Below are 54,627 nucleotides of genomic sequence, written 5' to 3' on the forward strand. Positions count from 1 at the left end.
ACGCAATGCTGCGAAGCGACACCGACATCACCGTTTCGGCTCTCGCCCGCACGGCGCGGGTGGACCGCACCTTCCTCTACCGACACCGCGACCTGCTCCAACGGATCCACGCGGCCGCCGCCGCCCCTCTCCAGGAGGGGAGGATCGCAGCCGTCAGCCGGGCCTCCCTGCAGGCCGACCTGGCCAACGCGCTGGAGCGGAACAAACGCCTTGCCACGCGGGTCCGGCAGTTGGAGAAGCGCCTCTCCCAGGCCCTCGGCGAGGCTGCCTGGGCCGAGTCGGGCTTGGGGGCGCCAGCCGACACCGACCAACTTCAGCAACGCATCACCATGCTGGAACAGAACCTCACCGACATCCAAGGTCAGCTCGATGAACGCGACGACGAACTGGAGGCTGCCCGAGCGGCCAACCGCGAACTGACCCGCGCCTTAAACCAGCGCGAGTGACCTCCAACGCCCGCGGGAGGAAAATGTCGAGGGTGACGGCGGCAGAGAGGTGCCGGCCGTTGGCCTCCGGCCCGCACCGGAGGTGAGCCCCGGGGCGGCCCGGAGGCCGAGGACGGTGAGGTGTTCCGGCAGAGGATCCGTGTGGCTGTGGACCGTGGACCACGCCCGCGCCCTGCGCGTCTCGCGCCGCCGGGCTCCTGCCCGACGCGCCTGGCGGGCGATCCGGCGGAGGCGGTGCCCGTCGCCCCGGCGGACGCGCCCCGGCGATCTAGCGGGTGGCCCCGGTGTGCTCCCGCCCAGTGGCCGCCTCGCTCGCCGTCGTCCCGGCCTCCGGCTCGGCGCTCTGCTTCGCGAAGTCGCGCCGGCCCGGCAGGACCGCGAGGACGATCAGTGTTCCGGCGGCCATGATGATCCCGCCGATGAGGCTGGTCTGGGCGACTCCGTGGGCGAAGGCCTGGTGGACGGCGTCCACGGCGGCCTGGGCCTGCTGGGGCCCGGCGGAGGGATCCTGCCCGACCCGCTCCGCGACGGCCAGGCCGGCGCCGACCGAGTCCTTGGCGATCTCCATCGCCTCCGCCGGGAGCCGGTTGCCCACCAGGTCGGTCAGCTCGTCCCGGTAGGCCGTACCCAGCAGCGAGCCCAGCACCGCGATACCCAGCGCCCCGCCCAGCTCGAGCGCGGTGTCGTTGACACCGCCGCCGACGCCCAGCTCGGACTCGGGGAAAGAGCCCATGATCGTGTCGGTCGCCGGGGAGATGGCCAGTCCGAGCGCGAGGCCCAGCATCATCAGCGGCGCCAGGAAGTCCCCGTACGTCGACCCCTTGTCGATCTGGGTGAGCAGGAACATGCCCGCCGTGCCGACGGCCATGCCGGTCACGGCCATCACCCTCACCCCCAGCTTCGGGGCGAGCACCCCGGTCACCGCCGACCCGAGGAACACCGCACCGCCCAGCGGCAGCAGCCGTACACCCGTGTCCAGGGCGCCGTAGCCGAGGACGAACTGCAGGAACTGCGTCGCGTAGTAGATCACGGCGAACATGCCGAAGAAGAAGAACATCACCGCGAGCATCGAGCCGGTGAAAGGCCGCAGCGCGAACATCCGGACGTTCAGCATCGGGTGCGGGTGCCGCAGCTCCCAGGCGACGAAGGCGACCAGACCGACACCGGCGACCACGGCGGCCGCGACGGGGCCGACGCCCCAGCCGGAGTGCGGGCCCTCGATCGCGGCGTAGATCAGCGAGCCGACGGTCACGATCGACAGCAGACCACCGACGTAGTCGATCCGGCCCATGCCCTCCGCCTTGGACGGCGGTACCAGGGCGAGCGCGCCGAACACGGCGAGAACGGCGATCGGCACGTTGATCAGGAAGGTCGAGCCCCAGGCGTGGTCCTCAAGCAGCCAGCCGGAGACCAGCGGGCCGACGGCCACCGCCACCCCGGAGGTCGCGGCCCAGGCGGTGATGGCCTTGGCCCGCTCGCTCCGGGGGAAGCTCGCGACCACCAGGGACAGCGTGGCCGGCATCACGACCGCGGCACCGACACCCATGATCGCGCGGGCCACGATGACCAGCGAGGTCTCGTCGACCACGCTCCCCATGACCGAACCGGCGGCGAAGATCAGCAGACCCAGCACCAGCGCACCGCGCCGGCTGTACTTGTCGCCTATCGCGCCCAGCACCAGCATCAGCGCCGCGTACGGAACGGTGTAGCTGTCGACGACCCACTGCAGATCACTGCTGCTCAGGCCCAGATCGGTGGTCATGTCAGGGGCGGCGACGATCAGCGATGTGTTCGCCATCACCGTGATCAGCAGGCTCAGACACAGCACGAGCAGCGCCCACCAGCGCCGCGCGTAAGGCCCCGTCATTTTCTCCACGGGGGTGTTCGCAAGGAAGGACATCAGTAGCTCCTGAAGGGGACGGGGCGGACGAGCGGAATCACTTGACTGCCCGTGAGGGGAGCGGGCGACGGGCTGAGATCTCCGGGCTTGGAGATCATCGTGTGGCCGTTTCTGGGCTTGTCTCGGCGATTCCCTGGAGGGCGGCGTCGGTGTCCGCGGTGGCCAGCATCCTGTTGATGTCGGCGCCGGCCAGTGCGCCGGCCGCTGCGGAGGCCCCGACCTGGGCGACCGGATCGGTGACGTTGCCCGCCACCCACACACCCGGCACCTCGGTGACGCCAGCCACACCGGAGGTGAACCCGCGGCCCACCGGCAGGTCCCGCACCGGCAGGCCCAGACCCTCCAGACCCTGGGTACGGGCCTGCATCCGCGGGCCGACCGCCAGGACGCGGCGGGCCACGACCTGCCCGTCGGCCAGCCGCACCCCGGCGAGGGCACCGCCCGCGTCGTCGACGATCTCGGTGACGGGGGTGTCGATGACGCGGATGCCGCGGGCGGCGAAGCGGGCACGGCTGTCCTGGTCGAGGTCGGTGCCGTGGGTGAAGTAGGTCAGGTCCTCGGTCAGCTGACGGAACAGATACGCGTGACCGATGGAGGCCGGCCCGGTGGCGAGGATGCCGATGGGCTCGTCGCGCACCTCCCAGCCATGGCAGTACGGGCAGTGCACCACACTGTCCCCCCAGTGCCCGGCCAGCCCGGGCACCTCGGGCAGCACATCCGTGACGCCGGTGGCCACCAGGACGCGGCGGGCGGTGACGCTGCGGCCGTCGGCCAGGGTGACGGTGAACCGCAGGTCCCCGTCCGCCGACGGGGCGGCCGACTCGGCGGAGACGACCTCACCGTGGACGACGCGTCCGCCGTACTGGCGCACCTGCTCCCGGCCCCGCCGAAGAATCTCGGACGGCGGGGTCCCGTCCAGGGCGAGCAGGCCGTGCACGGCCTCGGCGGGCGCGTTGCGCGGCAAGCCGCCGTCGATCACCACGACCGAACGGCGGGAACGAGCCAGGATCAGTGCACCGTTCAACCCCGCAGCGCCCCCGCCGATCACCACCGCATCGACGGTCCCCTCGGCCAGTACATCGCTCGCGTCCGCAGGAGTGGTCACAGCCACGGCCTCCTGCCCTTCCTTGTCAGACATGGTTCGGTCAACCCTTCGAGTTCCGGGTGGTTGCAGGGGGCAGCTGTTCAGGAAGCCGACGATGTGGTCGGCGACCGTCTTGGGCTGTTGTGGAGAGTCCGGTCCCGGTTTGCTTGGGACGGCCTGGAAGGCGTCGCAATGCCGGGCAGCGCGGAGGAGTTCAAAGGCATGGATTGCCCTCAATCGCGCCAGGCGTGCACGCAGCCTGTCCGGCGAGCCCAGGACCGTTGTGTACTGAACAGTCAGAAACCTAGGCGGTTCTGTACTGGGTTGTCAAATACGGTGGGCCAGCTTTACCTTCGGTGTATGGCGAGACCACGAAGCTTCGACCCCGACCACGTCCTGCATGCCGCCGAGCGGCAGTTCCGCACCTCGGGCTACAACGGCACGAGCGTCGACGACATCAGCGCCGCCACCGGCCTGGGCCGCGGCAGCCTCTACGCCGCGTTCGACGGCAAGCACGGCGTGCTGCTGCAGTCGATGACCGGCTACTTCGCCCGGCTGGCGCAGGGTCCGCGGAAGATGCTCGCCGGACCGGACGAGGGCGCCCTGGAACGACTGCACCAGTACTTGCTTCGCGCCGTCCACGGGGTGCCACTCGCCGCGGACGTACCCCCCGCCTCTGACCGGGCGGGGGCGGCCTGCTTCGCAGCCAAGATGGCCCTGGAGATCGGCGCCTCCGACGCCGAGGTGAAACGCCTGGCCAACGACTGCTTCTCCGTGGTCCGGGCGGCGGTGGCCGATTGTGTGCGAGCGGCGCAGCGCAACCGCGACATCGACCCCGACGCAGATCCCGACGACCTCGCGTACCTTCTGCTGACCATCATCCGCGGGACCGATGTCGTAGGCGCGTACGGCCACAGTCCCGCCCGCCTGACCTCGATTGCGGAGAGCGCGTTCGCCTTGCTGCCTCGCCCGCGCCATCACTGACAAGGGCGCGGCCGGCCTCGGTGCGTGGTGGCAGCGCCCCTTTCCCGACGCCAACACCCTCCTGCTGCCCGGCCGGCAACCGGCCCTGGTCGACGTCGACACCGGTTCGTCGGCCACGCCGACGAAACCGCCGCCTCGGCCCGCACACACGCCGGAAACGTCGACCTGATCGTCAACACCCACTGGCACTCCGACCACGTCGGCGGCAACGCCCTCCTCCATGCCCAGGGCTCCGCCATCGCCGCCGACACCCCTGAGGCCTACGCGATCACCAGCCGCGACTCCGACTGCAGCGCCGGGAGGAGGTGCCCGACCTGCACGCTCGGTGATCTGTATTCTGTTCGCCGCTCCGCCGGAGCAGCCCAAGGTCATTCCTGGCCACCGTCGTCGTCTTCGTTCAACTCCGGCGCGTCCGGGGCGCGCAGCGTGCACAGGCGCCGACGGCGAAACGCTAGCTCAACACGCTGGACTTGACAGAGAAAGCGACCGCGACGACGGGGCAGACCGTCCAGGAGTTGATGCCCGTCCGCCGTCGGTGCTCGGGGCTTCACCTGAAACGGCGATACCACCACACATGTTGCACCTGCTAGCGTCCATCAAGCCGACGCTGAGCTGCGCAAAACCGAATGAGTCTGCCTCGCGCTACGGGTGCTGCCCCAGAGAACCCATGTCCTCCAGGTGGTACTGGTGGAAGCGGATCGAGTGGTCCTCGGTCGCACTGGCAACCGAGATCGGCACGGTGACCTTCTCTGAACTACCGGGGCGACCCGTGATCAGGTGAGGGCGCCAATCCCGGAAGGGGCCGGTACGAGGCCGGAGAACGGCCGTGCATGGCAGGGGTGTTAGCTTCCTTCCCGTGTTAGAACACCAAGATGAGACCAGAGCGGCCTACGACGGGGTCGTGGACCTGTATGCGTCGATGTTCTCTAATCGCCTGGAGACGCGGCCGTTCGTACGGAACATGATCGGTACCTTCGCCGAGCTCGTGCGTGATACGGGGAACCTGCGGGTAGCGGACGTCGGGTGCGGACCTGGTCATCTGACGTCCATGCTGCACGACTTGGGGTTGGACGCCTTCGGGCTCGACCTCTCCCCAGGCATGATCACCCACGCTCGGCGGGCCCATCCGGCGCTGCGGTTCGACGAAGCGCGAATGGAGGCTCTACCGGTCGAGGACGGCGCGCTCGGCGGAGTGCTGGCCCACTACTCGATGATCCATACCCCACCGGAGGAATTGCCCGCGCTGCTCGCGGAGCAAGTGCGAGTCCTGGCACCAGGGGGCCTGCTCCTGGTGTCCTTCTTCGGGACCGAGGGACCGGAGCCGGTCCGCTTCGACCACAAGGTCGCGCCCGCCTATAGCTGGTCGGCGGAACGGTTTGCCGAGTTGCTGGCTGGGGCCGGGCTCGTCACGTTCGCGCGGTTGCTCCACGACCCAGCGTCCGAGAGGGGCTTCCTCGACACGCATTTGCTGGCCCGCCGCCCGTAGAACGTGGCCCATGGTCTGGGGCGCGGTGGTGTTGATCAGCCGTCTGGATGAGTTCGGTCGAAGCGTCACGTTCTGTGATGGCACCGAATGAGCTTTCCCTGCGGGGTCTGACCTGGCGTGCGTCCGCGATCAGCTCACCGGCCGCAATGAAGCGCTCGCGCGGCGAGTGATCTAAAAGCGTCCTGGTCACGGCTAGTCGGCCGTAGAGGTGCGTCCGGCGAGGTTGGCAAAGGAGGGCATCCCCAGGTCGACGGTTCGCCGTGTGCGGGCTTGCTCTGCATCGAGCAAGGCGAGTTTCTCCTGGGCTCCGGTGAGGCTGATCTCGAGTCCTTCGATCTCGCCCAGCCATCCTTCGCGTTCGGCTTCGGTGATCCGAGCGAGAAGGTTGTCGCGGATCTCCGTCAGGCGGGCGCGTTGGGCAGGGTCGGGGCGGAGCATGGAGCAGCGAATGCAGGCGTGTTCGTGAATACAGGAGGTGCCGAAGGCGCGGGCGCAGATGCCGACGGAGAGCTTGCGTCGTTCGAAGTGGCCGAGGAAGGCGTCCCACTCCTCGGAGGTGGGGGTGCGGTATTCCTCGCTGGGACGCAGGGCTCGGCGGCGGGCGATGAACGCGCGGTGGGCCTCGATGGCTTCGGCCGGGTAGATGGCGTTGTAGCCCATGGTGGTGTTGATGTCGGAGTGTCCGGCGATGACCTGGGCGATGTGTGTGTGGGGGGGGGGGGGGGAGTCCGCTGCGGATGGCGTCGGTGATGAAGATGCGCCGGAAGTCGTGCGGGTCGAAGTCCAGGGGGCAGCCGTCGGCGTCGGTCAGGCCGGTGGCGTCGAGGACGTCGTTGAGGCATTTGCGGAGGAACTCGCCGTTCATGGCGGAAATCTCGCCGCTGCGGTCGTATTGGAACAGCAGTGGCATGGGCGGATTCCACACGCGTTCGTTGTAGTCGTAGGCGGCGACCTGCGGGACGGCGCCGGTTCGCGAGTCCCGTACGCGGGTGATGATGGTGCTCAGGACGTCGGCGAGTTCGGGGCTGACCAGCAGGACGCGCTCCTGGTCGGTCTTCGAGGGGGCGATCTGCAGCAGGGGCACGACCTCGCCCGTCGTGGGCAGCCGGTACTGGATCAGGCTGTGATGGCTGGCTTCCAGCATCTCCTCGATCCGGGCTCCGGTGTGCTGCAGGAATTCGACCATGGCCCATCCCCAGAAGGCCCGGCGCTCGCGCTGGGCCAGGTCCCGGCGTCGCCCGCAATCGTCGTAGACCCAGGTGGAACCTGGCCTTTTGGCGCGGGCGAAGGTCTCGCCGAGGACCTCGAACCGGCCGCCGACCGGAGCGATCTGGACGGCCTGCAGTCGGATCTGGGCGTTGTCCAGCAGTTCTTTGGCGGCGCAGACGACCGTCGGCAGGGCCGGCAGGCGTTGCCGGGTGCGCTGGTCCATGCGGGCCTTGACCCGCTGGCCGTGCTTCTTGACGTTGAGGTCGGCTTCCCCGATCGGGCAGGGCGCGACCCACGGGCCCCAGCGAGCCGGCTCCTCCCCGGCCCAGCGGGCGAGATCCAGGTAGAGGGCCCGGACCGCGATCAGCAGAGTGGAGCCGTCCAGACGAGGGGACACAACCTCGTCGTAGGTGCCGTCGCTGCGGCGTCGCCGCACGGTCTTCGTCTGGGCCCGCTGCTTCCACTGCAACGCCACCTGCGCCGGGAGGTGCAGCGAGTCGATCCCAGGATGATGCACCTCCAGGTCGGCCCAGAAGTGCAGGGCCAAGAACCGGGAGAGGTTGTCCAACGTCGCGTAGTCGAGGCCGGGCCGCCGCTCTGTGAGGTAGTCGACCAGCAGGTCGCGCACCGGCTGGCAGGTGAGGTCGTAGCGGTCAACGAGCTGCTCGATCCCGACCTGGCCGGTGGCCCGGCCCAGATTCCTCAGCGTGGTTGGGGCATCATCCGGAAGGGTGCCCAGGCGGCGCAGCCAGGCATAGAACAGGGTGTGACCTGCGGACTGCCTGTGATGCTCCCGCAGGGCCGTCCGGTACTCCAACGCGTCACCGACCGTAATGTCGGCCAGCTTCCCGCCCTTCGCCACCATGATCTTGGTCAGGTCGTTCACGGCCCGGCGTCCAGTCAGCGAAGCCCAGCGGGCTGGGCCGGCCAGCGTCTGCAGTCTCGCGAATCCCTCGGGGTCGCGTACGAGCGGGAAGCGCTCCTGCATGTGCCGCGCCCGCCGAGCCATCTGCCAGGACAAAGACGGTCGCAGCACGTCGGCGAGGACAAGGCCCACCAGCCCCGAACCGACGATCGGCGCGGTCACTCCCGAACTCGTGGTGGCGATCCACTCGGCCGCCATCCGGCTCTACTCCACTCCCGATGCCGCCGCGGGGCTTGCGTTCCACCGCTGCTGCCAGGAAACGCCGGGGAACTGCTGGAGCCAGCCGAGGATCTGCCGTGCGCCGGTGACCCGGCACCACTGGGTGTGCCGAACCGCCTCCCGCAGCGGCGAGGACTCCAGACGGTTGACGATGTCGTCGATGCCCGTCTGTGTAGCCGGCCAGACCTCCGCCACCGGCCGCGGCGGGAACCGCTCCGTGACCGATTTGAGGGCCTCGCCCAACAGCCGTGCATTCCTTGTTGCGGGCCCGGCGACGGCCTGTTCGGTGCGGGCCGTCACCAGGACTCTCCAAACAGGCTGCGCAGGCTCTCTGGGCGGTATCCCGGTGCCGGCACGATGGGACGCTGAGCTGCGGCATTCCGCCGGGCGTGATGGGCGCGGATGGTCTCGATCACCTCGTCGTCCCCCGCCTGCAGGTAGATCTGCGTGGTGGACAGGTGCGCGTGCGCGAGCACCCACTGCACGTCCGTCAGCGACACCTTCGGGTCCCGGGCCATCCGGTAGGCCGCGGTGTGGCGCAGGTCGTGCAGCGTCCAGTTCGACCCGAGCAGATCGTTCGCCCGGTTGAACATCGCCCGGGCCGCATCGTACTTCAACGGCCGTCAGGGCCGTCGCAGCGTCCACCACAACGGCAAGGCTTTGCCTTGCGGGACACCGTCGCAACGGTTCTCCTCCTGGTAGAGGCGCAGCCAGACGAACGCATCGGCAGAACAAGGAAGTTGCTGGTAGGCGCGGGTTCCCTTCCGGATCACGCCGAGCAGCTGCTCGCCGGGCAGGGCGTCACGCTGCCGGCTGGTGAGGAGTTCCTCGGCCCGGGCCGCGTTGGAGACCCAAAACGCCAGCAGAGCACGGTCCCGGTGGTGCCGCAGGGCGGCGAACAGCGCGTTGAACATCTCGTCGGGGATGCGCCGGGGAGCCCGCTTCGGGACAGTCGGCCGGTAGCGGCCGACCCGTTCCCGCTGGAAAGGCTGGCCCGGCGTGTGGTGGGCATTAGCTCGACCGCTGCCGCGGGAGCGGTCCAGTGGGAACGGGTTGATGAATGGTCCCGTACTCGCAGCCAGGTGGAAGTCGTAGAAGGTGCGGAGCACCGTTTCGCAGTGGGCCCGCGTCCGCGCCGTGTACCGCGGGCCGGGTGAGGTCTTGCCGGTGATCGCGTTCGGCGTACCCGGGATCTTCTTCCGCACCGTCTGCGGGGCCGTCTCGGCGGTGTAGCCCGCCTTGCGATGCCGCCAGTGCAGGCGCTGCGGCTTGTTCGCGATCTGCATCCACCGGGTGAAGTCCCGTGCATCTGTGCGCGTCGCCCGATTCCACTCGATGTCGAGTGCCCACAGGAACCGCCACCAGCGCAGCAGGTCCATGCCGTAGGAGCGGATTGTGGAGGCCGGTTTGGCCTCGGCCTGGAGCTCGGTGAAGAAGACTTGGACGGGCTCGATGACGGCACCGCTGGAGCCCAGTAACCGGTACGGCGTCCACCGTTCTCCGGTCTCGTGCAGTCTGCCGAACTCGGGCAGGACGAACGCGGTCAAGTCCCTCTCGGGGAGGTCACCTTGAAGCATCCGGGGAAGCTAGCAGAAGAGGCCGCTGACCTGCGAATACTCAAGGGTTAGTTCGGTTAACATGCCAAACCAAAGCTGATCGCGCCGCTCCAGATGTTCCGGGGCATGGCAGACCTCCGTGGCTACCCCGAGCAACACCAGGCTATGAGGGCAACCGCCGGCACGCACGCGCTCGGGCGCCCAGCCGGCTCTGCGGGGCGCCTGCTGCGCCGAACACCCCGCCTCCGCTGTGTCGATCTTCGCTTGGCTGCTGCGCGAAGCGCGGCCACTATGAGCCCAGCATGTGTCTGCGCCGAGCAGGGCAGCTCGCGGTCACGTCCGCGCGCCGATACGACGGCTCATGCCAGCTCCTGCTCAACTTGACCAGGGTCGGGTGGCTCTGTTCACGAGAACGACAGCACTTCGACGTCGGTTCGGGAGGCGGTTGGCCGCCGCGGCCTGGTCGGAATGTTCACGAGTTTCGACAGCAGCGGGCTGGCTGGGGTTGTTCCTCTTCGACCAAGGACTCGGCGACGGTAAGAGGCCGCAGCCAGGCAGGGGCCCGCCGTGCTGGACTACGTGTGGGCCTGCCACCACCGGTCTGCCTCAGCGCGAGCCACTTCGGCGTCGTACTTGGGACAACCAGATCCGCCACTGTGCGGCCCGCCTGCGCGCTCTGGCCGGCACCGACCCCGATGCCCCCGACCTCACTCAGCTCGTCGGCGAGCTGCTCCTGAAGAGCCCGGCCTTCGCCGGACTGTGGGAGCGCTACGACGTCACGGGTCGCAAGATCACCACCAAGGCCTTCCAGAACGCCCAGGTCGGCAAGATCACCGTCGCCTTCCAGGGCATGGCCCTGGAAGGCACCCCCGGCCACCGCCTCGTCGTCTACACCGCCGAACCCCGCACCCCCGATCACGACGCCATGCTCCTGCTCGACATGACCGCCACCCACACCGAGCCCCCGCAGTTCCGGCAGAAGCGGTAAGCCCCACGGGGCCCGCCCCTCGGGCAGGCTTCATCGGGGCAGCTTGGTGGTTCGTTCCAGTGGCACCGCGAACAGGTATGTCCCGACGGCTGCGTCGACTGCTCCGCCCGGTAGGCGGTGCCGTCGTCGACTGTGTCGTGAACGGCAAGAACTGGAGCTCGCTCACGTCACCGCGTTCAACAGGTCGGCCAGCAGGTCGGGCCGTTCCAGAGCGATGAAGTGGCCTGCTCCCTCTACCTGCGTGAAATCGGCGGCAGGCAGCAGCGTCTTGTTGGCCTCCCGGTCCGACCACCGGGACCAGTCCTTCTCCCCGTAGACGAGGTGGACGGGGGCCTTGACCTCGGGGTAGCGCGAGCGGGCCGCGATGAGGCTGGGCAGGTTCTGGTACACGGCCCGGGCGACGGTCGGGTAGCCGGGGCGGCTGCCCACCTGGACGAGCTCGTCCACGTAGTCCGCCTGCAGGGCGGTCTTGTCGCCCAGCCCGCCCTGCAGGATCCCGCGGAGGACGGCCTTGTTCTCCATCCGGGCGACCATCGGGCCCACGCCCGGGAGGAGAACACCGCCGATGACCACACGGGCGAGGGCACTGGAGCGGGCAATCCCGTCGCGGAAGTCGTACGTGTTCACCGCGACGACGCGCCGTACTCGCTCCGGCAGATCGGCCGCGGTGGTCAGGGCGAGCACCGCCCCCATGGACTCCCCGACCAACGTCACGTCCTGCAGGTCGAGTTCGGTGAGGAGCCGTTCGACGCCCGCGCGCATCGCCGGCTCGTCGTACGACGCACCAGGCACGATCTCGGAGTAGCCCATCCCCGGCAGGTCGAGGGCGTACGCGGTGCGGTGATGCGAGATCAGCGGGATGAGGGCGCGGAAGTGCTCGGCCTGGGTGCGCACAGTGTGCAGCAGGACCACGGGAGCACCGGCGCCCGCTTTGAGGTAGCGCAGCGTCCCCTCACGGCTGCTGTCGCGCGGGGCGATGGTGTGGCTGGTGGTCCCCGGGATGTGAATCGTCGGACGTGACTCTGGGCTGGGCATCTCGACGGCTCCCCTTTGCGTGAACTGCGGACAGGTGACTCGGGTACGGTCCGCCCGAAGGGAGCGCTGCCGCGCCCCAGTTCCTGGATACCTGAGAAACCGACCGGTTTCCTCTCATTGTAAACCGATCGGTTTCCGTATGTACGGTCAGCGGCTTTCCAGACCCCGTTCGTGTCGTCGGCTGCGGTCAGGGCCATTCGGCGGCAGAAAGCCGCCGGACGTGGCGGGCTGCGCGCCATACGGTGGGGAGGCGCGTTTCGGTCCAGGCCTACTCGCCCGTTGCCCCCTGCGGCGGAGGAGTCACTGCTCGTCGAAAACTCCAGGGGTCCCGTGCAGGACCACGCTCTGCTCGAGCGGAACCCGTCCCATCCGGAAGCCGTTCACCGAAGCAGCCGGATCTGCTGTTCCGAACGAGATACCGAAGAGCAGCCTCAGCTCCTCCGGGACGCCCAGGAACTCGCGGACGACGTCGGCGTAGAACCCGAGCATGGTCTGCGGAATGCCATCGAGCCCCCGGGCCGCCAGTGAGAGCAGGAAGTTCTGCGCATACATGCCGATGTCACCGGCCGCCCGCACCCCGTCACCGAACGTCGGCATGAAGAGAAAGGCGACATGGGGAGCGTCGAAGAATGCCAAGTTCTCGCGGGCCGCGGCCTTCCTCTGTGACCGGTCCGAGCGCGGTATGCCCAGAGCCTGGTAGAGGGTCGCGGCGTGGTCGTGCGCCCGATCAAGGTAGGCGCCCTCACCGAAGTCCGAGTAGGAGAAGGTGAAATCGCAGGAGAGCCGCCCCTCCTCATCGGCCTTTAGCAGCTGCTTGCTGAGGGCGTTGCGGGGCGCACCCGAGACGACGTGCACCGTCCACGGCTGGGTGTTGCAGTTCGATGGGGCAGTTTGAGCATCTTCCAGCACGCCGCGGATGTCCGACGGGGACAGCGGGGGTGGGCAAGAACTTCCGAACGGAGCGCCGGGACCGCACGATGTCGGACAAGGGCGATGCTGCGCTGGGCAAGGAGATTCCTTCCAGTGGTGGTGTTCAGTCCCGCCATGGCGGCTGCGCTTCACGGCGCGGCACGTCCCGAGGGCGGCGCAGCGTGGCAGGCCGTGCGACACGGCAGCCGGCGTGAGGGCCGGGTGCAGGAGGGCCCCTTCGGCACCTTCGGCAGGATCGTGCCGAAGGTGCAGGCCGCATGGTGGACCACGTGATCTTCGTGTTGCGTGACGTGTCGCCGACGACCTCGCGTCGTCCCGTGCACGAGCTCGGGGGGCGTCAGCGGTGGGCGGAACGGTTGATTTCGACGACTTCGCCCAGGGTGGGCGCGGACGTGAGGGCGGCGAAGTGCTCCATCAGACAGTCACGCGTGCGCGGGGCCTCGGTCCGGTCGGCCGCGGCCAGGGCCTGCCCCATGTCCTCGAGCGTCAACTCAGTGCAGTAGGCGGGCGTGCCGGGCTGTTGGCGCCAGGAGTCGGCGAGTACGCCGGCGTCGAAGGGGTCGAAGCCGGTGTCGTCCACCAGGCGCATGGCCACGCGCCGTGCCTCATCGGAGTCGGCCGCGACCGGGATGGCGATGCGGCCCGGGGTTCCTCCCGGAACGCCCTTGGTCCGCTGAGTCTCGGCCAGGGCGGCGTTCCACGCCTTGGCCAGGGGCCGCCCCAGTTGCTTGGCGTTCCACACGCTCTCCACCTCGCCGTCGTCCACCGCCTCGATCCGCCCATTGAGGTGGGGGTAGTAGTTGGAGGTGTCGATGACCACCGTCCCGGCGGGCACGGAAGCGACCAGGCCCGCCAGTTCCGGGACCCGATCGAAGGGGATGGACAGGACGACCACGTCCTTGCCCTGAACGGCCACGTCAAGGGCGACCGCTCGGGCTCCGGACTCCACAACGTCGGCTGCGACGGCCTCGGGACCCCGGGCGTGCGCCACCTGAACGTCGTGACCGCCCGCACTGAGCTTGCGGGCCAGGTTCCCGCCGATCGCTCCCGCGCCGATAACCGCAATTCTCACGATTTGTCCCTCCAGAGGTTGCACCGCTCCTGAGGGCGGCACGATGTGATGAATGTGCACGCTGGGGCTGCCGGCCTCACCGGAAGTCCCGTAGGGCCGGGGCTCCGGCAGCCCGCTAGGGGGGAGCGGCCCGTTACCTACGCCTCGCTGTCGCGCTCGCAGTATCCGCTCTCGATGAGCGTGCGCAGACGGCCGATCGCCTCCTCGTCGGTGGCGCCCGTGCCGCTGATCCAGGCAACGGAAATCGCCGCGAGGAACAGGTCGTAGCCGTTTACTGACGGGCGCACATGCCCCGCAAGCTGCGCGGCCCGCACGTACTCGTCGGTGGTGGTGGTGAGGATGTCGCAGGGAAGCGTGAGCGGGTTGTCCGGCTCTTGCGCTCTGGCCGTGGCCATGAGTGGTTCCGGCAGGCCGCTGAAGGTGCTGAAGTACTCCTCCATGGCCCGCAGCCACTGCCGTAGCGCCTCAGCGGGGTCACGGAGCCGGGCGATGTCCGCCTGGCGGGCAACCAGCTCCTCCGAACGTGTCTGCAGTACGGCCGCCAGTAGCGACTCCCGCGTGGGGAAGTGCCGGTACAACGTGCCGGGCCCGACGCCCGCTTCCTTGGCCACCGCCTCCAGAGACGTGCCGACCCCGTACTTCAGAAAGTGACGCTGCGCAGCTGTCAGGAGGGCGGCACGGTTGCGCTGGACGTCGGCACGGGGCCTACGCCCCTGCTGTCCACCGGCACCCATACGCCCTCCCACGTTCCCACGACCGCCAAAACGGAGACTGCCTCCGAACAAAGCCCACACTAAAACGGAGGCAGCATCCGGTCAACTCGACACCGCCGCTGTCGCGTATCGCCGTGCACGGGCCGCCAGCGAGGTGCACTTCATGGCAGCCAGAGGTGGTCGGTGAGCATGCCCTTAGCGATGAGAACTGGCGACACTGGAGCGGCCAAGCCATCGTCTGATGGCGGCGGTTGAGCGATGGCGGGTCAGTCACCTGCAGAATGGGGCGCTGGCTTTCTCCGTAGCCACTGCCCGACTGGTCTGCCGAGGGTGCCGGACGACGACGCGGTCGAAGCTCTGTCGGTGTGTGGCTGGGGTCCGGTGGTTGGAGGCGCAGGTTCCGCTGCTTCACCGGGCCCCAGCTATGAAGCCTGCTTCCCGGAAGGTGGTGGCTACACCGTTTCCCCCTGGGAGACCTGGGACATGCCTGTGGGCCCCGGGTGTTCCCGGGACCCACACGCTTGCTTCTGCTGGGTGGGCTACCAGCGGTACCAGCGGCCCTTGCGGCCGCCGGTGCCCGCACTGCGCATCACGAAGCCCAGCAGCCAGACGACCAGCACGATGACGGCGATCCACCACAGTGCCTTCAGCGCGAAGCCCGCGCCGAAGAGGATCAGGGCCAGAAGCAGGACGAGAAGCAGGGGAACCATAGTTATCAACCTCCGCCGCTCCATGTGCCCGGTGATTCGAAGAACACGCGGCTGATTTTCCTGGTTTCTTCACTGTTCTTACGGGAACTGGGCCTAGTTTCGTCACATCACCGGTGTTCACCTCACGGCTGGCGGGCGCCCGGCGCGTCCGCGCGCCACTGCTGGCGCAGGTGTGGGTGCGATGCGGCAGGGGACTTGGTGGGCAGGCCGGGTTCAGCAGTATTTCCCTGGGGACTGGCCCGGCCCAGGCTTCTCTGGTTCAGCCAACGTGCTGGGGAAGCCGCTTATCCGAGGCTGCCCCGTTCGCAGACCATGCGGGCGACCTCGCGGAGCTTGATGTTCTTCTCCTGGGAGTAGCGGCGCAGCACGGCGAAGGCCTGCTCCTCGGTGAGATGGCGGGCGCCCATGAGGATGCCAATGGCTTCGCCGATGGTGTGGCGGGTGGCGACGGCCTGCTCCATCTGGGCGTGAGCGCGGGCGCTGGAGGAGGCGATGGCTCCGTGGGAGGCCAGTAGCCAGCCGGCAAGCTCGCTGTTCTCCGTGAACGCGCCGGGCTTGTGGGAGTAGAGGTTCAGCGCGCCGAGGTCTTGATCCTCGGTGAACAGCAGGAAGCCCATCATGCTGCCCACGCCGAGAGCATGGGCCTTGGGGGCGTAGGCGGGCCAGCGCTGGTGCTCGCCGGTGAGGTCGGCGATGCGGAAGACCCGCTCACCTTGCGAGCTGTAAGCGGCATCGAAGCACGGCCCTTCGCCCAGCCGCTCTTGGAGCTGGTCGCTGTCGGTGACCAGCTGATGGGTGGGAGCGAGTGTCTCCACTGTCTTGTCGCGCAGTACGAGAATGCCGGCGGCGTCGCAGCCTTCCACCAGCTCGGTGGCCGAAGCGGTAATCCGCTCCAGTGTGGTGTCAACGGAGTCCTGTGCCAGAAGATCACGCGTCATCGAGGCCATCTGCTGTGCGAACCCACGCCAGTCCACTTCACCCTCCGCTGCTGTGCGCGCCGCCTGGGTTGCCCTCATACCCAGCTTTCCACGCAGCTCTCGCGGTGACATCGCGCGACCGTGGCCGACACAGCACGCCCCCCGGAGCGCTGTCGCGTGGACGGCTGGACGAGTGCAGTGAGCGCTGAGCGCTCCTCTGCCACGAGGATGACGTGCCCCTCTGCTCCAGCCGGTCGCTGACGGGCCCGCACACCGTTGTCTTGGACTGCTCGGTGCTGCGATCCGGTGGCGAGGACGGCCTGCAGCTCTTGGGGCGCGTTCGTGGTGGTGCTGGGCGAGGATTCGTACAGGTTCTGGGCGCTGCGGTGTGCGAGGGCACGGCGGGCCCAGGGCAGGTGCGGCGTCTCACACAGCCTGCGGTGGCTGGCTCGGGGTACCCCTTGGTCCTTCAGCCGTGGCGGAGTGAGAACGGGGAGAAGATGGGCGAAGCCGCTGCAGGAGTGCAGCGCCTACAGGCGGCATTCCAGGGTCGGTTGGACCGGATGAGGCGGTGGTTCGGCCGGGCGCGTTCGGATGGGCACGAGCGGCACACCGTTGTCCTTATCGGCAAGAGCACCCTCGCGGCCGCCGTCTCGTGGGTGATCGCGCGCGATGTCATGGCCGCGCAGTCGCCGGCGTTCGCGCCGTTCTCCGCGGTGCTGATCATGCAGGTCACCGTGTACCAGTCGCTGGTGCAGGCCCTGCGGTGCGTCGGTGCGGTCGCCGTGGGCGTGGGACTGCAGGGAGTACTGGGCCTGCTGGTCGGCCCTCATCTGCTCACGTTCGTGCTGGTGACGCTGGCGGCCCTGGCCATCGGACGGTGGCGGCCCCTCGGTTCCCAGGGCTCACAGGTCGCCACCGCGGCGTTCTTCGCCTTCTCCACCTACGTCGCCGCCACGAGCGACGCACAGCGCTGGTCCCAGCTCGGGCAGATCATCGTGCTCGTGCTCATCGGCTGCGGCATCGGCGTCGTGGTGAACACGCTGGTGCTGCCTCCCCTGCGCTACCGCAGCGCGGAGTACGGCGTCCACACCCTCGCCCATTCGCTGTGCGACCTGATCGGCGACATGTACCCGGCGCTGCGCGAAGGGAAGCTGGACGACGAACGCACCCGGCACTGGCGCCGGCGCGCCTCCCACCTGGCACCGATCGTGCGGCAGGCCCAGTCGTCGGTCCACACCGCCTGGGAGAGCACCCTATACAACCCCCAACGCCTACGAGGCCGTCACCGCCACCGCACGTCCTTCGACGGATACCAGGCCGTCGTCGACGCCCTGGAACGCGTCTCCCACCAGGTGGCCTCGATGACCCGCAGCCTCGACCAATGGCACGCCGCCGACGCCAGCCAGGACCACCTCGACTTCGCCCGCTCCTACGGCGACTTCCTGGCCTCCCTGACTCCCATCGCCGAGCTGCTCGGCCAGATCGACGAGGACCACATGCAAGACCAGGCCCACCAGCTGTGTGAGGCCGTCGAGCAGGCTCAGCGGTGCCGCGACCGACTGGAGGACGACGCCCGGGCCGGCTCCCTCCCGCTCAGCGACCCCGCCCAGCCGTACGGCATCCTCATGGCCGAGGCCGCCCGGCTGACAGAGGAGTTCCAGCACACCTGCAATGTGCTCAAGCACGGCGTCTCCGAAGCTCAGGCCCCCCGCAGCGGGAAGCGAGCACGGTGAAGCCGTCCCGTCGGTCGCACCGGCCCGACTGACCTGGGTCGCTAGCCGGCCGCGGCCCTGAGAGTCCCTCCCGTCGCGTCTAGGACCTGTACGTGCAATCAACGTGGCCGCTCACGGAAGCCGGCATCGCGTGACGGTGTCACCGTGGTGATCAACTGCTGGTTTCGGGCCAGGTTTCCGGCAGGGCGAACTGAACTCGGGGCCGTGATTGAACGGTCGGCCGCCCTTGGGGTCGTAGGCCAGGCGCTGTTGCGCACGCTTCGGGTGAGCCGCTGGGGGCACCCGTCGGACCGAACGGCCTCCGAGGCCAGTGAGGTGCCGTATGAGAAAGGAGGGGCACTATGCCGGCCGGATCGAGCTCCAAACGGGAGCGCCAGTACGAGCACATCAAGAACAGTGCCCAGGACCGCGGCGAGTCGTCGAAGCGGGCCAAGGAGATCGCCGCACGGACGGTCAACAAGGAGCGGGCCAGGTCGGGCGAATCGGAGTCCGCCAGTAAAGCCTCGACACGTGACCCAAAGTCGGCGTCCCAACGGGGCGGGCAGCGCTCGCACAGCGGTGCGCAAGGCCCGACCAGGGGCCAACTGTACGAAGAGGCCAAGAAGCGGAACGTCCACGGCCGCTCCTCAATGACCAAGAAGCAGTTGGAGAACGCACTGGGGCGCTGACGAGGCAGCCTTGCCACTGGCTTGGGCCCGGCGATGGCCCCCCGCTGCTAGTGCTGCATCAGGCAACGTTCGCCCTGTCGACCACCTCGCGTAGGCGTTCGTCGGCGGCATGCTTGTTCCGCCAGATGATGTAGCGGCGGATCATGCTGCCCTGGGCCTTATGGCTGGCGTGGTCCGTTCCGTCCAGTGCGAAGTAGCGCAGGGCGGTGAACTGGGCCTCGATGCGGTTCAGCCAGGAGCTGTTGGTCGGTGTGGAGGCGAACTCGACGTTGTTGGCCTCGGCCCAGTCGCCGACCCGGGTGTCCTTCTTCGTGGTCAGGTGCGGGGAGTAGTTGTCGAGCACAATCGCGATGCGGATCTTGGGCGGGTAGAGGCTGCGCAGGTAGCGGCAGAACTCCAGGAACCTCGTCCGGTTCTTCTTCGGCTTGATGTGGCCGTAGAGCTTGTCCTTGGCCAGGTCGTAGGCGGCGAACAGGTGCCGGACCCCGTGCGGGCGGGTGTAGGTCGCCCGCCTGCGGGGGCGGGGTTCCCGGTCGGGGTCCTTGTGCCGTCCGCTGCGCTCGGCCCTGATCCGTAGGCCCTCGTGGCTGATGTCGTCGACCACCCCCTCGGCGACCAGGAAGTCGGCCAGCTTGGCCAGGCTCCAGGTCGAGTACGGCAGGCTGTGCTCGGCTGGCTTGGACTTGGCGATCTTCTTGATCTCCCGGCGTTCGGGGAGGGTGAAGGTTCTGGGCCGGCCGCCCTTGTACTTCGGGTAGAGCGCCTCGAAGCCGTCGGCGTTGAAGTTGTGGATCACGTCCCGGACCCGGTCCGCGCTGGTGAATGTCACCTCGGCGATCTTCGCCACGGGCATGCCCTGCGCGGACAGCAGTACCATCTGGGCTCGCCGCCAGGTCACCACCGATCCCGTGCCCCTGCGGATGATCCGCAGCAGTCTTCGGCCCTCGTCGTCATCGATCCCCCGTACCTGCACCCGTTCGGCCACGCGCACATCCTGGCAGCGACCGGGACTTGGGACGGAGCTGCGGCTGCTTCACGTCGCTCGGCGTTTCCTCAGCTCAGCGAGCCATGCCCGTACCTGTTCGTCGTCGTGCAGGTAGCCGCGGCTCTCGCCCGCAGGGAGATCGATTCCGTAGAGGCGGTTCAGCGCCCACCAGGAGAGGTCGTCCCAGACGATCCGGTCCTCCATCACCCACCTCGCCGCCCAGCGATCGGCCTCGTCCCTGGACAGCCGACCCGCGACAAGCTCAACGAAGCGATCTTCGATCTCATCAAGAGTTGGCTGGCCGCTGGCATCCATGCCCTGACCGTACCGGCAGGGCAAACGTTGCTTGATGCGGCACTAGTGAGTGTGGAGACGGGCGGTCACTCCGCTCGGGGCTGGCAAGCCCCAAGTCGGTGGCACGCAGGGCGCAAGGCAGTGGCGAGGTCGTTGCCGCGGCCATGTCCTTGGGACGTAGTTGGCCAGGCGCACGGTGGAGCGGACGTTGAGGTCGACGATCTCCAGTTCGTGGGCGAGGTCGGTGTCCGTGAACGTGCAGCCGGGCGCCACGCCGGCGCTGAGCACCGCCACGTCGATCGGTCGGCCCGTCGCGGTGACTGCGGTGTTGACGCATTCAGGCCCGTCGTAGGCACGCAGGCCAGACCGGACCGCTTCCACTGTGGCTCCGCACTCGCGGATCTGCTGAAGGCTGTCTGCTGCGGACGCCCATCGTCCTCGGCGTTGATGACGAGGTCGTACCCACACTCGGTCAGTTCCTTGGCCAGTTCAGGAGGGCGGGGCGGGCAGGGGCTTGTCGGCGAGGGCCTGGGTGGTGGTGGAGACCGGCGACGGGGGAACATGGCTGTCGCTGATATGGGCACGCGGTGCGGGAAAGGAACGGCGTGGCCGTGAAGCACGGTTTCGTCGTGGACGACACCGGCGAAAGGGAAGCCTTGCAGCCCGAGCAGGAACAGTCCGCACCGCAGGTCGTGTCCGAGCCCGTCCCGCCCTACGACTCGGACAAACAGCGGCATCCGGGGCTGGAGGCCGACATGCGCCTGGCGCCGCGCTATCGGGCGAGCCGCTACCGAGCCAGCGGGAAGCTGGAAGGAAAGGTCGCGCTGATCACCGGCGGCGATTCCGGAATCGGCCGTGCCGTGGCGCTGCTGTACGCGCGCGAGGGCGCCGACGTGGCCATCGTCCACCTGCCCGAGGAGCAGGTCGACGCGGAACAGGTCCGAAGCGAGGTGGAAGGGCACGGCCGGCGCTGTCTGCTGCTGCCCGGCGACCTCACCGATCCGGCGTTCTGCCGCGAGGCTGTCGAGCGGACGGTGGCGGAACTCGGTGGGCTGAACATCCTGGTGAGCAACGCCGCGTACCTCAACAGCAAGCTGGAACTGGAGCAGTTGACCGCGGAGGACTTCGACCGGACGTTCAAGACGAACATCTACGCGTACTTCCACCTGCTCATGGCGTCTCTGCCCCACCTGGAGCCCGGTGACGCCGTCATCGCCACCGCGACCGAGGAAGCCCTCAAGGGCAGTACGACGATGATCGACTACGCGGCGTCAAAGGCAGCGCTGATCACCCTGACCAAGTCCGTCGCCGTGCACCTGGCCAAGCGAGGCGTCCGCGCCAACGTCGTGGCACCGGGTCCGACCTGGACGCCGCTCAACGAGGCGGACCCGCACATGCCGCCGGACGGGCTCGCCCACATCGGCAGCGAGGCTCCCCTGGAACGCGCGGCCCAGCCGGAGGAGATCGCCCCGACGTACGTCTACCTCGCCTCCGACGCCGACTCCAGCTACACGGTCGGTGAGGTCATCGCCGTGACGGGCGGCATCGTCGACACGCGGTAGACCCGATCCCGGGCGCGTCTCGACGGGCAGCGACTGCAACGTTCAGCCATGCCCGCCGGACAAGCCCTGGTTGAGTTCGGTACGGCTCAGGCCGCGGACGGGACCGGCTCAACCGGGCCAGGTGCCGGTCAGGCGGCGGGTTGCGGCGGCGCCGCTGCGGTCGACGGCGGGGATTCCTCCGAAGATTCGTATCGGTCGAGTGTGCCCCACTGCCCAGGCTGTTCGGTGATGATGTGGCAGGCGTCCGTGATGACCTGGTCGGCGATCCAGCCGCGGGGTTCGATTTCCGTCACCAGGGGTTCGTTGTCCGGTCCGCGGGCTGTCTCGGAGCCGTGCAGGGCCCAGGGGCGGGTGCGGGCGTCCTTGACGTGCGGCAGGTGGCAGTAGTCGTACAGCCGGCGGGCGACCCAGACTCGCACGGGCCGCTCGCCCCACCAGTCCCCGAGGTCCAGCGGGCTGGCCGACAGACCCGGCAGCTTGATCCCGGTCAGATCGTCCGTACTGCTCGTCTTCGGCAGGTCGCTCTGGGGCCCGCGGGACCAGCGCACGTAGAGGCCGTGGCGGTGGGTGATGAGCTGGGTCAGCTCATCGAGGCTGCTGAACGTCGGCAGGTCGGCGATCGTGGTCATGGTGGTTGTGGACGGATTCCGGGGCGGTCAGGTGGTCAGGAGGGAGTCGTCTTCGGTACGGGCCCCGGGCAGCCGGTGGCGCGCGGCGACAAGGGCGGCGTCGATATCGCGGGTGCCGGTCGACACGCACAGCGTGTAAGCGACGTCTTCCATACGCCGGCGCGCTTCCCCGGTGCCGTTTTCGGCGTGCAGGACGCGCAGCGTCTCGTACTGCTCGATGAGGTTCTTCAGTACGACGGGGTGTGCCAAGAGCATGGGGAAATCTCCCTCGTCACCTTCGTTCACATGGGTCATACACCGGCCCGTGTGCCCCGGGCCCCGGCCGCCAATCCGGTGCGTACGGAGACTGGGCAGGAGGTGCGGGGGAGGGCGTTCGGCTCAGTCGGTGGACAGGGCCTGGAGCAGGTCGCCGACCGTAGGATCGGCGGCCACGGCCTGGAGATCGTCAAGGCGGTGAGCGAGGGACTGTCCATCGATTAGGAGGCGGTCGGCCCACATCGCCCTACCCAGCGCAATCAGCGAGACCCCCGTCCGGAGCCTGACGTAACGACGGGAAGCCTCCGCTGCGGCGTCGCCGACCTGGACGCGGCAGTGCAGCGGCGCTCGCGCCTTAGCGCACGACTCGAATTTCGAAGTCCCGGCAGGTCGTCCTCGCTATCGGTGCGGGTTCAGTGCTCCAGCAGGTGGCTGAGTCCGTTGGCCGTGAGGGTGCTTTCGACGGGAGTGCTGGTGGTGGCGATGGCGAGGGCCCCGCCAGTAGCGCGCAGCGCATGCTGGAGGCCGAGGAGCATGTAGAGGCTCCCGTTGTCGCACACGGTGACCCCGGTCATGTCGAGACGAAGGCGGCGAACGCCTGACTCGACGGAGGTGACGGCGATGTCGCAGAGGGAGGCGACGCTGTGCACGTCGAGTTCCCCGGTGAGGGCGAGCGTGAGGGTGCCGCCGCTGGGAGGACGTATCGGCTGGATAGTCAGCCGTGGGTCCGATGAACTAATCGCAACGCGGTCCATATACGCCGCAGTCGTTGCTTTGAACTTTCCATAAGATATATGGCAAATGCCCGGTATGTCACCATGCGAGTATCTATATCCAACCCGTGATGCTTGATCGCCGGGATGCGGGGCAGGCGGAGCCTGTGTCATCTGCCCCTTCCGGCCTGTTCGTGCAGGTTCGGCATGCCTTGACGCAGGCGGGGTTTCACCTGGTCGTTGAGGATGCGGAGGACGGCAGGACGGTGCTTGCCGTGATGGACGTGCCGGCCGGGGTGCTGGTGCGTTGGACGGCCTCGGACGGGTTCACCTCGCTGGCGATGGACCAGCCCGGAGCCTCAGGCGACAGTATGCGGGCGGTGGTGCAGGCTGCGGTTTCGGGCCTGCTGGTCCAGCTTGGACACATCGTCACGGGGCCATCAGACGGTGGTGACCTGCTGGTTTTGGCTGACGGATAGGGAATCTACTGAAGTCCGTGCCGGACGGGTGCGAGTGGCGTTCAGGGCGACGCAGTGCCGTGGCGGTGGCCCTGGCCTTGAGATTCATCAGGCCTGGTCGGCTTCGCGAGATGTCGGCTGGCCGCTTCGGTTGGGGGCGATTCGCCTGGTCATCAGCGTGATCGCGGCCCAGGTGGTGACGGCGATGGCCCAGGGGGTGGGGCGGCCCGCGCGCTGATTCAGGAAGCGCAGGGCGGAGGCGAGTGAGATGGGCCCAAGCCGGCTTTCGCGCCGCCGACCGGGATGCGGTTCCGCGCCTACGCCCGGAGGCGTCCCTGGACGGCTGACGGGCTTGATGGTCAGGTTGGGGTGCCGTTTCGCCCAGTCCACGAGCTTGCCGGCGTATGCGGAGTCGGTCCACACGATCGTGATCTAGGAATGCATCAGCCGCAGCCGGAACAGCCACTTCCTTCGCTGCGGCGTCGTGCAGGTCGGCGGGGATGACCATGACCATCAGGGGGAGTCCGCAGGTGTCGACGACCAGGTGGCGCCCGGGGCATGCATGGGTGAGCCGTAGGGCGCGGCCTCGGGTTGTGGCGGCCTGTCCGGCTTGTCCCGGGGTGCGCCTGGTGGTTGGGGCTGCCGGGCACAGGCCGGCCCCCTCGAGCAGGTTCCGAGCAGGCCACCTGCGTCATGCGAATTGGGTGCTGTGTCAGGTGCCGCGCCCGCCTTCGTCGTCTACGCCTTCGGTGTCGATCTGCTCCTTGCGGACCTGGCCGCGCACCGCTTCCTCCTCGGTGTGTTCCTCGGTGGACATGCGTACCCGCTCCACCGGCACCGTCTCGGTCTGCGACACGGGGCGTTCCTCATGGAGGATGACCTCGTGTTCGGCTTCGCTGATCTCGGGCCCGGAAAGGGCGGCATCGCGGGTCTCGTCCGTGATCGGCTCCCGCTCGACACGGACTTCCTCATGGCGCACCGGAACGGTCCGCTGCACCTCTTCGGTGACGACGTACTTGCGCAGCCGCGCCCGGCCGGCCTCTCGGCGCTCGACGCCGACGTGCATGCGCTCCTCCGAGCGCGTCATGGCGTCATCCGGGCGGGCGGTGCCGGACATGGCAGCCGCTGAGGCGTCCGTTTCATCGCCGGAGGGGACTGTCGTTCCCGTGGTACCGGTGTGGGCCCAGCCGCCCTCGCCGGGCTGGTTGGCCTGTTGCCAGGCTGCGTCCCAGTCGATGCCGTAGTGCTCGTAGAGGCGGTGTTCCTCGTCTTCGGAGAGGTGCCCGCCTGAGTCGACGTCGACGTTGGGCGCGTCCTTGACCGTGTCCTTGGCGTAGGGGACCTCCAAGTGGTCTTCCACGATGGCGGCGTCGTGGATGGGTACGAAGGACTCACTGGTGCCGAACAGGCCGGTCTTCACACTCACCCACTCGGGCTGGCCGGTGGTGTCGTCGAGGAAGACGTGTTTGGCATCGCCGATCTTGTTGCCGTCCGTGTCGTAGACCGGGTGGTCGAGCACGGTCGGGATCTGCTCGTGGGTGATCACTGTTTGCTCACGCTCTCTCTTCTCGCGTGCGGCTCGTTCTGTTCCGGCTCACCACCCCGCCGGGCACGAAACCGGAACAGAACGGTTATTGCTCACAAAGTGGGCACTTCTGATGCTTTTCGTATCCCCCGGACTGGACCGGCCGGTGGTGCAGGAGCACTCCCCGCAGCCGGGCCGGTGGTTGCGGGGCGTAGGGAAGGACGGCCGAGCGCCCTCCGCCAGGTCGGGGCCGAAGCCTTCGTAGCGGTTGCGGTGTGCCTGTCCGGCAGGCCTTCGCCAAGCTCGTACGTGCGTTTGGTCGAAGGTGGTGGCGGCTACTCGCACCCGCAAGCCTGCGTCGCAGCGAGAGGCAGCGCCGACGGGACCACGCAGAGACAGACGAACAGAGGGTTGGTCGCGATGACGGTGGCGACCCAGCAGGGCGGCGGGGGCGGTTCCAGCGGCCTCTACGACGTCCTGGAACTCATTCTCGACCGCGGGCTGGTGATCGACGCGTTCGTGCGGGTCTCCCTTGTCGGTATCGAGATCCTCAAGATCGACATACGGATCGTAGTTGCCAGCGTGGACACCTACCTTCGCTTCGCCGAGGCGTGCAACCGCCTCGACCTGGAAGCGGGGCCGCGCAAGCCAGCCGGCCTTACGGAGCTCACGGGACAGGTCACGGAGTCCGGCACCCGCGGCAAGACCAAGGGAGCCCTGTCCGGCGCCGCGGAGACGATCTCGGATGCCTTCCAGAAGTCACGCGACGAGGGCCGGGAGCGTCAGGGCGATGGGGCCGCGCGCGGGAGAGGGGAATGAGTGATGGCACCTACGACTACGGGAGCCGACGGCGAGACGGGGCGTACGCGACCGCGATCGAGGGGTTCAGCCGCCCGGCGCAAACCTTCCCCCCTGCGTGTGCCCCACATGGCCGACGGTGAGCAGCGGGACCGCGTCGGTAGCCGCCTCCGCTAGTCGATCACTGTGCAGACCGAGACCGCCGCGAGCGCACATCCGGCGGAGGCACAGCACGTCATTGCTGCCAGATGTGCCTTCCAGCGGTCGCGTATGCCCTACCGTCGTAGCCCTGGTGAGCACGCCGGGGGGGCCATGGCGTACAAGATGACCGACGACTACGCGTCCACGATGGTGACCGTCATTCCAGTCATCCTGGTAGTGGCCACTGTCGAGTTCCAAGCACTCGTGAAGCGCGAACCGAGACCGTCACCACGAGAGGGCCTTACAGGAAAGTTGGCGTGGGAGGTAGCGCTCCTAGTGATGTGGCACAGCCTCATCATCAGCCACGCCGCCATTGAGATGAAGCTGGTCATGTGGCTGGCCACCACGGAGCGGCCAGAGTCGCCGGAGCTTGCCTGGGCGGTTGCGTTCATCGCCTGGCTTGGTCTTATGTGCGTGGTCGGCCTGACCTTCCTGCTTATGTTTGGCGGCATCATCCGTGTTCATATCGCGATGTTCAAGGACCTCCTCCGAGATACGAGGTCGCAGTCCTCGGCAGGCGGCTCATCGATCCCGCGCCGGCCGCGGCCGCGCATACGGCCGAGCAATCCCGCACACCGATCGGTTCGAGGCCCGCGTCGTGCGCCGCGCAACAGTACTGCGAGGCGACGTCACGCTGCGGGTAGCTGAGGCCAGCTGTTCGTCAAGGCCGTCGCCCTCCTGATCGCGGGAGCCACGCCTGAGACCGCCCGCTGGGACACAGGAGCCGTCCTCAGCAGCCTTGACGATGCCGCAGGCGATGACCTGCTGGACCGCATCCTCGCCCAACTGCCCACCCGGCTATGCGCTGCTGTTCGGTCGCGCCGAATTGGCCTGAGCCCTGTCCCTGGCGAGCGGGTCGTCCGCAGCGCGACGGAGCTGAGGACCACGTCGAGCGCACCGAGCCGGTCCTGCTGTCCCTCGCGGTGCGCCTGCATGATCTGCCGGGGGGCAGGCCGGGCAGGGAATTGTCCTGCACGGGAGCCGCCAGCGTGGCTCCCGGCGACAAGGCTCCCGTACCTGCACCCGCTGCAGACGGCGAGGAGCATCGCTGTCTCTGGTACCCGTGGGGTCAGTGATGCTTGTCGATTGCTCGGAAACTGCCGACCAGCGCGAATGGCACCACCTCCCCGTCGAACACAGTCGTGCCGGGGATTGCGCTACTGGAGTTCCGCGGGCCAATGGTCGCAATTGCAGAGCCGTTGTCGCAGGTAATCCCGATGAAGAATTCAACGGTCCTGTTGCTCTCGTTACGGACGTTGAAGCTGGTCGCGGGACTGCTGATCACAGCGGTGCACACACCCGGCTCGGCTGAAAACGTTCTCTCGTTGACGTAGATCCGTCCATCGCCGTCGCCCCTGTGGCTGTGGTCCCTCTGGCCGTCGCCTCCCAGGCCGTCTCCCAGATCGCCTCCCAGGGGAACAGATGCAGCGGCCTCCCTCACTGACGGGGTGGACTCAGCGGCGGAATTGGAAGCCGAGGCGTAGTTCACGCCGGTTGCGGCAAGGACAGTGATGCCCACCGACAATGCGATCGCGACAACGGTACGCGTACGCATTCCATTTCTCCCTCTCACGGGCATTCCGTTTCTCCACATCTCGGGGATGTCAGCTGATCTGCCGACCATGAATGAACATACTCATGCCTATTTCTGTCGCCACCTCGGAAATTTCTGAGGGGTGATAAAAAGAGGCCGATCGGGTGTTCGAAGGGTCGACGCCGTGTTTGTGATGACCCATCAGAAGAGCTGAAAAAAAAGGCACTTGGTGAAGCGGTTGGGTCATTCGGGGGATCTTGCTGACGCTCTATCACACAGTTGCTGGCGTGTCGTGCATTGAAAATAAGCCGCACAGCAGATAGGGCTCCACCGGCTTCTAGGGCTGTCCTGTTCAGCCTTGCCTGGCAGCTGGCCCTGCGGCGGGAATGCGCGGTGGTTCAGGTCCCCGCGCTGTGGAAGTCCCGGTCGGTGACGGCCGTACACTTCCCCTCCCAAGCCCTAGCACCTAGGCCTCCATCACGCTGATGACCCGCCGCCTCACCCGCACACCGTCACACCATGCCGCACGCACGAGTACCGAGACCCCCAGGCCGCCCGGCTCATCGGCGTCACGCCGAGGCTGCCCGGCACCGGGGGTCAGCCCATGGCCCGACTATCTCGAGATCCCGCGCGGTTCCGTGCCACGCTGGGCGGTCAGATCCAGCGTTGGCTCCTGGCTGCCCACGACAATCGCCTTCGCAGGATTCGTCGGCCTCGCTGAGAAGCTGGTGCGTGGGCCGTACCCACGACACAGGCGCCACACCAAGCGTCGACGGTGCACAGCAGTTGCTCCATGATGTGGCTACTCGACGTTGCCGCAGCGATCGATGGGGGATCGGCATGACGGGTGCGCTGGTGTATGTGCTGGTCCTGACCGTCGCATACGTCGGCCTCTGCGTCGCCGCCACCCACGCCTTCCGCCGTCATCGTGAGTGCCTGCGGCTGCAGGCGGCAGGCGTGCAGACGACAGGGCAGTGCACATCGCTGTCATGGCGCCAGGACGACGTCTCGGTGCGCTTCTCCTTCGCTCTCGCGGACGGCACGAAGTACGAGGCGGACTCCTTCCACGTGTCGCGGACATCCTTCTCGCCCGGCAGCACGTTCCCCATCGTGTACGACCCCGCGTCGCCGGCCGTCGCGGAGGTGGCGGACCTACTGAGCGAGGCCATCCGCTTCCACCGCCTCGTTCTCGTAGCCATCACTCCCGTGTTGCTCCTGCTCGCCACCCTGGATGTGTGGCTCGCCCTTGCCGTTCTCCTCTGACCCGGCGCGGGCGAACCGGCGCGCTTCATCCGGACCTGAAACTCAATCGGTTCTTTTCAAGGATGTAGACGTGCGGCCGTCGAAATAGCCGCGGGATGTGCGGCTGCATTGGCGGCGGGGCCCGCTCAGTGCTGCTTCCGCGTGCCGCAGCCGGGGCGGTCTTACCACGCTACTGACCTTGGAACGGTGATGTCGGGTCGGTTTGCCTGACGGGTGGTGTGCGGCGCTGGTAGCCATCTGGGCGTGAGATACGCGCAGGGCGGCGGGTTAACCGCCGCAGGGAGGGCCGCCCGGGAGCGGGTCAGGCTGCAGTCCGTGGAGCGCTTCGAACTCGGAGAGAAGAGTCGGGAGATCGCGGCCGCGCTGCGGGTCAGTGAGCGGTCGGTTGAGCGATGGCGCCGGGCTTGGCGGGAGCAGGGCGAGATGCGGCTGCGGTCCGCGGGCTCCCCTGGCCGGCCCAAGCTCAGCGCGGCCCAGGTCGAAAAGCTAGAACGTGAATTGGAGCGGGGACCGCTGGTCCATGGCTGGGCAGATCAGCGGTGGACGCTGGCGCGGGTGAAGACTCTGATCGGCCGCATCTTCCATGTCTCGTACACCGTGGAGGGCACCTGGCAGTTGCTGAAGCGGCACGGCTGGTCATGGCAGCAGCCTGCTCGGCGGGCGATCGAGCGCGATGACGAAGCCGTCGAGCTGTGGAAGAAGGAGGTCTGGCCGCGGGTAAGAGCACCGCGGCGGCGCTTGGGGCCTGGATCGTCTTTCAGGACGAGGCCGGGCAATCGATGACGCCGCCGCGTGCCAGGACCTGGGGCCGGGTGGGCCGCACCCCTGTGGCGCGGGTTCGAGGCAGGGGATCCGGACGGGTCTCGATGGCAGGCATGGTCTGCTATAGGCGGGGGGAACGGTCGCGGCTGATCTACGCCGTCCGCGAGTACCACGGCCGCAAAAACGAGCCGAAGGGCTTCGGCTGGCGCGATCTGCGAGACCTGCTCGTCCGAGCCGCATCCAGCTTGGCGCCCCGATCGTGCTCGTCTGGGACAACGTGCGCCTGCACCTGACCGCCGGAATGAGGGAGTGGGCCGCGGCGAACGTGCACTGGCTCACCATCTTCCAACTGCCCGCATACGCACCTGACCTCAACCCGCAAGAAGGCGCCTGGTCGCTGGTCAAGCGAGAGGTTGGCAACCTCGCCGCGGCCGACCTCGCCCAGATCACCAAGGCCGTCAAGCGCAGGCTCAAGCAGATCCAGTACCGACCGGACATAGTCGACGGCTGCCTCGCCGGCACTGGCCTTGCCATCCACGAGTAACGAACCCAGGAAACGGCCGGCCTGACGCATGGGCCTACGATCGCGGCACCCCGCCGAACGCTTGTGCCCGACGAATTGAGTGAGCTGATGAGCGACGACGTCCTGTCGATCATTCTGGCTGATCCCCCGTGGCAGCCCGACCGGGCGGTAGCCGAGCGGACTGCCGCGCTCGCCGCGGATCTAGCTCCTGGCCTGCCCGATGGCGTGGAGGTGGAGATCGACGTCACCTGGCGCGACACCCTCACCCCTGTCGACTGCGGCGACAACCTGGAACTGATCGGCTGCCCGCACTGCGGTGCCTCGATCGACACCGAGTGGTACGCCGGCCTGCTGGAAAGCCACTGTGAGGACGGCTTCGCCACCTTGGCCGTAGAAGTGCCCTGCTGCGGCGCCGCCACGTCGCTGGACGTATTGGACTATGACTGGCCGTGCGGCTTCGCCCGCTTCGAGATCGCCATCTGGAACCCCGAACGAGACTGTCTGCTGCCGCAGCCGCTTGGAGTACGGGCCATAAGCGGTTGACCAGGACTTTGCGTCGCCACACGTCGTGTGCGTGGCGAACGGTAGCCCGGAATCGGGGAGCGGTCGTCATTCCCCTTCGCAGATGCCCTCGACAGCGACCTTCTGGTACAGGTGCGGGTAGGCGACGGTGCCGGCGGGATAGTGCTCCAGGTGGGAGGCGAACTCCGGCGTGCTGAGTGCTGCATGGAGGTGCTCGGTGGATTTCCAGACCGCGACGTTGGTGAAAAGCCGGCTGCCGCCGATGCCACGGTACAGCTGCACGGAGAGAAGGCTCCCCGACTTCTTCATGTACTCCGCGTCGTCCGTCCAGGCGGCCACCACCTCATCCTCCTTGCCCTCCGGGGCGACGAAGGTGTTGATGATGGTGACCGGGCCAGCCTTCTTCTTCTGCTGGTCGGGGAAGGCGGTGGACTCGTCGAGGTGGCCGAAACTGAGCATGATTTCTCCATGAAATCGAGGGGGAGTGGGTCTACTCACCCACAGAGATGCAAGTGATCAGGGACCGACGCGGCCAAGTTGGCTGTTGATGGGGCGTTATCAGTGGGCGGTCCGGGTGAGGGGCTACGCCGTCGCTCGCTGCGCGGGCCCGTCCGTGGTGCGTCCTCAGGCGTGGTGCTTGCCGAGGAAGTCGGTGATGAGCTGCAGCCACTCGTCGGTCCGCTCCAGCATCGGCAGGTGGCCGGTGGGGATCTCTGTGAGCTGGGCGCCGGGGATGGTCTCGGCGAGCTGGCGGTGCAGGGCGGTGGAGGTGAGCCGGTCGTCGGTCGTCGAGACGACCAGGGTGGGGACCTTGAGGCCGGCGAGGTCGTCCCGGACGTCGACCTGGCCGACGAGGTCGGTCTGCTCGGAGCTTCCGTCGGCCGCACCGGCGGCGACGTAGCCGAGGGTCTGCTGCAGTTGCTCGGCCGGCATCGACTCCAGTGCCTGGGTGCCGAGGGCCATCATGAGCTGGAATTCGGCGAGCAGCTCGCGGTCGCCGGACGCGGCGATCTTGCTCCAGACCGAGGAGGCGAGAGCGAGCCGGTTGTCGCGGTGCGGGAAGGCGGCGGTCAGGACGAGTGCGCTGACGCGCTTGGGGTGGCGGGTGGCGGCGCGGATGGCGACCGGACCGCCGAGGGAGTAGCCGGACACGGCGAAGCGGTCGAGGCCCTCTGCGTCGGCGGCGGCGACGAGCTGGTCGGCGAGGTCGTCGACGGACAGCGGGGTGGTGGAGCGAGGGGTTTCGCCGCTGCCGGGGTAGTCGATGCCGACGACGGTGTAGCGGGCGGCGAGGGCTTCCAGGACGGGGCCGTAAGTGCCAGCCAGGCTGCTGCCGGCGCCGTGGGCGAGGAGCAGGCCAGGGCCGGAGCCGAGGCGAGTGCGGGCGAACGCGGGTGCGGTCAGGGTACGAGGTGACATGGTCGTCTGCCTTTCCAGTGCGCCAACACGCGAGAATCATTCAATGCGTGTGATTACTCCCCAAGGTCTATCACACAGGGTGTATGATTCGGACCTGTGACGTCAATCACACGCGCCGTATGATGTGCCGGTAGGGTGGCGGCATGAAGCAGCCCCTTCACCGTCGTCAGCCGACCCCGGGCAACCCACGCGTGCAGCGCACCCGTAACCGTGTGCTGGCTGTCGCGCGGGAACTGCTGCCTCAGGTCGGACCGGCCGGGCTGACCTACGCCCTGCTGGCCGAGCGGTCAGACGTCACCCGCCAGACGCTCTACCGGCACTGGCCCACCCGAGCCGCGCTGCTTTTCGACCTCGTCCTCGAAGGCCCAGATCTCGGGACCTATCCCGAACCGGGCAGCGACGTGCGTGAGGTGGCCACCGCCTGGCTGAAGAGCCTGCGCGCCGGCGTCAGCGTGCCTGCCGTGCGTACCGCGGCTCTGGCCGTCACCGCCCAGGCCGACCACGACCCCGACAGCGCCCGGGCGCTCGTCCGCATCGGCGAAGACCGCCACGCCGGCTTCAACAAGCTGCTGGAGCCTGCGGGCATCCAGATCAGCGAAGACGAGTTCACCCTGTTGTACGGCCCCGTCCTCGCCCGGCTCTTCCTCGACCGGGGTCAGGTCACCGACGCCTTCATCGACGCCGTCGTGGCCCAGTGGCTCATCATGCTGCAGCGTGCTGACGCACCGCAGGACTCCCAGTAGCAGTCACTCGCTTCATGGAAGCTTCATGTGCTGAGTGGTACGTGCTTTATGAGCTGGCTGTTGCCTCGCGGTTATGCACGTACTCGACCCGACCGCGAGCGCTGGGGCGCGCAAGCGGCCGACGTGCGTGACGATCAGTCGGCCCGCCCCTGCCGTACTGGTTGTGTCGCCGGTGTCCTCGGGCGTGTGGTGCACTTTTTCGCCCTCGGCTGGTGTCTATGCGCTCTCGGCTTCGCACAACAGCACGCCGCATCCCTCGGCCAGCTCCGTGAGGCTCGGGCACGGTGCCGTGTCTCCGGAGTACACCAGCGACTTGCCTGCCGCCTCGATGCGTACAGCGAAGGCCGGAATGCCGCGCGACACCGCCCGGCTGGTCAGTCGGAGCGAGCCAACGGCCGTCTGGTGCCCGTCGTGCAACTCGGTAACGGCGAAGGCGGATTCGATCGGGCTGCGGGCTGGAGTGTTGGTGAGAAAGCCGGCCAGCCGGTCGGCGATTCCAGGCGGGGACCGTAGAGAGGGAACGGCGCTGCGAGGTGAATGTCCGCGTACAGGGCGCCGTAGTACGCGGTGAGCATCTGGATCTCGCATCTGCACGCCGATCACAGCGCGGACGCCTCTGACTTGGGTTTCAGCAGGAACCAAGTGCAGCCGTCCAGCCCGACATCACCCATTCAAGTTCAGTACTGCGGTCGACGCTTCCGTGTCCGCCGCGCAATTCGATGCCCTGCCCCTCCGGGGCGTGGCCGCCGCAGTAACCGGCAAGCAAGATTACGAACTGTTCGCCGGGCTCCCGGACACCTTCGCTGACGACCGTGACCAGCAGGCCGTCAACGTCTTCCGCCTATACGCCTACAAGGGCGGGCCATACAGCCACCGGCTGTTGCTGCTGAGCACGGAACTGCACCATGCGCTGAACGTCCTCGCCGACCCCTCACCGACACCGTCGCCCACGTGCGGTGAAGTCCTGCTCCGGGCGGCCGAGGTCGGCCTTTCGCAGTGATCACGAAGATCAGACGAACTGCCGCGGGCCGTCCCGCGGCCCCGGGAACCTGCATCCCCCGGGGGCCGCCAGTCGTCAGCCGGTGCACCGGAGAAGGCACGGTCGGGCCTGTACGGGAACAGGCCCCCTGCACCGTCCACGCGCGGCCAGTGTCGCCGGTCCGACGAGCCCAACCCGGCCGCGACACCAGTCGATCCTTCCCGAGACCCCGCGAGCGCCATCACCACACGGGCGATGGCCGCGCCCTCTGGAAGACTGGCCCTCGAGGTACCGGTGAGCGTGGCTGGAGAAGGCACGATGGCGAAGTTCGAGATCCCCAGCCCGGTGCTGGGGCCGGTCGGCGGCACTGTGCCGGCTCACCGGCCGCCGTGGCGCCGAGCACAGCACGGCCACACTCACCACGCTCGACGCCGCCCTGGATTTCGCCGAGCAGATGCAGGACGTGGACGACGTCGGGGAACTGCAGGAGCTGTGGACGGTGGCCCATGTGTGGGGCCACCGACGGTTCCCGAGGTCGAGCGGCCCAGGCTGAGCACGGCAGCCACGGCGGTGGCAGATCACCTGCAGAGCCTCCTGGCACGGGCGCGCGGGACTGAGCAGCCGAAGTAGCGGCGGCCCCGGGTCAAAGGAAGTCCGGGGCGCCGCGCAGGGTGCTCGAGGAAGGCCTTTACGCCTCGACGTAGGCCACGATGGTGATCGAGCCCAGGGGGGTCACGTAGTAGATGACCCGTACGCCGTCGATCTCGTCGGCGTAGTCGCGCAGCAAGGTGCCGGGCACCTCGGTTCCGATGTTCGGGTTGACGCTGATCGCGACGATCGCACGGTCCAGACGGTGCGTCTCGGACGCGGTCAGCTTCGCCAGCTGAGTGAGCGCGGGCTCCACCAGGATGACCTGGGAGCGCCGCGCGCCTTGCTCAGGCCACACGAGGCTCCTCACCGGCGAGACGGGCAAGGTGGCTGTCGCGGGCGACCTCCCACAGCACCCCGGACTCGGGCGAGGGGTAGCCGTTGGCGGCGATGTCCTCCAGCACGGTAGCGAGGACGTCGACCCGCGCCCGCTGGTCGGCCGCGTACTGGCGGGCCGAAGCGGCGGCGGTCTCATCGAGCGGCTGGCGGTCGGGCGCTGCGGCCGGCTCCTGGCTCATCGAGGCTCCCCGGGGGCGTCATATGGCGTATGTCCTCACGGTATCGCCCGGACCCGGCACGGGTCTGGGCTACGGACCAATCCCGGCCCGACGAGCGGCCCGGTGGCCCCGCGCCCCGCGGTGCCTCGGCACAGCCCGGCGCGCGCAGGACGCCCCCACCCGGGCCACGGACGACTTGGCCGCAGTCGACATCGTCGACCGGCCCCACACGCTCCGCGGCGCGCACCTGCATGGCCGCTCAGGTGCCTCCCGCGCCTTCGCCGGTGAACCACCCGTCCTTGTGAGCCGTCGGTCGAGTGGGTCACCGGCCTGCTTCTCCACCCTGGGCCACCGTGTTCGCACCTGTGACCGAACAGTCCACGCCGTAAGCAATTTGGCCGTATTTGACCCTTTTGCGATGGTCGATTGTGTCGCGATCCTGGCGACATGTACTGGAAGCGCCGGTGACCCGGCGCGCTCGGTGAGAGAGGGACCCGTTCATGGCTCCGATCCCGGTCAAGCCCGGCAAGTACAAGATCCACGCCCACATCATCGGCCCCACCAGCCTGCTGACTGCCACCGAATACGCCGTCAAGTACGGCGCCCCCGTCATCACCGACCGCCTCAACCCGCTCCCGATCGAGCAGGAGTGGATCATCGACGTTTCCGATCCAGAACAGGTGGGATCGCCGTACGTGATCCACCTCGCCTACCACCCCGCCGCCGGCCTCGTCGTCCCCGAGGACAAGCTCTACGTCAACAGCGTGCCGCGCGCCGAGTGGGCGAAGTTCACCTTCGAGAGGGTCATCGGCGGAATCAAGATCCTCTCGGACAAGGGACTCGATCTGCGCGCCGGGCACCGCGGCGCGCAGATCCAACTCGTCGAGCCCAAACCCGAGTTCCAGGAGACCTGGACCCTGGAGTACGTGGGCCCGATCCCCACGGAGTAACACCGCACCTCGGAGGGCCGACGTACGACCGTCGGCCCTCAATCCGTGTTCCCTTCGTCCGGTCGCTTGAAGGACACGGTGACAGCCGAGGATTTGGTGAGTCCCTTCCCTGAAAGGGTGACGCAACGGCGCGAATGCGCTTAGCGGGAGGGGACTTGGCCATGGTCGTGTTCGCGTGCCGCAGCCGGTCGTGTTGTGCTCCCCGAAGCCGTGCGACCAGGGTTTCAAGGACACAGCTGTATGCCGGGTACTGACCTACGGCCCTGGGGGCTCTGCCATTCCCGGGGCCGTAGGTGACCGGCCGGTCAACCGGAGAAGGCGCGGTCCGGCCTGTGCGGGGAGCAGACCCTGGACCACCACGCGTTACCAGTGTCACCGGTCCGACGGCACATCTTGGCTGCGACACGTAGCAGCGGGCAACGATCAAGCTCCGTGCGGTCCAGGTTTGGCGGAGCTCTCGCCATGGGGTGCCGCTCGCCCTCGATGGCGGGGCTAAGACCTGCTGGGCAATCGTGGGCCACCCGTCAGGATGCGGCCGTTCGGGGGGTCCGGCAGCGATGAGCGGCGTCGCGAGCTCGCATGGTCAACACATGATCGCAAGATATGCACGACATGCCCCTCCTCTTCCTGACTAGGAGCCTTCACATGAGACATACACGCGTCAGAGGCCGACTGGCCGCGGTGACGGTCGGTACCGCGCTGGCTGCGGGAACCGTCCTGCTCGGCGCCCCGACGGCCCACGCCCAACCCATCCAACCGGAGCCGATCCGCCCCATCTTCAGGCAAGCCATCGCCTTCTTCCCGCCGGACCCGATCCGCCCCATCATCAGAGAAACCATCCCCTTCTACCCGCCGGACCCGGTCCGCCCCATCATCCGGCGAGTCTTCCCCTTCTACCCGCCGGGCCCGATCGAACCCGAGGGCGGCATTGAGGGAACGGACAACTGAGGGCGAAGACTCTCCCGCCCGCAGCCTCCCTCCGCACCGAACAAGCACCGGATGCGATACCGCTCGGGCCACCCCGGCTCGCCACCGTGTGCTCCGGGCACCGTCCGGGGCGCGCTCTGATCCGGTACCCGTATGGGTGCGGCATCCTGCGGAAGCTGCCCGAACGTGCGACTCGCTGCGGAGCGCGGGATGCAGGGTCCGACGCGCTAGAGCCCAGGTCAAGACAGTGATTGAGAGCCCCGGAGCGCCGCGGGGCGACTCCTGCTCGCTTCGGATCGATCCCGTACGCCCCTCTGTTCACTCCACTGCACATTCCTTTGGAAAATGCCAAAGCGTTCACCTGCACCGAGCACACACCGTAGTGTCGTGCTCACGTTCGCGGGAACGGCCGTGCAGGGGAGGGGGATTCGGCGTGCCCGGAATTGACGAGAGTCTGCTGGAGGCCATGCGGTTGCCCGGCGCGCGAGGGGCATCGGTGGTCGACTGGATCAGTGGTCTCGCCCTGGGCGCGGTGGGTGACGCACCGGGCGGTGACGTGGAAGCGACGGCGGCGGAGACCGCCGAACTCGCCCGTCTCGCCACGGAGAGCGGCCTCCTCGCACCGGCCGGCGACGAGGGAGAGGTGTCCGGCAAAGAACCACCCGTACAGGACTTGATCATCACGAACGCCGACTCGTACCACCTGCTCAGGTTCGTCAGCACGACGTTCGACAGCACGGTGTTCGTGCACTTATGGCTCGACCGCAGTGACGGCAACCTGGCCCTGGCCCGCATCCGGCTGGCCGAGATGGCGGACAGACTGGTGCTCGGATGACGACGCCGACCCGCGCCTCACGCACGGACCAACCGGCCTCGGCCCTGCTCGGCACCCTTGCCGCGCAGGGCGCGAGCGGCGCCCTGTCCACCGAGTCGGGGATCGTCTACCTGGCCTCGGGACACGTCGTCCACGTGGAATCCGCCGTCACATCCGACCTCGGCGACCTGCTCACCCACAGCGGTGCGCTCGCCCCGGACGGCTGGTGGGCCGCGATCGACCAGGCTGGCCGCCGCTGCAGGGTCGGCCGGCAGCTGGTCGACAGCGGCCACCTCGCCGCCGGCGCGCTGGAGCTGTGTCACCTGGGCGCCCTGTTCGACGCGGCGTACTTCGTCCTCGCCCACGACGGACCGGCACTCCGCTTCCGCCCCGGAGTCGCGCACTGGCTCGGCGCGGTCCGCTCCGTACCGGTGGACGCCGTCCTGCGCGAGTCGAGACGCCGCCGCGAACTGCTGCACCGCATATGGCCCGAACCCTGTGTCGACCTCGCCCCGCTCGCCCGGGTGCCCGACGCGGACCCCTCGGACCTGCCGGCCCGCCGCAGCCGCACCCTCGCCCAGGTCGACGGCGTGCGCACTGCGGCCCAGATAGCCACGGCCCTCGCCTTCCGCACCTTCCACACCCTCGTCGAACTCCGCCGCCTGGCCGCCGCCGGCATGGTCGTCCCCGTAGCCACGGCCCCCGCTCCAGCCCTCGCTCCAGCCCCAGCCTCAGCCCCCGTGTCCGCCGAGCCGGGCCCCGCCCCTCGTCCCGTGGTACCGGACGAGCCCGACACCGCACTGCTGCGACGGCTTCTGCACGCCTTGGAGGCACTGTGATCCGCGCGCGAAGACAGCGTGCCGAAAGGAGAATGCTCATGGCCGTCGAGACCGACGTCCTGGACGAACTGCGTCGGCTCCGCACCCGCGTACCCCGGCTTACGGGCTCCCTCGCGGCCACCGTCGACGGACTCGTCCTCGCCCACGACGTGCCGGAGGCCGAGCCGGAAGGACTCGCGGCGCTCACCGCCGCCGCACTCGGCGTCGCATATCGCCTGACCGACGCCGCCGGCCGCGGCGACTTCCGCGAACTGCTGGTGCGCGGCTCCCGGGGCTATGTCGCGACCTACGCGGCCGGAACCACCGCCGTCCTCACCCTCCTCGCCGAGGACCGCGTCAACGTCGGCCGCCTCCATCTGGAGGGCCGACGCAGCGGCGCCCGGATCGCGGACCTGGTGGCCGCGCGCGTCGGACCGGGCACCGGCCGCCACGCCGACCGGCCCGCGCCCGCCGAACACCTCGCCGCAGCGCCCCCGGCCACGGCCCGCCCCATCGGCACCCTCCCGGTCCGCACACCGCAGCGGCCCACCCACCAGCCACGCCCGCACACCGGCATCTGACGCCGGTACCACCCGAACCTCATGACGACCCACCGAAGCAAAACGGCGAAAGGAACCGAGCGCATGGCCAACACCGAGACCGCGCTGAAGGAATGTCTGAGCTCCATCGAGGGAGCCACGGCCGCAGCCCTCGTCGACTACACCAGCGGCATGGCCCTCGGCACCCTCGGCGGCACCAAGGACTTCAACCTGGAAGTCGCCGCCGCCGGCAACACCGACGTCGTACGAGCCAAGCTGCGCACCATGGAGCTCCTGGGACTGAAGGAGGACATCGAGGACATCCTGATCACCCTCAACACCCAGTACCACCTCATCCGCCTGATCAAGGGGCGCGGAGGCAGCGGTCTGTTCCTCTATCTCGTGCTCGACGGGAGCCGGTCCAACCTGGCGATGGCCCGCCACCAGCTCCGCCGTATCGAAGCCGAGCTGGAGGTCTGAGCCCGCACCACCCTGAACCGGCACCACGGGAGCCCTCCGGACGCAACACGGGCCGGAGGGCCCCGGCCCGCTGTCGGCCGCGACTACCGTTGGGGTCATGACGGCACCCCTGGATGTGCTGGTGGTGGGCGCGGGCCCGACCGGACTCGCGCTCGCGACACAACTGCGCGCGTACGACATCCCGTTCCGGATCGTGGACCGCTCACTGGACCGGGCCCAGGAGTCACGCGCGCCGGCCATCCAGCCCCGGACCCTGGAAATGCTGGCCGGATTCGGGGTGACGGACGACTTGGTCGACCGGGGCAATACGGCGGTCCGGCTCCACCTGCATCTGCCCCGACGAGAGCTGCGGGTGCCGGTGTTCGACGTCGGCTGCGAGGACACCCCGTACCCCTTCCTGCTCTTCCTTCCGCAGTCGGAGACCGAAGCCGTCCTGACGGCCCGGCTCGCCGCCCGGGACGTGACCGTCGAACGAGGCACGGAACTGGTGAGCACCGAGCGGGAGGGCGGGTACGTCAGCTGCCGACTCCGGTGCCGGGACGGCAGCCAGGAGACTGTGCGGGCGCGCTATGTCGTCGGCTGCGACGGGGCGCACAGCACCGTGCGCACCCAGGCGGGCATCGCCTTCGAGGGGCACGCCTACCCGCAGACCTTCCTCCTCGCCGACCTCGAGGTCGAAGGGCTGGAGCCGGGTGCCGCCCATACGTACCTGACCGCGGCCGGGATGCTGTTCTTCTTCCCGCTCGGCACACCGGCCACCTGGCGGATGATCGCGATGCGCCCGCCGGGTTCCCCCGGGGGCGAGGTGACACTGGACATGCTCCAGCGGCTCGCCGACGACTGGACAACCGTCCGCACCGACCACACCGGGCACCACCACCAACGGCTGATCCTGCGCGATCCGGTCTGGATGACCGCCTTCCGCATCCACAACCGCGGCGCCACCCACTACCGCAACGGCCCGTTCTTCCTCGCCGGGGACGCGGCGCACATCCACAGCCCGGCCGGGGGGCAGGGCATGAACACCGGCATCCAGGACGCCCTCAACCTGGGCTGGAAGCTCGCTCATGTCTGCCGGGGCGCGGCGCCCGAGGAACTGCTGGAGACGTACGAGGCGGAGCGGGCCCCGATCGGCCACGGCGTGCGCCGCCTCACCGACCGGGCGTTCACCGTCGGCACGAGCGGCAACCCGGCCCTCCGGCTCGCCCGCACCCAGTTCGCCCCGCGCCTGGCCCCGCTGCTGCTGCGCACGACCCGTCCCCGCGCACGGCTCTTCCGCACGGTCTCCGAACTCGGCATCCACTACCGCCGCGGACCTGCCTCCACCAGCGGACCGCACCCACCACGACAAGGCCCGCGGGCAGGAGACCGGCTCCCCGATGTCCCGCCCGGACTCCATGAGCGCACCGCAGCACAGGGCTACCACCTCCTGCTCACCGGCCCTGCCCACCTCTGGCCACCGGATCTGCCGGAGCGCGGACGCCACGACCTGCTCAGCGTGCACCACCTCGGCTCGGACAGCCCTTGGCCGGACGTCACCCACGCCCTCGTACGCCCGGACGGATACGTGGGATACGTGGCGCGCGGCAACGACCTGACCGGTCTGCGCGCCTACCTGGAGCGCTGGCTGCCGGGCCTGGTCCTCTAGTTCTCTAAGTCAGCGAAGACCGGCGAGCCACTCGATCAGGAGCGGATTGGTCTCGTCCGGCCGTTCCTGCTGCGGGAAGTGACCGCAGCCTTCCAGGATGTGAGAAGCCGTCAGACCAGGCAGAGTCGTCGGGTACGCCTCGATCGCGTCGGCCAGCCAGGTCGTGGACGCGTCCAGGCCGCCGCCGATGAACAGGGACGGCTGGGTGACCGGAGCGCCGGCGAGGCCGGCCAGGTCCTCCCAGTCCCGGTCCATGTTCCGGTAGCGGTTCAGGGCGCCGGTCATCCCCGTGCGTTCGAACTCCCCGGCGTAGACGTCCAGGTCGGCCTCGTCCAGCCAGTGCGGAAGCCGGCCGACGGGGAAGCGGTCGCGCAGCTTTCCGCCGCGGCCGACGAAGTGCGGGTCGGGGGCGCCGGCCCCGGGCATCGTGTCCGCGGACAGGGCGGCGTAGAAGCCGGCGAGCCAGCCGCGTACGTCAGGCTCGATCTCGGCCTCGGCCCGGCCGGGCTCCTGGAAGTAGGGGACGTAGAACTCCTCGTCGCCGCCCATCCGGGCGAAGACCTCGCTGGGCCTCGGGCCGCCGGGCGGGGTGTAGGGCACGCTCAGCAGCCCCACCGCGCGGAACACCTCGGGCCGGAGCAGCGCGGAGGTCGCGGCGATGCCCGCACCCCAGTCGTGCCCGATGACCACTGCGGACTGCTCGCCCAGTGCCCGCACCACGGCGACGTTGTCCTCCACCAGTTCCCGCATCCGGTACGACTCCACCGTCGCGGGCCGGGACGAGCGCCCGTAGCCGCGGACGTCGACGGCCACCGCGCGATAGCCGGCGGCGGCCAGCGCCGGCAGTTGGCGGCGCCACGTGTACCAGGACTCGGGGAACCCGTGCAGCAGCAGAACCAGGGGTCCTTCTCCCTGCTCCACGAGGTGCGTGCGACCGGCCGGTGAGGGCACCAGACGGTGGACCGGGCCGATGGCGGACGTTTGGGGCATGGATCCTCCCTGGGTTCTCGGACCCTCTGATCATGCTGCGCCCGCCGGGGAAAACCTGAGGCCTGTTGCCGGATCGGCAACAGGCCCCGCGTTCATGCCATCTCAGCCGTGGTACGTGATGTACCCGTTGCCGTCCTTGTCGGAGCCGCTCTTGGTGTACGAGTGCACGTCGGCGCGGCTGCCGGACGGCTTGTACACGTAGATCGTGTCCTTGTCGTTGTTCCACATGAAGTTGCAGTTGTCGCGGTAGACGACGTTCTTCGTGTCGGAGTCCGACCCGTTGCCGCCGCGCAGTTTCACGTAGTCACCGGGCTGCAGCGTGTGGCTGGCGGTGAAGGTGAACTTGTTCCCCGCGGCGTCCTTGACGACGTATCCCTTGAGGTTCACGGTCGTCGACCGCGAGTAGTTCTCGATCGTCAGGTACTCCTCGTCGGTGTTTCCCGAAGAGCAGCTGTTCGAGTCGCGTCCCGGAGCGTCGTACTGGATGCCGCGGATCTTCAGCGCGGAGCTGTACTCGGCGGCCTGGGCCGGAACCGCCGTCAGGGCGGTCAGGGCTCCGGCGACGGCCGCCGTGGTGGCGACAAGGCGTATGTGCATGGACGTTTGTCCCCCCTTGCAAGGCCTTCTTGTGAAGGCCGCGTGATGATTCGGTGAAGCACCCGGATCGTACACGCTTCAAGCACGCATAAGGGCGGGTCCGGTGACATTGCCACCGGACCCGCCCCACGGGCCTACAGGACGGGCGTCAGGCGCCGCTCGCCCGCAGCATGTCCTCGCGCTCGACGAGCTTCACGCGCTCGCGGCCTTCCGGCTCGCCCAGCGCCTTCTCCGCGGCGTCCAGCTTGTACCAGCCGTCCCAGGTGGTGAAGCGGACGTTCCGCTCGGCGAGGAACGCGTCCACGGCCTCGGGAGCCGGGGTGGCGGGCGTTTGCAGCCGCCCGTTCGCGTAGTCGTCCAGCAGGTTGGACACCGTCTCGTTGGCGTCGCCCTTGGTGTGCCCGATGAGGCCCACGGGACCGCGCCGGATCCAGCCGGTGACGTACGTGGACTGGAGGTGCTCGCCGGACTCCTGCATCACGCGCCCGCCCTCGTCGGGGACGGTGCCGGAGTCGATGTCCCAGGGCAGCTTGGGGAGTTTGTCGGACAGGTAGCCCACCGCACGGTAGACCGCGCCGATGTCCCAGGTGTTGAAGGTGCCGGTGCCCTTGACGTTGCCCGTGCCGTCGAGCTCCGTGCGCTCGGTGCGCAGACCGACGACCTTGCCGTCCTCGCCGAGGACCTCGACCGGCGACTCGAAGAAGTGCAGGAAGAGTTTGTGCGGCCGGTCGCCGACGTCGCGGATCGCCCAGTTCTCCAGGGTCTTGGCGACCATGTCGGCCTGCTTGTTGCCGCGCCGGGTGGCGATCGAGCCCTCGTCGTAGTCGATGTCCTCGGGGTCGACGATGACCTCGATGTTGGGGGAGTGGTCCAGCTCCCGCAGCTCCATCGGGCTGAACTTCGCCTGCGCCGGGCCCCGGCGGCCGAACACGTGGATCTCCTTGGCCCGGTTGGCCTTCAGACCCTCGTAGACGTTGGCCGGGATCTCCGTCGGCAGCAGTTCGTCCGCCGTCTTGGCCAGAACGCGCGCGATGTCGAGGGCGACGTTGCCGACGCCGAGCACGGCGACCTTCTCCGCCTCCAGCGGCCAGGTGCGCGGCACGTCGGGGTGGCCGTCGTACCAGGACACGAAGTCCGCGGCACCGTACGAGCCGTCGAGCTCGATGCCCGGCAGGGGCAGTGCCCGGTCCGCCGTCGCGCCGGTGGCGAAGATCACACCGTCGTAGAACGCGCGCAGGTCGTCCAGGCTGATGTCGGAGGGGTAGTCCACGTTGCCGAAGAGCCGGATCTGCGGTTTGTCGAGGACCTGGTGCAGGGCCGTGATGATGCCTTTGATCCGCGGGTGGTCGGGCGCCACGCCGTAGCGAATCAGTCCGAACGGCGCCGGCATGCGCTCGAAGATGTCGATGGATACGCCGGGGTCGGCGGCCACCTCGGACTTGAGCAGGGCGTCGGCGGCGTAGATCCCGGCGGGGCCGGATCCGACGATGGCTACCCGCAGGGGGCGGGGCATGGTCAGGTTCCCTTCGAGCGGCGACAAGCGATCTCGTCGGGAAGCCTAAACTAAGGCAAGCCTAAGTCGGTACGCGGGTCCGGTCTATGAGCTCATAAGGCAATTTTATGAGCACTCCCCATGGCTGCTTATGGCAGCGGTTGCTCCGCCCAGATGACCTTCCCGGCGGGCAGATAGCGCGTCCCCCAGCGTTCCGCGAGCTGGGCGACCAGGAACAGGCCCCGCCCGCCCTCGTCCGTCATCGTCGCGTACCGCAGATGCGGCGAGGTGCTGCTGCTGTCGAAGACCTCGCAGATCAGGTTGCGGTCGCGCAGCATCCGTACATGGATGGGCCCGTCGCCGTACCGGAGCGCGTTGGTGACCAGCTCGCTCAGGATGAGCTCGGTGGTGAACGACAACTCCTCCAGTCCCCACTCGGTCAGCTGCCGGGTGACCGCCGCCCGCACCTCACCCACGGCCGCCGGGTCGGCCGGCACCGGCCACTCGGCGACCTGGTCGGCGGCGAGCGCCCGGGTGCGCGCGACGATCAGGGCGATGTCGTCGCTGGACCGGGCCGTGAGCTGCGAGTCGAGCACCACCTGGCAGGTCTCCTCCGGGGACTCGCCCGCCCGGCTCAGGGCCTCGCGCAGCATGTCGAGACCGACGTCTATGTCCCGCTCCCGGTCCTCGACCAGTCCGTCGGTGTAGAGCACGAGCCGGCTGCCCTCCGCCAGCTCCAGCTCCGCCGTCTCGAACGGCAGACCGCCGAGCCCGAGCGGGGGACCGGCGGGCACCTCCGGGAACTCGACACTGCCGTCGGGGTGGATCAGCGCCGGCGGGGGATGCCCGGCCCGCGCGACGGTGCAGCGCCGGGAGACCGGGTCGTAGACGGCGTACAGACAGGTCGCGCCGGTGACCGGGGCGCTGCCGTCCTCCTCGGTCTCGTCCTGGTCGATGCGGCCCACCAACTCGTCCAGCAGAGCGATGAGTTCGTCAGGAGGGAGGTCGAGGGCGGAGAAGTTGTGCACGGCGGTCCGCAGCCGCCCCATCGTGGCCGCGGCGTACAGCCCGTGGCCGACGACGTCCCCGACCACGAGCGCCACCCGGGCCCCCGACAGCGGCAGTACGTCGAACCAGTCGCCGCCCACCCCGGCCTGCGCCGGCAGATAGCGGTAGGCGATCTCCAGCGCCCCCTGCTCGGGCAGGTTCCGGGGGAGCAGGCTCCGCTGGAGCGTCACGGCCATGCTGTGCTCGCGGGTGTAGCGGCGCGCGTTGTCGATCGAGACGGCGGCCCGCGCGACCAGCTCCTCCGCCAGGACCAGCTCGTCCGCGTCGAAGGGCTCCGGCTTCTCGAAGCGCCAGAAGCTGACCACGCCCAGCACCAGGCTGCCCGCCCGCAGCGGCACGGTGATCAGGGAGTGGATGCCGTAGTCCACGATGTGCGCGGAGCGCTCGAGGTCCTGAGCCTGCCAGCCGGGGGCCTCACCCAGCCTGGGCTCCAGGACGGCCCGCCCGGTGTCGAGGCTGTGGCCCTGCGGAGAGGACTCGACGAACCTGATCCGCTCGCCGACGGGGTAGAGCGGGGCGTCCTTGCGGATCCCGTTCAGCGCCGTACGGCTCAGCGCGGCGGCCGCGTTCGGCTGCCCGCCGCCCAGCACCGCGTCGAACAGGTCCACGGTGACGAAGTCGGCGAACCGGGGCACGGCCAGCTCGGTCAGCTCTTCGGCGGTCCGTGTCACGTCCAGGCTCGTCCCGATGCCCACCCCGGCGTCGTACAGCATGTTGAGCCGTTCCCGCGCGGTCTCGGCCCGGCCGGACAGGGCGCGCAGCTCCGTGGAGTCGCGCAGCGTGGCGACGCTGCCGGGCGGGCCGCCCGCACTCTCCGTCGTGCGCTGGTTGACGGCCAGGAGTCGGTCCCCGACGAGGTGCACCTCGTCCGTGGCGACGCGCCCGGAGGCCAGCAGGTCGGCGGTGCCGGGGTCGAGCCCCAGGCCGAGGATGTGCCGGCCCTCGGCGTCGGCGGGCAGTCCGAGCAGACGGTGCGCCTCGTCGTTGGCGAGCAGCAGGGTGCCCGAGCCGTCGAGGATGAGCACGCCCTCGCGGACGGCGTGCAGCACGGCGTCGTGGTGTTCGTACATCCGGGTCATCTCGTGCGGCCCGAGCCCGTGGGTCTGGCGCAGCAGCCGTCGGCTCACCAGCGCGGCGCCCGCCGTCGCCAGGGCCAGGGCGACCGCGGCGGCGGCCAGCACGAGCGGTAGCTGACGGTCGGCGGTGCCGCCGACGTTCTCGGTCGTGATGCCCGCCGACACCACGCCGACTACCTGCCCGTCCGGGTCCTTCACCGGCACCACGGCCTGCACGAGATGGCCGATGGTGCCCTCGATCTCCTCGGTCACCGACTTCCCGGCCAGCGCGGGCGCGATCGTGCCGACGAACTTCTTCCCGATGCGGTCCGGCTTGGGATGGGTGTAGCGGATGCCGTCGGTGTTCATGACGACGACGAAGTCGACCTTCGACTGCTCGCGGGCGGCCTCGGCACGCGGCTGGAGCACCGCCGTGGGATTCGGGCTCTCCAGCGCCTCGACCGTGCCGGGCGCGTTGGCGAAGGTCTCCGCGACGGCGAGCGAGCGGTTACGGGCCTCCTGAGTCGTGTCGTGCCGTACTTGCAGCACCAGCGCCACGACCGCGGCCACCACCAGCAGCAGCACGATCACCACGACGAGCAGGAACACCTGTCCGGCGACGCTGCGTCCGCCCACGACCGACCGCAGCCCCGCCATCGGATGCCACCGCGACGGACCCGCCTCCCGCCGCTGCCGTGCGGACGGCGCAGCGCCGGGCCGCAGGGGCGATCGAGTCCCGGATCGACCCAAGAGTCGGACCATGTGCCATGTCTACACTGCCCGGCCCCGGGAGGCGAGGGGCATCACCCATGGTGACAGGGGGCCCTCACGGTTTCGTCACGTCTCCCGGCGCCCGTGGTGAGCACCCGGGAGCCGTCTCCGGCAGGGCACGCACACCCACCTTGGCCCGATTGGAAACCTTCCGCAAAATCTCGGCGCCTCAGGGCCCCGGATCTCAGGTTCCCAGGGAGCGCGCGAGTTCGTTCGTGGCTCGGGCGATCTCGGTGTCCTCGTCGTCCATCAGCCGGCCCAGCTCGCCGCGCCGGGCGCGCACCGCCTGGCGTGCCGCACGCTCCCACACCACCGGGTTCTCCCGATGGTTCAGCAGCTTCGGATAGACGGCGGCGGTGCTCTCCCACTGCCGGGCGTCGGCGATGCTCTTGAGCAACTGGATGATCTGGGCGCGGCAGGACACCTGCGGCAGCTTCGCCAGCTCCCAAAGGAACGGAACCGTGGCGGCGGTGGCCTGCTCCACGACGAAGCCGAACTGGCAGATCCGTTTCCGCAGGTCGTCGAGTGCGGAGCGGGCGGTGTCGGGGTCGCCCCAGGCGATGCCGTTGAGCAGGAGGGGAATCGCGGCCGCCGAACCGGTGGAGTCCTGGATGTCGCCCCACGGCACGCGGTCCATGGCCGTGAGCGGAGTGGCCCGGGACTCCCCGGCCGGGATGTCGGGGCGCTGTGGGCGCTCGCTGCTCGGGTGTTCCGTCGAAGCGCTGCGCATGGCGAGGGGCCTTTCCGCGGCAGTCGTGTCAGATGGGTGGTCAGGTAGACAACCTGGGGTCGGGGACGGTGACCAGCAGGTGCGTGGGGTTCTCGGTGATGACGAGGCTCTTGTCTTCGCGGCACCGGCCGAGCGACCAGACGCGCGGCGTCGCCTCGTACGGCGTCAGCCGCCCGAGCACGTGCTGCGCAGGTGATGACACGGCATCTCCCCGATGCGACGTCAGGACGCGGCGCCGGCACAGGGGTTGACGCCGCAGCTATTATCCACGCTGACGGCGCTCGCGTGCAATTGCACGAGAAATTGCGTGAAAATCAAGCCGTCATGAGTACGCAAGCCAGAAGGAGACCGCGGTGCCACCAGTGCAGAACGGAGTGCGGGCGAGCATGCTGGACGCCCGCTGGATCAAGAGCCGGCACAGCAACGCCGAGGGCAACTGCGTCGAAGTCGCCCCTCTAGTCGACGGAGGGATCGCGATGCGCAACTCCCGTGATCCCGACGGGCCCGCGCTCGTCTACACGGCGGCGGAGGTGGCGGCGTTCCTGGCCGGTGCCAAGGACGGCGAGTTCGACCACCTGCTCTGAAGGGGACGGGTGCGCTAGGCTAAATCGCCCTTGTGTCCGGTCTGCTGGGAGTCAGGATGTCCGCCGCGTCGCCTCGCGTCTCCCGTCTGGAACCCTACCTGGACAGGCCGGAGCCGGCGCCGACTCTGCTGAAGATGCTGGTCGGTGTGCAGCTCGCCGGCTTCCGTGAGGACGCCGGGCTCGCCCAGGACCAGGCGGCGCGCGCTGTCGGGTTCAGTCCCGCGAAGCTGTCCCGCATCGAGTCGGGCAAGGGCCGCCGCCCGCCGACGGAGAACGACGTCCGCGCGCTGCTCGGGCTGTACAACACCGACGACTACGAGGTGTCGGTCCTGCTCAAGCTGCTGCAGCGGGCCGGAGAGCCGGGCTGGTGGCAGCGGTACGACAAGCGGCTGATGCCCGAGTGGTTCGACCGGCTGGTCGGACTCCAGGAGGCCGCCGCCACCATCCGTACCTTCGAGATCCAGTACGTGCCGGGCCTGCTGCAGACTCCCGCCTACACCAGGGCCGTGGTCGAGCGCGGACTGCCCAACGCCCCGGCCGGGGAGGTGCGGCGGCGCGTCGAACTCCGCGAACAGCGGGCCCGGTTGCTGTCGCGGCCCGAGGCCCCGCAGCTCTGGGCGATCATCGACGAGTCCGTGCTGCTGCGCGTCCTGGGCAGCACCGACGTGATGCGCGAACAGCTCGCGCACCTCGTCGAGATGGCCGGACGTCCCAACGTGACCCTGCAGATCGTGCCGCTGAGCGTCACGAACGCCTCGGCGCCGGCCATCCCGGTCACGTATCTGCGCTTCGGCGGCCTCGACCTTCCCGACGTGGTCTACCTGGAGCACATCAGGAGCGCGAACTTCCTCGAGGACCGCGACGAGACGGAGGAGTACCGGATCGCGCTGGACCGGCTCGCGGACGAGGCGCTCAAGCCCCGTGACTCCATGGAACTGCTGCGTCAGACCATGGAGCAGCGCTACCCCTGACGCGCGGGTGCCTCGGTCCCGCTACTTCTCCAGCGGAATCCGCCCCACGCCGCCGAACTCGATCCACTCGTGGGTCAGCTGACGCGGCGCCACCTCGGTGTCCGGACGCCAGGTGGACACCTCCACGAGGCCCGGCTCGAGGATCTCCAGGTCCTCGAAGTACGCCTCGACGTCCTTCGGCTCACGCACCCGGCCCCAGTGGCCCTGGGTCGCCTGGTCCATGAAGTTCGTGACGAAGTCACGGACTTCGGCATCCTCGCTGACCAGCTGGCACATCACCAGAAAACTGCCGGGCGCGAGCCGCTCCCGGACGCGGCGGGCCACCGCGAGCGGCCCGTCGGTGTCGCTGTCCGGGATGCAGTGGAACACCGAGTTGAAGAGCACGCACACCGGCTCGGAGAAGTCGATCAGCCGCTTGGTGTCGGGATGGTCGAAGATCAGGTCGGTCTCGCGCATGTCCGCGTGGATCACGGTCGTGCGCTCGTCCTGTTCCAGCAGTGCACGGCCGTGGACCAGCACCATCGGGTCGTTGTCGACGTACACCACGTGGGTCGTGGGGTCGATGCGCTGGGCGACCTGGTGCACGTTGTCCTGCGTCGGCAGGCCTGAGCCGTGGTCCAGGTACTGCCGGATGCCGTACTCCTCGGACAGGGTCCGCACGACGCGCTGGAGGAAACGCCGGTTGTTGAGGGCCAGGCGGCGCGTGCTCGGCACGACCTTGTCGAGTTCCTCGCACGCGGCGCGGTCCGCAGCGTAGTTGTCCTTGCCGCCCAGGTAGTGGTCGTACATGCGCGCTGCCGTCGGCACCGTCGCGTCGATCTCGGTGGACAACTGCTTCTCGGAGTGCATCGTTCCCCCTGCAAGGTGCCGCGCCAACGGACTGGCTGGACAGGAAGTACATCCTAGGGAGGGGGAGTTGGACGGTGCCAGCCTCTCGGCGCAGGTGCCCCCGATCGAACGACAAGATGATTTCTTGCGATTCCGCCGTGTGTCCGCTGTGTAACCCTTTGCGGCCTCTGTGTCACCGGTGCTTCGGTTGCCGTGGAGGGGTTACTCGCCGGTGGAGCGAGATTCTCCTCTGGAAGGCGGGGCCGTGGACACGTCGGCTGACCGGATCGCGGATCCCTGGGGCTCCCGTACCCCGTACGAACCCGGTACGCCCTGGCCCGTACGGACGGACACCCACCTGCGGGCCGGGATCGCCGAGTCCGACGTGGAGCGGTGGGTGCGGTCCGCCTCGCTGCTGCACTCCAACGGCGACGCGATGGACATCGCGGTGCGCGAGGGACGCATCGTCGGGGTACGAGGCCGGGCCGGGGACCGGGTGAACCGGGGGCGTCTGGGCCCCAAGGACCTCTACGGCTGGCAGGCGAACGGCTCCCCGGACAGGCTGACCAGACCACTGGTCCGCGAGAACGGCCGGCTCGTGGAGTGCGACTGGGACACCGCCATGGACCGGATCACGGCCCGGACCAGGCGACTCCTGGACGACAAGGGCGCGGGCTCGATCGGCTTCTACACCACAGGGCAGTTGTTTCTGGAGGAGTACTACACCCTGGCCGTCCTCGCCCGCGCCGGCATCGGCACCAACCATCTGGACGGCAACACCCGCCTGTGCACGGCCACGGCGGCAGAGGCGCTCAAGGAGACCTTCGGCTGCGACGGGCAGCCCGGCTCCTACGAGGACATCGACCACGCCGACACCGTCGCCCTGTTCGGGCACAACATGGCGGAGACACAGACAGTGCTGTGGATGCGGCTCCTGGACCGCCTGGAGGGCGGCGACCCGCCCCGGCTGGTCTGCGTGGACCCGCGGTTCACCCAGGTCGCCCGGCGCGCCGACGTCCACCTCGCCCCGCGAGCGGGCACGAACGTCGCGCTGCTCGACGCGCTGCTGCACGAGATCATCCGCACCGACCGGATCGACCGCGCCTATGTCGACGCGCACACCGTCGGCTTCGACGAACTGGCCGCCGCGGTCGAGGAGTGCACCCCCAGGTGGGCGGCCGGGATCTGCGACGTACCGGCGGCGCGGATCGAGGCGGCGGCGGAGATCCTCGGTACGGGGAAGCGGCTGCTGTCCACCGTCCTCCAGGGCGTGTACCAGTCCCACCAGGCCGCCGCGGCCGCCGTCCAGGTCAACAACCTGCACCTGATCCGCGGCATGCTGGGCCGCCCCGGCCGCGGACTGCTCCAGATGAACGGGCAGCCCAGCGCCGAGAACACCCGCGAGTGCGGCGCGGACGGTGACCTTCCGGGCTTCCGCAACTGGCAGAACGACCGGCACGTGGCCGAGCTGGCCGCCGTATGGAACGTGACCCCGCAGACCATCCCGCACTACGCGCCGCCCACCCACGCGATGCAGATCTTCCGCTACGCCGAGCAGGGCTCGATCGGCATGCTGTGGATCACCGGCACCAACCCCGCCGTGTCCCTGCCCGAGCTGTCCCGCATCCGCTCGGTCCTCGCCCAGGAACGGCTGTTCGTGGTCGTACAGGACCTGTTCCTCACCGAGACCGCGCAGCTCGCCGACGTGGTGCTGCCCGCGGCGACCTGGGGCGAGAAGACCGGCACCCTCACCAACGCCGACCGCACGGTCCACCTGTCGGAGAAGGCCGTCGAACCGCCCGGCGAGGCCCGCCCCGACCTGGACATCTTCCTCGACTTCGCCGCCCGCACGGACTTCCGCGACAAGGACGACGGGCCGCTGATCACCTGGCACGACCCGGAGTCCGCGTTCGCGGCGTGGCAGCGGTGCAGCGCCGGGCGCCCCTGCGACTACACGGGCCTCGACTACGACCGGCTGCGCGGCGGCAGCGGTATCCAGTGGCCCTGCACCGAGGAGGCCCCCGACGGCACCGCGCGCCTTTATACCGACGGCATCGCCTTCGCCCACCCCGACACCTGCGAGAGCTACGGCAGGGACATGGTCACCGGGGCGAGCGTGGAGCCCGGCGAGTACCGGGCCCTCAACCCCGACGGCAAGGCGGTCATCAAGGCGGCGGAGTACCTGCCGCCCCACGAGGACACCTCCGCCGACTTCCCCCTCCAGCTGATCACCGGCCGGACCGTGTACCACTTCCACACCCGCACGAAGACCGCCCGGGCCCCCGAACTGAACGCCGCCGCCCCGGCCGTCTGGGCGGAGATCTCACCCGCCGAGGCCTCGGCGCGGGGGCTCGCCGACGGCGATCTGGTGCGGGTCACGACCCCGCGCGGAGCGGTGCGGGCCAGGCTGCGCACCACCGCGATCCGCGACGGCATGGTGTTCCTGCCGTTCCACTACGGCTACTGGGACACCCCGGCAGGCCACCGCCCGCCCGACGACGGTCCGGGCCGTGCCGCGAACGAGACCACCGTCACCGACTGGGACCCGGTCTCCAAACAGCCCCTGTTCAAGACCGGCGCGGCACGCGTCACCCTCGTCGCCCGCGGGGCGAGCGACACCGGGGCACGGACCGGGACGGCGGGGAGCGGCTCATGACCGGCATCGGCACCACGCTGCGCCTCCTCCACGACGGCGAACGCGACCTGGAGCAGGACCTGCTGGCGGCCGCCGCACGGCACCGCGCCGACCACGAGTTCCACCACGTCGCCCTCGACGTCGCCCGCTGGTCCCGTGAGCACGCCACCCGCCTGGCGGACGCGGGCCATGGCCACGGCCTCGATCTGTCCGGCCCGCGCGGCACCCCGTCACCCCGCGCGCTCACCGCACTGCGGGAGAAGGCGTCGGAGGCACTCGGCCGACGCCCTGAGACCGGCCTGCACCTCCTGAACGACCTGCGCGACCTGCACCTGGCGGCCACGCGGAACTCCCTTCACTGGGAGATGCTCGCCCAGGCGGCGCAGGCCACCCGGGACGAACGGCTCCTGGCGCTGGTCACCGACTGCCGGCCGCAGAGCCTCCGGCAGCTCCGCTGGACCGATACCATGATCAAACAACTGGCCCCGCAAGCCCTGACCAGTGTGTGACCCGGGCCGTCACCGCCGCTGCGCGGCGATCATGGCCCGGTACCAGTGGTAGCTGTCCTTCGGCGTCCGCCGCTGCGTGGCGTAGTCGACGCGGACGATGCCGAAGCGCTTGTCGTAGCCGAAGGCCCACTCGAAGTTGTCGAGGAGGGACCACACGTAGTAGCCGCGGACATCCACGCCGGCGTCCATCGCGGCCCGCAGCGCGGTGAGATGGTCGCGCAGGTAGGCGACCCGGTCGCCGTCGTGGACGGCCCCGTCGGCGCTCACCTCGTCGTCCTCCGCCGAGCCGTTCTCGGTGATCTGGAGGGGCGGCAGGGCGTCGCCGTAGCGCTCCTTGAGCCCGACCAGCAGCTCCGTGAAGGTGCCGGGTGCGACGGGCCAGCCCATGGCGGTGTGCCGCACCCCGGGCAGCCGTACCTCCTCATAGCGGTTGTCGGTCGCCACGCGCAGTGCCGGGTCGCTCTCGCGGTACGGGGCGTCGGCGACGACGATCGGCCGGTAGTAGTTGATGCCCAGGAAGTCCAGCGCCTGGGAGATCAGCTCCAGGTCGCCGTCCCGACGGAAGTCCTGGCCGGTGATCAACCCGCCCCAGGTCTCCTCCTCGGCGGCCGGGTAGCGGCCCGCCAGGATCGGCTCGGTCCACACCAGATTGTGCAGGGTGTCGGCGCGGGTCACCGCAGACCGGTCGGCGGGGGAGTCGCCGGCGGGGAGATGGCGGTCGAGGTTGAGGGTGATGCCCGCCTCCCGCACGCCGGCCGCCCGCAACGCCTGGACGGCCAGGCCGTGCCCGACCAGCAGGTGATGGGCCGCGGCCAGCGCGCCCCGGCCCTCGCGGGCGCCCGGGGCGTGCCGGCCGACGGAGTAGCCGAGGAAGGCACTGCACCACGGCTCGTTGAGGGTGATCCAGCGCGGCACCCGGTCGCCCAGATGCGCGGCGACGACGGCCGCGTACTCGCCGAACCGCTCGGCGGTCTCCCGTACCCGCCAGCCGCCGCGGTCCTCCAGGGCCTGCGGTAGATCCCAGTGGTAGAGCGTGGCCGCGGGCTCGATCCCGGCCGCGAGCAGTTCGTCGACCAGCCGCGAGTAGAAGTCCAGCCCCTTGGGATTCACCGGCCCGGACCCGTCGGGGACGATGCGCGGCCAGGCGATCGAGAACCGGTAGGAATCCACGCCCAGCTCGCGCAGCAGCGCCACGTCCTGCGGGTACCGGTGGTAGTGGTCGCAGGCGACATCGCCGCTGTCCCCGTTCGCGACCAGGCCGGGGGTGTGGCAGTAGGTGTCCCAGATCGACGGCCCGCGGCCGTCCTCCTGCGCCGCGCCCTCGATCTGGTAC

Annotated in this window: 58 protein-coding genes and 4 pseudogenes (1 of these 62 only partly in view); 29 read left to right on the forward strand and 33 right to left on the reverse strand. The window is 69.0% G+C overall.

Going from position 1 to position 54,627, the window contains the following annotated elements; genetic code table 11:
• A partial coding sequence (locus ACWIF2_RS11715; protein WP_454360001.1) for a DUF6262 family protein occupies positions 1–446 on the forward strand: 446 nt, incomplete at its 5' end.
• Positions 447–714: 268 nt separating this feature from the next.
• On the opposite strand, the gene ACWIF2_RS11720 is transcribed toward ACWIF2_RS11715, so the two are convergent.
• Positions 715–2,346, reverse strand: coding sequence for an MFS transporter (locus ACWIF2_RS11720; protein WP_454360002.1), 1,632 nt, complete (start codon positions 2,344–2,346; stop codon positions 715–717).
• Positions 2,347–2,440: 94 nt separating this feature from the next.
• The gene (locus ACWIF2_RS11725; protein ID WP_454360003.1) at positions 2,441–3,484 is read right to left on the reverse strand and encodes an NAD(P)/FAD-dependent oxidoreductase; all 1,044 of its coding nucleotides are present in this window, start codon (positions 3,482–3,484) and stop codon (positions 2,441–2,443) included.
• A 306-nt stretch (positions 3,485–3,790) separates the two neighbouring features.
• Between ACWIF2_RS11725 and ACWIF2_RS11730 the strand changes: the two genes are divergently transcribed.
• The 3 genes from ACWIF2_RS11730 (at position 3,791) to ACWIF2_RS11740 (ending at position 5,900) form a co-directional block, all read left to right on the forward strand.
• On the forward strand, positions 3,791–4,414 hold the full coding sequence (locus tag ACWIF2_RS11730) for a TetR/AcrR family transcriptional regulator (protein WP_454360004.1): 624 nt from the start codon (positions 3,791–3,793) through the stop codon (positions 4,412–4,414).
• A 27-nt stretch (positions 4,415–4,441) separates the two neighbouring features.
• Positions 4,442–4,888 (forward strand): MBL fold metallo-hydrolase, encoded by a 447-nt coding sequence (locus ACWIF2_RS11735; protein ID WP_454360070.1) that lies wholly within the window; start codon positions 4,442–4,444, stop codon positions 4,886–4,888.
• A 382-nt stretch (positions 4,889–5,270) separates the two neighbouring features.
• Positions 5,271–5,900 (forward strand): class I SAM-dependent methyltransferase, encoded by a 630-nt coding sequence (locus ACWIF2_RS11740; RefSeq protein WP_454360005.1) that lies wholly within the window; start codon positions 5,271–5,273, stop codon positions 5,898–5,900.
• Here the strand turns inward: ACWIF2_RS11740 and ACWIF2_RS11745 are convergent.
• From ACWIF2_RS11745 to ACWIF2_RS11760, 4 genes are read right to left on the reverse strand one after another with little or no spacing between them, the layout of a single operon-like run.
• On the reverse strand, positions 5,821–8,232 hold the full coding sequence (locus ACWIF2_RS11745) for a hypothetical protein (protein ID WP_454360006.1): 2,412 nt from the start codon (positions 8,230–8,232) through the stop codon (positions 5,821–5,823). The genes ACWIF2_RS11740 and ACWIF2_RS11745 overlap by 80 nt on opposite strands.
• Positions 8,233–8,238: 6 nt before the next feature.
• Positions 8,239–8,553 (reverse strand): hypothetical protein, encoded by a 315-nt coding sequence (locus tag ACWIF2_RS11750; RefSeq protein WP_454360007.1) that lies wholly within the window; start codon positions 8,551–8,553, stop codon positions 8,239–8,241.
• Positions 8,550–8,870, reverse strand: a complete 321-nt coding sequence (locus tag ACWIF2_RS11755) for a site-specific integrase (protein WP_454360008.1) — start codon at positions 8,868–8,870, stop codon at positions 8,550–8,552. Before ACWIF2_RS11755 ends, ACWIF2_RS11750 begins: the two co-directional genes overlap by 4 nt.
• A gap of 6 nt (positions 8,871–8,876) precedes the next feature.
• Positions 8,877–9,830, reverse strand: coding sequence for an integrase (locus tag ACWIF2_RS11760; protein WP_454360009.1), 954 nt, complete (start codon positions 9,828–9,830; stop codon positions 8,877–8,879).
• A gap of 613 nt (positions 9,831–10,443) precedes the next feature.
• On the opposite strand from ACWIF2_RS11760, the pseudogene ACWIF2_RS11765 reads away from it, so the two are divergent.
• A pseudogene (locus tag ACWIF2_RS11765) lies at positions 10,444–10,797 on the forward strand (MmyB family transcriptional regulator); the annotation flags it as partial.
• A 162-nt stretch (positions 10,798–10,959) separates the two neighbouring features.
• Here the strand turns inward: ACWIF2_RS11765 and ACWIF2_RS11770 are convergent.
• Together ACWIF2_RS11770 and ACWIF2_RS11775 are read right to left on the reverse strand one after the other, a co-directional pair.
• On the reverse strand, positions 10,960–11,832 hold the full coding sequence (locus ACWIF2_RS11770; protein WP_454360010.1) for an alpha/beta fold hydrolase: 873 nt from the start codon (positions 11,830–11,832) through the stop codon (positions 10,960–10,962).
• 300 nt (positions 11,833–12,132) lie between these two features.
• A complete protein-coding gene (locus ACWIF2_RS11775) occupies positions 12,133–12,741 on the reverse strand; it encodes a nitroreductase (protein ID WP_454360011.1) in 609 nt (202 codons plus the stop codon).
• Positions 12,742–12,876: 135 nt separating this feature from the next.
• Here ACWIF2_RS11775 and ACWIF2_RS11780 point away from each other — a divergent pair, with 135 nt between their 5' ends.
• Positions 12,877–13,035, forward strand: coding sequence for a hypothetical protein (locus tag ACWIF2_RS11780; protein ID WP_454360012.1), 159 nt, complete (start codon positions 12,877–12,879; stop codon positions 13,033–13,035).
• 64 nt (positions 13,036–13,099) lie between these two features.
• Here the strand turns inward: ACWIF2_RS11780 and ACWIF2_RS11785 are convergent, their stop codons facing one another.
• The 4 genes from ACWIF2_RS11785 to ACWIF2_RS11800 all read right to left on the reverse strand — a co-directional run bounded on the left by ACWIF2_RS11785 (position 13,100) and on the right by ACWIF2_RS11800 (position 16,204).
• The gene (locus ACWIF2_RS11785; protein ID WP_454360013.1) at positions 13,100–13,834 is read right to left on the reverse strand and encodes an NADPH-dependent F420 reductase; all 735 of its coding nucleotides are present in this window, start codon (positions 13,832–13,834) and stop codon (positions 13,100–13,102) included.
• Positions 13,835–13,971: 137 nt separating this feature from the next.
• Positions 13,972–14,568: a TetR/AcrR family transcriptional regulator gene (locus ACWIF2_RS11790; protein WP_454360014.1), complete on the reverse strand. Its 597-nt coding sequence runs from the start codon at positions 14,566–14,568 to the stop codon at positions 13,972–13,974.
• Positions 14,569–15,086: 518 nt separating this feature from the next.
• On the reverse strand, positions 15,087–15,257 hold the full coding sequence (locus ACWIF2_RS11795; protein WP_020131495.1) for a hypothetical protein: 171 nt from the start codon (positions 15,255–15,257) through the stop codon (positions 15,087–15,089).
• A 284-nt stretch (positions 15,258–15,541) separates the two neighbouring features.
• Positions 15,542–16,204 carry a GAF and ANTAR domain-containing protein gene (locus ACWIF2_RS11800; protein WP_454360071.1) on the reverse strand — a complete coding sequence of 221 codons (663 nt, stop codon included), beginning with the start codon at positions 16,202–16,204 and terminating at the stop codon, positions 15,542–15,544.
• Between the two features lie 629 nt (positions 16,205–16,833).
• Here ACWIF2_RS11800 and ACWIF2_RS11805 point away from each other — a divergent pair.
• Positions 16,834–17,910, forward strand: a complete 1,077-nt coding sequence (locus tag ACWIF2_RS11805; RefSeq protein ID WP_454360015.1) for an FUSC family protein — start codon at positions 16,834–16,836, stop codon at positions 17,908–17,910.
• Positions 17,911–18,251: 341 nt separating this feature from the next.
• The gene (locus ACWIF2_RS11810) at positions 18,252–18,578 is read left to right on the forward strand and encodes a plasmid stabilization protein (RefSeq protein WP_454360016.1); all 327 of its coding nucleotides are present in this window, start codon (positions 18,252–18,254) and stop codon (positions 18,576–18,578) included.
• Between the two features lie 58 nt (positions 18,579–18,636).
• Here the strand turns inward: ACWIF2_RS11810 and ACWIF2_RS11815 are convergent, their stop codons facing one another.
• Positions 18,637–19,563, reverse strand: a complete 927-nt coding sequence (locus ACWIF2_RS11815; protein ID WP_454360017.1) for a helix-turn-helix domain-containing protein — start codon at positions 19,561–19,563, stop codon at positions 18,637–18,639.
• Positions 19,564–19,611: 48 nt separating this feature from the next.
• Positions 19,612–19,878: a hypothetical protein gene (locus tag ACWIF2_RS11820; RefSeq protein ID WP_454360018.1), complete on the reverse strand. Its 267-nt coding sequence runs from the start codon at positions 19,876–19,878 to the stop codon at positions 19,612–19,614.
• A 635-nt stretch (positions 19,879–20,513) separates the two neighbouring features.
• Between ACWIF2_RS11820 and ACWIF2_RS11825 the strand changes: the two genes are divergently transcribed.
• Positions 20,514–21,419: an SDR family oxidoreductase gene (locus ACWIF2_RS11825; RefSeq protein WP_454360072.1), complete on the forward strand. Its 906-nt coding sequence runs from the start codon at positions 20,514–20,516 to the stop codon at positions 21,417–21,419.
• Between the two features lie 128 nt (positions 21,420–21,547).
• On the opposite strand, the gene ACWIF2_RS11830 is transcribed toward ACWIF2_RS11825, so the two are convergent.
• The gene (locus ACWIF2_RS11830; protein WP_454360019.1) at positions 21,548–22,048 is read right to left on the reverse strand and encodes a DUF6098 family protein; all 501 of its coding nucleotides are present in this window, start codon (positions 22,046–22,048) and stop codon (positions 21,548–21,550) included.
• Positions 22,049–22,075: 27 nt separating this feature from the next.
• On the reverse strand, positions 22,076–22,303 hold the full coding sequence (locus tag ACWIF2_RS11835) for a DUF5133 domain-containing protein (protein WP_454360020.1): 228 nt from the start codon (positions 22,301–22,303) through the stop codon (positions 22,076–22,078).
• 30 nt (positions 22,304–22,333) lie between these two features.
• On the opposite strand from ACWIF2_RS11835, the gene ACWIF2_RS11840 reads away from it, so the two are divergent.
• Complete coding sequence (locus ACWIF2_RS11840; RefSeq protein WP_454360021.1) at positions 22,334–22,528, forward strand: hypothetical protein; 195 nt, start codon at positions 22,334–22,336, stop codon at positions 22,526–22,528.
• Positions 22,529–22,716: 188 nt separating this feature from the next.
• On the opposite strand, the gene ACWIF2_RS11845 is transcribed toward ACWIF2_RS11840, so the two are convergent.
• Positions 22,717–23,190, reverse strand: a complete 474-nt coding sequence (locus ACWIF2_RS11845; protein WP_454360022.1) for an STAS domain-containing protein — start codon at positions 23,188–23,190, stop codon at positions 22,717–22,719.
• Between ACWIF2_RS11845 and ACWIF2_RS11850 the strand changes: the two genes are divergently transcribed.
• Positions 23,148–23,495: a hypothetical protein gene (locus ACWIF2_RS11850; RefSeq protein ID WP_454360073.1), complete on the forward strand. Its 348-nt coding sequence runs from the start codon at positions 23,148–23,150 to the stop codon at positions 23,493–23,495. The two genes, ACWIF2_RS11845 and ACWIF2_RS11850, sit on opposite strands and share 43 nt — an antisense overlap.
• Before the next feature lie 308 nt (positions 23,496–23,803).
• Here ACWIF2_RS11850 and ACWIF2_RS11855 read toward each other — a convergent pair.
• Positions 23,804–24,024 (reverse strand): annotated as a pseudogene (locus ACWIF2_RS11855) (transposase); the annotation flags it as partial.
• Positions 24,025–24,186: 162 nt separating this feature from the next.
• Complete coding sequence (locus ACWIF2_RS11860) at positions 24,187–25,020, reverse strand: DUF2382 domain-containing protein (RefSeq protein ID WP_454360023.1); 834 nt, start codon at positions 25,018–25,020, stop codon at positions 24,187–24,189.
• 399 nt (positions 25,021–25,419) lie between these two features.
• Between ACWIF2_RS11860 and ACWIF2_RS11865 the strand changes: the two genes are divergently transcribed.
• Entirely contained in the window at positions 25,420–25,818 is a 399-nt protein-coding gene (locus ACWIF2_RS11865; RefSeq protein WP_454360024.1) for a gas vesicle structural protein GvpA, read from the forward strand.
• Positions 25,819–26,121: 303 nt separating this feature from the next.
• A complete protein-coding gene (locus ACWIF2_RS11870; RefSeq protein WP_454360025.1) occupies positions 26,122–26,646 on the forward strand; it encodes a hypothetical protein in 525 nt (174 codons plus the stop codon).
• 421 nt (positions 26,647–27,067) lie between these two features.
• On the opposite strand, the gene ACWIF2_RS11875 is transcribed toward ACWIF2_RS11870, so the two are convergent.
• Positions 27,068–27,553, reverse strand: a complete 486-nt coding sequence (locus ACWIF2_RS11875; protein ID WP_454360026.1) for a hypothetical protein — start codon at positions 27,551–27,553, stop codon at positions 27,068–27,070.
• An 819-nt stretch (positions 27,554–28,372) separates the two neighbouring features.
• Here ACWIF2_RS11875 and ACWIF2_RS11880 point away from each other — a divergent pair.
• From ACWIF2_RS11880 to ACWIF2_RS11890, 3 genes and pseudogenes are all read left to right on the forward strand, one after another.
• Positions 28,373–28,795, forward strand: coding sequence for a hypothetical protein (locus ACWIF2_RS11880; RefSeq protein ID WP_454360027.1), 423 nt, complete (start codon positions 28,373–28,375; stop codon positions 28,793–28,795).
• 243 nt (positions 28,796–29,038) lie between these two features.
• Positions 29,039–30,101: pseudogene (locus ACWIF2_RS11885) on the forward strand (IS630 family transposase).
• Positions 30,102–30,188: 87 nt separating this feature from the next.
• Positions 30,189–30,623 carry a hypothetical protein gene (locus ACWIF2_RS11890; protein ID WP_454360028.1) on the forward strand — a complete coding sequence of 145 codons (435 nt, stop codon included), beginning with the start codon at positions 30,189–30,191 and terminating at the stop codon, positions 30,621–30,623.
• A 66-nt stretch (positions 30,624–30,689) separates the two neighbouring features.
• On the opposite strand, the gene ACWIF2_RS11895 is transcribed toward ACWIF2_RS11890, so the two are convergent.
• Entirely contained in the window at positions 30,690–31,061 is a 372-nt protein-coding gene (locus ACWIF2_RS11895; RefSeq protein ID WP_454360029.1) for an antibiotic biosynthesis monooxygenase family protein, read from the reverse strand.
• Between the two features lie 165 nt (positions 31,062–31,226).
• Entirely contained in the window at positions 31,227–32,021 is a 795-nt protein-coding gene (locus ACWIF2_RS11900; RefSeq protein WP_454360030.1) for an alpha/beta fold hydrolase, read from the reverse strand.
• 143 nt (positions 32,022–32,164) lie between these two features.
• On the opposite strand from ACWIF2_RS11900, the gene ACWIF2_RS11905 reads away from it, so the two are divergent.
• Complete coding sequence (locus tag ACWIF2_RS11905; RefSeq protein ID WP_454360031.1) at positions 32,165–32,764, forward strand: TetR/AcrR family transcriptional regulator; 600 nt, start codon at positions 32,165–32,167, stop codon at positions 32,762–32,764.
• A 12-nt stretch (positions 32,765–32,776) separates the two neighbouring features.
• Here ACWIF2_RS11905 and ACWIF2_RS11910 read toward each other — a convergent pair.
• Positions 32,777–33,339, reverse strand: a pseudogene (locus tag ACWIF2_RS11910) (MBL fold metallo-hydrolase); the annotation flags it as partial.
• 164 nt (positions 33,340–33,503) lie between these two features.
• Between ACWIF2_RS11910 and ACWIF2_RS11915 the strand changes: the two are divergent.
• On the forward strand, positions 33,504–33,764 hold the full coding sequence (locus ACWIF2_RS11915) for a hypothetical protein (protein ID WP_454360032.1): 261 nt from the start codon (positions 33,504–33,506) through the stop codon (positions 33,762–33,764).
• Positions 33,765–34,431: 667 nt separating this feature from the next.
• Here ACWIF2_RS11915 and ACWIF2_RS11920 read toward each other — a convergent pair.
• Together ACWIF2_RS11920 and ACWIF2_RS11925 are read right to left on the reverse strand one after the other, a co-directional pair.
• Positions 34,432–34,689 carry a hypothetical protein gene (locus tag ACWIF2_RS11920; RefSeq protein WP_454360033.1) on the reverse strand — a complete coding sequence of 86 codons (258 nt, stop codon included), beginning with the start codon at positions 34,687–34,689 and terminating at the stop codon, positions 34,432–34,434.
• Positions 34,679–34,909, reverse strand: coding sequence for a hypothetical protein (locus tag ACWIF2_RS11925; RefSeq protein ID WP_454360034.1), 231 nt, complete (start codon positions 34,907–34,909; stop codon positions 34,679–34,681). Before ACWIF2_RS11925 ends, ACWIF2_RS11920 begins: the two co-directional genes overlap by 11 nt.
• Before the next feature lie 479 nt (positions 34,910–35,388).
• Between ACWIF2_RS11925 and ACWIF2_RS11930 the strand changes: the two genes are divergently transcribed.
• From ACWIF2_RS11930 to ACWIF2_RS11960, 7 genes are all read left to right on the forward strand, one after another.
• Complete coding sequence (locus ACWIF2_RS11930; RefSeq protein ID WP_454360035.1) at positions 35,389–35,838, forward strand: hypothetical protein; 450 nt, start codon at positions 35,389–35,391, stop codon at positions 35,836–35,838.
• 645 nt (positions 35,839–36,483) lie between these two features.
• Positions 36,484–36,786 carry a hypothetical protein gene (locus tag ACWIF2_RS11935; RefSeq protein ID WP_454360036.1) on the forward strand — a complete coding sequence of 101 codons (303 nt, stop codon included), beginning with the start codon at positions 36,484–36,486 and terminating at the stop codon, positions 36,784–36,786.
• Between the two features lie 412 nt (positions 36,787–37,198).
• Entirely contained in the window at positions 37,199–37,600 is a 402-nt protein-coding gene (locus tag ACWIF2_RS11940) for a hypothetical protein (protein ID WP_454360037.1), read from the forward strand.
• Positions 37,597–38,418, forward strand: a complete 822-nt coding sequence (locus tag ACWIF2_RS11945) for a hypothetical protein (RefSeq protein ID WP_454360038.1) — start codon at positions 37,597–37,599, stop codon at positions 38,416–38,418. Before ACWIF2_RS11940 ends, ACWIF2_RS11945 begins: the two co-directional genes overlap by 4 nt.
• Positions 38,419–38,456: 38 nt before the next feature.
• Positions 38,457–38,978: a roadblock/LC7 domain-containing protein gene (locus tag ACWIF2_RS11950; protein WP_454360039.1), complete on the forward strand. Its 522-nt coding sequence runs from the start codon at positions 38,457–38,459 to the stop codon at positions 38,976–38,978.
• Between the two features lie 63 nt (positions 38,979–39,041).
• Positions 39,042–39,416 (forward strand): hypothetical protein, encoded by a 375-nt coding sequence (locus ACWIF2_RS11955; protein ID WP_454360040.1) that lies wholly within the window; start codon positions 39,042–39,044, stop codon positions 39,414–39,416.
• Positions 39,417–39,513: 97 nt separating this feature from the next.
• Positions 39,514–41,064 carry an FAD-dependent monooxygenase gene (locus ACWIF2_RS11960; RefSeq protein ID WP_454360041.1) on the forward strand — a complete coding sequence of 517 codons (1,551 nt, stop codon included), beginning with the start codon at positions 39,514–39,516 and terminating at the stop codon, positions 41,062–41,064.
• Between the two features lie 9 nt (positions 41,065–41,073).
• Here the strand turns inward: ACWIF2_RS11960 and ACWIF2_RS11965 are convergent, their stop codons facing one another.
• From ACWIF2_RS11965 to ACWIF2_RS11990, 6 genes are all read right to left on the reverse strand, one after another.
• Positions 41,074–42,054, reverse strand: a complete 981-nt coding sequence (locus tag ACWIF2_RS11965; protein ID WP_454360042.1) for an alpha/beta fold hydrolase — start codon at positions 42,052–42,054, stop codon at positions 41,074–41,076.
• Between the two features lie 102 nt (positions 42,055–42,156).
• Positions 42,157–42,651, reverse strand: coding sequence for a lamin tail domain-containing protein (locus ACWIF2_RS11970; RefSeq protein WP_454360043.1), 495 nt, complete (start codon positions 42,649–42,651; stop codon positions 42,157–42,159).
• 148 nt (positions 42,652–42,799) lie between these two features.
• Positions 42,800–44,164 (reverse strand): FAD-dependent oxidoreductase, encoded by a 1,365-nt coding sequence (locus ACWIF2_RS11975; protein ID WP_454360044.1) that lies wholly within the window; start codon positions 44,162–44,164, stop codon positions 42,800–42,802.
• A gap of 128 nt (positions 44,165–44,292) precedes the next feature.
• Entirely contained in the window at positions 44,293–46,923 is a 2,631-nt protein-coding gene (locus ACWIF2_RS11980; protein WP_454360045.1) for a SpoIIE family protein phosphatase, read from the reverse strand.
• Between the two features lie 298 nt (positions 46,924–47,221).
• Complete coding sequence (locus tag ACWIF2_RS11985; RefSeq protein ID WP_454360046.1) at positions 47,222–47,767, reverse strand: hypothetical protein; 546 nt, start codon at positions 47,765–47,767, stop codon at positions 47,222–47,224.
• A gap of 40 nt (positions 47,768–47,807) precedes the next feature.
• A complete protein-coding gene (locus ACWIF2_RS11990) occupies positions 47,808–47,969 on the reverse strand; it encodes a hypothetical protein (RefSeq protein ID WP_454360047.1) in 162 nt (53 codons plus the stop codon).
• A gap of 151 nt (positions 47,970–48,120) precedes the next feature.
• On the opposite strand from ACWIF2_RS11990, the gene ACWIF2_RS11995 reads away from it, so the two are divergent.
• Both ACWIF2_RS11995 and ACWIF2_RS12000 read left to right on the forward strand, forming a co-directional pair.
• Positions 48,121–48,351: a DUF397 domain-containing protein gene (locus ACWIF2_RS11995; RefSeq protein ID WP_382484102.1), complete on the forward strand. Its 231-nt coding sequence runs from the start codon at positions 48,121–48,123 to the stop codon at positions 48,349–48,351.
• A gap of 56 nt (positions 48,352–48,407) precedes the next feature.
• Positions 48,408–49,322, forward strand: a complete 915-nt coding sequence (locus ACWIF2_RS12000; protein ID WP_454360048.1) for a helix-turn-helix domain-containing protein — start codon at positions 48,408–48,410, stop codon at positions 49,320–49,322.
• Positions 49,323–49,343: 21 nt separating this feature from the next.
• Here the strand turns inward: ACWIF2_RS12000 and ACWIF2_RS12005 are convergent, their stop codons facing one another.
• Entirely contained in the window at positions 49,344–50,171 is an 828-nt protein-coding gene (locus ACWIF2_RS12005) for an SAM-dependent methyltransferase (RefSeq protein WP_454360049.1), read from the reverse strand.
• 244 nt (positions 50,172–50,415) lie between these two features.
• Between ACWIF2_RS12005 and ACWIF2_RS12010 the strand changes: the two genes are divergently transcribed.
• Positions 50,416–52,806 carry a molybdopterin oxidoreductase family protein gene (locus tag ACWIF2_RS12010; protein ID WP_454360050.1) on the forward strand — a complete coding sequence of 797 codons (2,391 nt, stop codon included), beginning with the start codon at positions 50,416–50,418 and terminating at the stop codon, positions 52,804–52,806.
• On the forward strand, positions 52,803–53,294 hold the full coding sequence (locus ACWIF2_RS12015) for a hypothetical protein (protein ID WP_454360051.1): 492 nt from the start codon (positions 52,803–52,805) through the stop codon (positions 53,292–53,294). The genes ACWIF2_RS12010 and ACWIF2_RS12015 overlap by 4 nt, the downstream gene beginning before the upstream one ends.
• Before the next feature lie 9 nt (positions 53,295–53,303).
• On the opposite strand, the gene ACWIF2_RS12020 is transcribed toward ACWIF2_RS12015, so the two are convergent.
• A protein-coding gene (locus tag ACWIF2_RS12020) for a GH1 family beta-glucosidase (RefSeq protein ID WP_454360052.1) crosses the window boundary here: on the reverse strand, positions 53,304–54,627 show its 3' portion. The gene runs 56 nt beyond the window's last position; 1,324 of the gene's 1,380 nt are visible here — the last part of the coding sequence; its start codon lies beyond the right edge, outside the window; it ends in the stop codon at positions 53,304–53,306.

This window comes from Streptomyces sp. NPDC055506 (assembly GCF_053643595.1).

Excerpts from the sequence above, each read along its gene's own strand:
- ACWIF2_RS11720 (WP_454360002.1), bottom strand. The coding sequence starts at position 2,346 with ATGTCCTTCCTTGCGAACACCCCCGTGGAGAAAATGACGGGGCCTTAC.
- ACWIF2_RS11725 (WP_454360003.1), bottom strand. The coding sequence starts at position 3,484 with ATGTCTGACAAGGAAGGGCAGGAGGCCGTGGCTGTGACCACTCCTGCG.
- ACWIF2_RS11730 (WP_454360004.1), top strand. The coding sequence starts at position 3,791 with ATGGCGAGACCACGAAGCTTCGACCCCGACCACGTCCTGCATGCCGCC.
- ACWIF2_RS11745 (WP_454360006.1), bottom strand. The coding sequence starts at position 8,232 with ATGGCGGCCGAGTGGATCGCCACCACGAGTTCGGGAGTGACCGCGCCG.
- ACWIF2_RS11760 (WP_454360009.1), bottom strand. The coding sequence starts at position 9,830 with ATGCTTCAAGGTGACCTCCCCGAGAGGGACTTGACCGCGTTCGTCCTG.
- ACWIF2_RS11770 (WP_454360010.1), bottom strand. The coding sequence starts at position 11,832 with ATGCCCAGCCCAGAGTCACGTCCGACGATTCACATCCCGGGGACCACC.
- ACWIF2_RS11780 (WP_454360012.1), top strand. The coding sequence starts at position 12,877 with ATGGCGGCTGCGCTTCACGGCGCGGCACGTCCCGAGGGCGGCGCAGCG.
- ACWIF2_RS11790 (WP_454360014.1), bottom strand. The coding sequence starts at position 14,568 with ATGGGTGCCGGTGGACAGCAGGGGCGTAGGCCCCGTGCCGACGTCCAG.
- ACWIF2_RS11795 (WP_020131495.1), bottom strand. The coding sequence starts at position 15,257 with ATGGTTCCCCTGCTTCTCGTCCTGCTTCTGGCCCTGATCCTCTTCGGC.
- ACWIF2_RS11800 (WP_454360071.1), bottom strand. The coding sequence starts at position 16,204 with ATGGCCTCGATGACGCGTGATCTTCTGGCACAGGACTCCGTTGACACC.
- ACWIF2_RS11810 (WP_454360016.1), top strand. The coding sequence starts at position 18,252 with ATGCCGGCCGGATCGAGCTCCAAACGGGAGCGCCAGTACGAGCACATC.
- ACWIF2_RS11820 (WP_454360018.1), bottom strand. The coding sequence starts at position 19,878 with ATGGATGCCAGCGGCCAGCCAACTCTTGATGAGATCGAAGATCGCTTC.
- ACWIF2_RS11830 (WP_454360019.1), bottom strand. The coding sequence starts at position 22,048 with ATGACCACGATCGCCGACCTGCCGACGTTCAGCAGCCTCGATGAGCTG.
- ACWIF2_RS11835 (WP_454360020.1), bottom strand. The coding sequence starts at position 22,303 with ATGCTCTTGGCACACCCCGTCGTACTGAAGAACCTCATCGAGCAGTAC.
- ACWIF2_RS11840 (WP_454360021.1), top strand. The coding sequence starts at position 22,334 with ATGGGTCATACACCGGCCCGTGTGCCCCGGGCCCCGGCCGCCAATCCG.
- ACWIF2_RS11850 (WP_454360073.1), top strand. The coding sequence starts at position 23,148 with ATGCTTGATCGCCGGGATGCGGGGCAGGCGGAGCCTGTGTCATCTGCC.
- ACWIF2_RS11845 (WP_454360022.1), bottom strand. The coding sequence starts at position 23,190 with ATGACACAGGCTCCGCCTGCCCCGCATCCCGGCGATCAAGCATCACGG.
- ACWIF2_RS11865 (WP_454360024.1), top strand. The coding sequence starts at position 25,420 with ATGACGGTGGCGACCCAGCAGGGCGGCGGGGGCGGTTCCAGCGGCCTC.
- ACWIF2_RS11870 (WP_454360025.1), top strand. The coding sequence starts at position 26,122 with ATGACCGACGACTACGCGTCCACGATGGTGACCGTCATTCCAGTCATC.
- ACWIF2_RS11875 (WP_454360026.1), bottom strand. The coding sequence starts at position 27,553 with ATGCGTACGCGTACCGTTGTCGCGATCGCATTGTCGGTGGGCATCACT.
- ACWIF2_RS11880 (WP_454360027.1), top strand. The coding sequence starts at position 28,373 with ATGACGGGTGCGCTGGTGTATGTGCTGGTCCTGACCGTCGCATACGTC.
- ACWIF2_RS11890 (WP_454360028.1), top strand. The coding sequence starts at position 30,189 with ATGAGCGACGACGTCCTGTCGATCATTCTGGCTGATCCCCCGTGGCAG.
- ACWIF2_RS11895 (WP_454360029.1), bottom strand. The coding sequence starts at position 31,061 with ATGCTCAGTTTCGGCCACCTCGACGAGTCCACCGCCTTCCCCGACCAG.
- ACWIF2_RS11900 (WP_454360030.1), bottom strand. The coding sequence starts at position 32,021 with ATGTCACCTCGTACCCTGACCGCACCCGCGTTCGCCCGCACTCGCCTC.
- ACWIF2_RS11905 (WP_454360031.1), top strand. The coding sequence starts at position 32,165 with ATGAAGCAGCCCCTTCACCGTCGTCAGCCGACCCCGGGCAACCCACGC.
- ACWIF2_RS11925 (WP_454360034.1), bottom strand. The coding sequence starts at position 34,909 with ATGAGCCAGGAGCCGGCCGCAGCGCCCGACCGCCAGCCGCTCGATGAG.
- ACWIF2_RS11930 (WP_454360035.1), top strand. The coding sequence starts at position 35,389 with ATGGCTCCGATCCCGGTCAAGCCCGGCAAGTACAAGATCCACGCCCAC.
- ACWIF2_RS11935 (WP_454360036.1), top strand. The coding sequence starts at position 36,484 with ATGAGACATACACGCGTCAGAGGCCGACTGGCCGCGGTGACGGTCGGT.
- ACWIF2_RS11945 (WP_454360038.1), top strand. The coding sequence starts at position 37,597 with ATGACGACGCCGACCCGCGCCTCACGCACGGACCAACCGGCCTCGGCC.
- ACWIF2_RS11950 (WP_454360039.1), top strand. The coding sequence starts at position 38,457 with ATGGCCGTCGAGACCGACGTCCTGGACGAACTGCGTCGGCTCCGCACC.
- ACWIF2_RS11955 (WP_454360040.1), top strand. The coding sequence starts at position 39,042 with ATGGCCAACACCGAGACCGCGCTGAAGGAATGTCTGAGCTCCATCGAG.
- ACWIF2_RS11960 (WP_454360041.1), top strand. The coding sequence starts at position 39,514 with ATGACGGCACCCCTGGATGTGCTGGTGGTGGGCGCGGGCCCGACCGGA.
- ACWIF2_RS11965 (WP_454360042.1), bottom strand. The coding sequence starts at position 42,054 with ATGCCCCAAACGTCCGCCATCGGCCCGGTCCACCGTCTGGTGCCCTCA.
- ACWIF2_RS11970 (WP_454360043.1), bottom strand. The coding sequence starts at position 42,651 with ATGCACATACGCCTTGTCGCCACCACGGCGGCCGTCGCCGGAGCCCTG.
- ACWIF2_RS11975 (WP_454360044.1), bottom strand. The coding sequence starts at position 44,164 with ATGCCCCGCCCCCTGCGGGTAGCCATCGTCGGATCCGGCCCCGCCGGG.
- ACWIF2_RS11980 (WP_454360045.1), bottom strand. The coding sequence starts at position 46,923 with ATGGCGGGGCTGCGGTCGGTCGTGGGCGGACGCAGCGTCGCCGGACAG.
- ACWIF2_RS11985 (WP_454360046.1), bottom strand. The coding sequence starts at position 47,767 with ATGCGCAGCGCTTCGACGGAACACCCGAGCAGCGAGCGCCCACAGCGC.
- ACWIF2_RS12000 (WP_454360048.1), top strand. The coding sequence starts at position 48,408 with ATGTCCGCCGCGTCGCCTCGCGTCTCCCGTCTGGAACCCTACCTGGAC.
- ACWIF2_RS12005 (WP_454360049.1), bottom strand. The coding sequence starts at position 50,171 with ATGCACTCCGAGAAGCAGTTGTCCACCGAGATCGACGCGACGGTGCCG.
- ACWIF2_RS12015 (WP_454360051.1), top strand. The coding sequence starts at position 52,803 with ATGACCGGCATCGGCACCACGCTGCGCCTCCTCCACGACGGCGAACGC.